Below are 57,671 nucleotides of genomic sequence, written 5' to 3'. Positions count from 1 at the left end.
GTCGATCGAGATGCGTTCCACCGCGGACTGCAGATGCGGGCTGGTGGTGCGCCCCGTACGCCGGTGCAGTGCGGTCAGCAGCGCATCGATGAGGCGGGCGACCGACGTCTTGCCGTTCGTCCCGGCGACATGGATCGACGGGTAGGCCCGCTGCGGTGAGCCCAGCAGCTCCAGCAGGGCCGCGATGCGTGCCGTGCTGGGGTCCAGCTTGGTCTCGGGCCAGCGCTGATCGAGTAGGTGCTCGACCTGCAGCAGTGCGGCGATCTCATCCGGAGTAGGGACTGGGTCACTCACTTGAGGGCTGCCAGGCGTGCATTGATCCGCTCGACCTCTTCGCCGGCCAACTGCTGACGGTCACGGATCTTGTCGACGACGTTCTCGGGCGCCTTGGCCAGAAACGCCTCGTTGCCGAGCTTGGCCGTCGTGGTCGCGAGTTCCTTCTGCGCCGCGGCCAGGTCCTTCTCCAGCCGGCGTCGTTCGGCCGCGACATCGACGGTGCCCGAGGTGTCCACCTCGACGAGCACCGTGGCCTGCGCCAGACGCACCTCGACCGAGGCCGACGGGGTGAACCCGTCACCGGCGTCGGTCAGCCAGGCCAGCGCGGTGACCGCGGGCAGTTGCTCGGTCAGGCCGGCCTCGGCGATCGCCGTCAGCCGGGCCGGAACCCGCTGCCGGTCGGCCAGGCCCTGGTCGCTACGGAAGCGGCGCACCTCGGTGATCAGCTTCTGCATATCGGCAATGTGTTGTGCCGCAACCGGATCGAGCGCAATACCCGACGGCTCCGGCCACCGCGCGATCACGATGGATTCGCCGTCGGTGAGCGTCTTCCACAGCGTCTCGGTGACGAACGGCATGACCGGGTGCAGCAGTTTGAGCAGAGCGTCGAGCACTGCCGCCAACACCGCTGTCGTGTGAGAGACGCCTGGTTCTTTCTGGCTGCCCAACTGCACCTTGGCCAGCTCCACGTACCAGTCGCAGAACTCGTCCCAGGCGAAGTGGTACAGCGATTCGCAGGCCCGGCTGAACTCGTAGCTGTCGAGTGCCGAATCCACCTCGGCCCGGACCTCTTCCAGGCGGCCGAGGATCCAGCGGTCGGCGTCGGTCAGGTCGCTCACAGCGGGCAACGGAGCGGGTGCGGCACCGTTCATCAACGCGAAGCGGGTCGCATTGAACAGCTTGGTGGCGAAGTTGCGCGACGCACGAGCGTGGTCCTCACCGATGGACAGATCGCCGCCGGGGCTCGCCCCACGTGCCAGGGTGAATCGCAGTGCGTCGGCGCCGAACTTCTCCACCCAGTCCAGCGGGTCGATGCCGTTGCCGCGCGACTTGCTCATCTTGCGGCCGAACTCGTCGCGGATCAGCCCGTGCAGGAACACATTCTCGAACGGCACCTGCGGGGCGCGGGCACCGTCGAACGTGATCGCCGGATCGTCGGCGACGAAGGTACCGAACATCATCATCCGGGCCACCCAGAAGAACAGGATGTCGTAGCCGGTGACCAGCACCGAGGTCGGATAGAACTTGGCCAACTCGGGCGTGTGGTCGGGCCAGCCCAAGGTCGAGAACGGCCACAGCGCCGAGGAGAACCAGGTGTCGAGGACGTCGGGGTCCTGCTCCCAGCCTGCCGGCGGGGTCTCGTCGGGGCCGACGCACACGGTCTCGCCGTTCGGTCCGTGCCAGATCGGAATCCGGTGACCCCACCACAGCTGCCGGGAAATGCACCAGTCGTGCATGTTGTCCACCCAGGCGAACCACCGCGGCTCCAGGCTCGGCGGGTGAATGACGGTGTCGCCGTTGCGCACCGCATCGCCCGCCGCCTTGGCCAGACCGTCCACCTTGACCCACCACTGCAGGGACAGCCGCGGCTCGATGGGCTCGCCGCTGCGCTCGGAGTGTCCGACGCTGTGCAGGTACGGCCGCTTCTCGGCGACGATCCGGCCCTGCTCGGCCAGCACCTCGCGGATCTTGACCCGGGCCTCGAACCGGTCCATCCCGTCGAATTGTGTTCCGGTGTCGGCGATCCGGCCTTTGGCATCCATGATCGTCGGCATCGGCAGCTGGTGGCGCATGCCGATCTCGAAGTCGTTCGGATCGTGGGCTGGGGTGACTTTGACTGCGCCGGTACCGAATTCGGGATCGACGTGGGTGTCGGCGACCACGATCATCTCGTGGTCGGCAAATGGATGCGGCAGGGTCTTGCCGACCAGGTCGCGATAGCGCTCGTCGTCGGGGTGCACGGCGATCGCGGTGTCACCGAGCATCGTCTCCACCCGGGTGGTGGCCACCACGATGTGGGGCTCGTCGTCGTTCATCGAGCCGTAGCGGAACGAGACCAGCTCGCCCTCGACGTCTTCGTACTTGACCTCGAGGTCGCTGATCGCCGTCTCCAGCACCGGCGACCAGTTGACCAACCGCTCGGCCTGGTAGATCAGCCCCGCATCGAAGAGCCTTTTGAAGATCGTGCGCACGGCACGCGACAGACCCTCGTCCATGGTGAAGCGGTCGCGGCTCCAGTCCACACCGTCACCGAGGCGGCGCATCTGCCCGCCGATGGTGCCGCCGGACTCGTGCTTCCAGTCCCAGACCTTCTCGACGAAGCGTTCGCGGCCCATGCCTTGCCGGCTCAGCCCCTCAGCGGCGAGCTGCTTTTCCACCACGGTCTGGGTCGCGATGCCGGCGTGGTCCATGCCGGGCAGCCACAGCACCTCGAAGCCCTGCATCCGCTTGCGGCGGGTCAGGGCGTCCATCAGGGTGTGGTCGAGCGCGTGGCCCATGTGCAGGCTGCCGGTCACATTGGGCGGTGGCAGCACGATCGAGTACGGCGGCTTTTCGCTGGCCGGATCGGCGGTGAAGTATCCGGCATCCACCCAGCCCTGGTACAGGTCGGCTTCTACCGCAGCCGGATCCCAGGATTTGGGTAGGGCATCGGCACGGTTGTCAGGGTGGGAGTCACCGAGCCATTCTAAGAAGGACGCACACGCGAAAGCCCCGATGCCCGGTGCGTTCGCTGGGCGTCGGGCGTCGGTGCAGGTGCGCCGGGCCTACTTCTTGCCGCCGAGCAGGCCGCCGAGGATCTCACCGATGGCATTGCCCTGGCTGCCACCGCCGCCGAGCACGCTGCCCAGGATGCTGCCCAGCGGGTTGTTGGCGGCGGCACCGCCACCGGCTGCGCCGCCGAGGATGCTGCCGAGGATGTCCCGGCCGCCGCCGGAAGCCTGCGCCTCTCCGGCCGGAGCGGCGTTCTTCTGGGCGAACTGCTTGCCGATGTAGGCGAGCACGATCGGCGCCAGGATCGGCAGTAGCCTCTTGATCAGGTCGCCGCCACCGGCGCCCGTACCGGCCAACGCCGACGCGACCTGGTTGCTGTCGTTGCCGCCGAAGATCTTCGAGACGATCTGGTTGCCTTTGCCGGCGTCGACCTGGTCGACACTCACCCCACCGTCGAGCAGTCCGCTGGCGGCCTGCGCGGACACGGCCGACTCAAGATCGCTGGAGTCGATGCTGTCGGCCTGTACGTTCTCGGCCACGCCGCCGACCAGAGCCGGAATCAAGGTCTTGATGGCGTTGCTCACCTCGCCTTCATCGGCGCCGAGCTTATTGGCTATATCCGCCACGGGGATCTGCGCGAAGAGATCGTCGAGACCGGCCATTTTCTATCCCACCTTCGTTGCTGGCGTACTGGAAGTGCTCATCCTCGACACTAGTCGACTGTGATCTTGTCCCACAGGTGTTCGACGCAGGCCGAGCTATTCGTGTTGCGCCGGCTCAACTCAGCGCGGTGGTTTCCAGCGTCACCCCGGCGGCCGGTAGCCGGGTGAGCAGCACATCTCCCATCGCTGCCACCGGTGTCAGCACACCGCGCCGGTCCGAAAGAGCGTCACGGTCGGTAGCCAGGGCGAGCCCGCACTCGCCGAGCAGCACCGCGGTCGACTTGTACCCCGGATCTCCTTGCTGGGCCATGGCCGCCACGTAGCGGGCACCCGACGTCGTCGTGGTGTAGGTCTCGACGCGGTAGTGACCCTGCTCGCGAGCCCGCTCACTGGGTCCGGTTCCCGGCTTCGGAGCCAGCCGCTCGACTAGGCGGCGGGGCAACCGGTTGAAGTAGCGGCCGCCCACACCGAGGGTGAACGCGTTGGATCCGGTCATCATCGCCGCGGCCAGCGGGGCGACGGGTGACCGGCCCACACTCATCTGCTCGGCGTACTCGAACCGGCGTCCGTAGGCGTAGCCCAGTAGTGCGTTACTACGCCGCACGATTCGGGTGTTCGGCGCCGCCATCGCAAAGCGCCGGTCCAGTAGCCGGCGAGTTCGGGTGCGATCTCGCCACCGCGGCGCCACCGTACGTCGGGCTGAGCACCGAGTTCGGGCTCCGCGCCACGGTCGGGGCTCAGGGTGTACGGATCGTTCATCAGCGCTCTGGCCTCGGGATCCGACGACAACGTGTCGAGCAACTCCAGCATCGAGGCCACGGTGCCGCCCGACACGCCGCCGGCGAAGCTGCGCACCACCAGGTTGGTGTCACCGAGTTCCCCGGCGCCATCCGCGAGGGCCCGCTGATACAGCGCATACACCGTGAGATCGGAAGGCACCGAATCGAATCCGCACGAATGCACGATCCGGGCACCGGTGTCGACCGCCTGCTTGTGGTGCAGGTCGATGCTGTCGCGGATGAACGTCGTCTCACCGGTGAGATCGGCGTAGTCGGTACCGGCGGCCGCGCACGCCGCAACCAACGGCATTCCGTAGCGCGCGTAGGGGCCCACCGTCGTTACCACCACCTGCGTGCGCGCAGCCATCGCATCGAGGGAGGTCTGGGAGGTGGCGTCGGCCATCACCAACGGCCACGACTGCGCGCCCTGCCCCAGGCCGTCACGAATGGCGCGCAGGCGCTCCTCCGAACGTCCGGCCAGGGCGATCCGGGCCGATCCCCCGGCTCCGGCCAGGTACTCGGCGGTCAGCTTTCCGGCGAATCCCGTGGCGCCGTACAACACCAGGTCAAACTCACGCTGTGTCACGTTCCCGACGCTACCCGAGCAGTTCGGGCTGCTGCACGGGTTCGCCGCGCAGGTGCTCACCGAGGAATCCAGTCACCACCTGGTACCAGATCTTGGCGTGCTGCGGCGACAGCACCCAGTGATTCTCGCTCGGGTAGTACAGGAAGCGGTGGGGACTTTCGCCGTGCTCGTCGGCGGGCAACCCCGAATACGTGAGCAGCTCGTACCACAGCCGCAGCGCCTCGCCGATCGGCACGCGATAGTCCTTGTCTCCGTGGATGACCAGCATCGGGGTGGTGATGTCGCCGACGGACAGGTGAGGTGAATTGCGCTGGGCCATCTCGGGTGTCATCTCGCGTGCCCACCAGTAGGCGCCGTCGGTGGTGGGCCCGAACTGGTCCAGCGCCCACAGGCTGGCATGCGTGACGATCGCGTCGAACCGGTCGGTGTGGCCGGCGATCCAGTTGGCCATGTACCCACCGAAGGATCCGCCCATCGCGGCAGTCCGTGATGCGTCGACACGCGGATGCGCTGAGGCGGCATCGGTGGCGGCCATCAGGTCGGTGTAGGGCTCGCCGCCCCAGGCGCCCCATCCGCGGGAGATGAAGTCCTGTCCGTAACCGGTGGACAGCCCCGGGTCCGGCATCAACACCGCGTATCCCTGGGCGGTGAGCAACCACGGGTTCCACCGCCAGTGCCAGCTGTTCCAACTGCCCAACGGCCCGCCGTGAATCCACAGCACCAACGGGGCCGGTTGCTCTCCGGCGGGCAGGGTGAGCCAGGATCTGATCGTTGTGCCGTCGGCCGCGGCCGCGGTGATCTCGGTCAGCGTGCCGGGCAGTTGGGGCGCGTCGAGGCACGGGATCTCGGTGACGCTGCCGTCCGCGTCGATACGGACGGGATGCGGCGGCACCGCGTACGAGCTACGCAACGCATAGATCACGCCGCCGGGTGCGGGTCTGACATCGGTGTAGGTGAAGTCGTCGTCGGTCAGCCGAGTCACCGCCCCCGAGACGGGGTCGACGGAGAAAATCGGGCCGCGGCCACCGTCGTCGGCCGTCACGATCAGCATCGAGGAATCCAGTGTCCAGGCCACCGAGGACGGCCACCGATCCCAGTCGCCCGTCAGCTCCACCAGATCTTCACCGAACCGCATGCAGCACAGCGTGATCCGCGGCGGCGCGGTGGGAGTGGAATGGGTCTCCCGGGTGAAGGCCACCGCGCTGCCATCGGGTGCGATCGCGGGGCGCTCCAGGTCGGCTCCGGATTCCTCGGCGATGGTGGTGCGTTCGCCGGTGACCCGGTCGATGCGCACCAGGACCACCCGCAGGGCCGTGCCGGGGCCAGGAGCCTGCCAGGACGTCACCACGAATCCACCGTCGGCGCTGAGATCGAACGTCGTCTCCCGCAACGCCGCGCCCGGGTCGGCGGTCAGATCCTGTGGCCCGGCCTCGTCATCCCCCAGGTCGAAGAGGTGGGGCTGGTCCGGCCCCAGGTCGTGATCCCAGTGCCGGACCGGGTAGCCGGTGTGCAGGATCGCCGACACCTTGGTGTCCTTGCGCGCCTCGCGCCGTGCCTTGTCGTCGTCGACTCCGGTCGACGACGACAGCAGGGACGTGGTCACCACGGTGGCGTCGGCGGCGCGGGCGCTCACGGCCGCGGTGACGCCGCCGGGCATCGCCAGCACCTCGAATGCCTCACCACCGGTCGCCGGCAGCCGCCACAGGGCCGCCGGCGGTGTGTCGTCCCCCTCTGCGGGACGCACCGAGAGGAACAACACGTCTGCGTCCGCGGTGAACACCGGAGCGGACTCCCCTTTGGCCCCTTGGGTCAGCCGACGCGCGGGTTCGACTCCGGCAGGATCCAATTCCCATATCGCACTGACGAATTCGGTGCGTTTGTCATTGAGTGTGCTGACCGTGGTAACCAGCCGTGAACCATCCGGCGACACCGCGAGACCTGACACCCGGGCAGCGCGAAATAGTCGTCGAGATCGTTGAAGGCCGTCATGGCTCCCCACGGTAACGGCGCAACGGTCAGACCACCTCGGTGACCGCTCCGGTGACGTCCGCTCGAACCTGCTTGCTGCTGCGCTCGCCCTGGACGTTGATGAAGACGATCACGTTGTCGTCGAACGGGATGTTGCGCTTGATGCTGATCGTCTGCACCTTGCCGTCGGGGATCTCACTGGCCGCCACGGCGCCCTCGATCGCCGCGACGATCGCACTGGTCGGCACGTCGGAGGTGGCGAACAGGTTGTGCCGCAGCGCTTCGGTGTCGTCGTCATAGTCGATGGGGCGCGGCGGTGCGACGATGCCGGACGTGTAGCTCCATTCGTTGAGCTCGGTCGGGGCGTTGGGGTCGATGGCCTCGATCTTGAGTACGCCGGGCGTGATCACGACGTCGACCACCTGCATCGGGTTGGCGCCGACCTTTTCGCCGATCGCCGCATAGGCGTTGTCGATGCCCTCCGCGGTGAACAGGTTGCCCGACACCACTTCGGTGATCTTCTCGGTGCCCGAGGAGACAACCTTCTCGGCCGCCCCGGCAGCCGCGTCCCGGATATCGGTCGCCGTCGAGCAGCCACTCAGCGCCGAGGCGGCAATCAGTGTGGCGCCGAGCGCGATACCGAAGCGGGTGAGTTTCATCTGACCTCATTCATTCGTTCCATCCCGGCAAATTCGGCGCGGGAACCGGTAGGCACACTGCGAGAACGCTGGAAGGCTACCCAGCCCCCACCGACCGTGGTGAGTCGCCCGGACCCAGCCCGGCTAGATTCGACCGATGGCACAGTCCGTCCTGGTCGTCGGCGCAGGTATCACCGGCCTGGCCACCGCAGTCGCGTTGCAGCGTCACGGGTTTGAGGTGTCCGTCGTCGAGGCGCGTGCCGACACCACCACGGGGGCCGGCATCAGCATCTGGCCCAATGCGCTCGCTGCGCTCGACGAGATCGGACTGGGCGACCAGGTGCGCGCGTCCGGCGGGCGGGTCACCGCGGGGGCCATGCGCTGGCACGATGGCACCTGGCTGCGTCGCCCGGCGGCCGACCGGATGATTCGGGCACTCGGCGAACCGCTCGTGGTGATTCATCGAACCGCGTTGACCGAGATCCTCACCGGGGCGTTGCACCCCGACACCGTCGAATACGGGTGGGCGCGCAGACACTCGACGCACGCGACGGTGAGGTGCGGGTGCGGTTGTCGGATGGATCGGTGCGGGCGGTGGCCGCGGTCATCGGCGCCGACGGAGTCGATTCCACGGTGGCGCGTCACCTCAACGGTCCACTGGAACGTCGCTACGCCGGGTACACGGCCTGGCGCGGGGTGGCCGACCATGCCATCGACCCCGAACTCGCGGGCGAGACGATGGCCCCGGGATGGAGGCCGGCCACGTGCCCCTCGGCCCCGACCACACGTACTGGTTCGCCACCCAACGGGCTCCGCAGGGACACCGGAACGGCGACGGAGAGTTGAGGCACCTGCAACAGATCTTCGGCACCTGGGCCGACCCCGTCCCGACGCTGCTCGCCACTACAGATCCCGATCAGGTGCTCCGCAACGATCTATACGACCGGGCCCCGGCCCGCTACTGGGCCCGGGGGCCTGTGGTGATCGCCGGGGACGCCGCCCATCCGATGCGCCCGCATCTGGGCCAGGGCGGTTGTCAGGGGTTGGAGGATGCCGCCACGTTGGCCGGGCTCGCGGCCCGGGAGCCCGATCTGGCGACCGCCTTCTCCCGATTCGCGACCGTGCGACGCAGACGCGTGATGGCGATCGTGCGGGAGTCACAGTTCATCGGCCGGGTGGTGAACCTTCGTCCGCAGGTACTCAGCGCCGCTGCCACACGGGCGTCGGTCCTCGTGCCTGAATATGTATTGACCCGGCATCTGGCCTCGATCGCCGCGCGCGGGGCGTTCACCCCCGTGCGCTGAGCTCAGCGCGGCACACCGAACGCGGTCAAAGGGTCCAGGAAGGTCGTGCAGATCCGCCGCAGGTCGAAGATCCCCAGCACCGCGCCGGGACGCACGGCCTGGCAGCCGGTCGACGCGGCGGGCGCCGCCCAGCCCGCCGGCGTTCCACCGCGGGCGCCGCACTTCGGCCAGGCCCCGATCCCCTGGGTGGCCAGGACGTTCTCGGCGACGCGGATCTGCTCTTCACGCGACGCCGAGGCAGGCGATCCGATTCCGCCATTCGAGGCCCAGGTTGCCGGTTTGAACTGCAGACCGCCGTAGTGGCCGTTGCCGGTGTTGATGGACCAGTTACCGCCCGACTCGCAGTCGGCGATCGCATCCCAGTTCACCGTGTCCGCACCGGCAGTCGCCGTGGCCCCCAACAGGGGTGTGAGCATGAGCCCGGCCGACACTGCGATAAGCCAGAACGCCCTGTTCAACATCCTTCTTATGGTCATCTCACGGCCCTTCCCCGACCTTTGACACCAGGACCGCGGCAGATGCCGATCACGTTCGTGCAACTGTGCGGTCACTAATAGGTTCGTGTGACCAACGTCACGCGTTACAGGGGAGGCTGAAGTTTTATCGGAGGCTCTCGGGGCTGGAGTAACCCGAGAGCATTCTGATGAAACAGAAGCGGTGCCGGGCAACAGCCCGGCACCGCTTCGTATCAAGTTGTTGGTAGCGCTGTCCTAGCCGCGCCGACCGCACGACGGCCAGGCACCGATGCCCTGGCTGCGCAGCACGTTCTCGGCGACCCGGATCTGCTCCGAGCGCGAGGCCTGATGAGGCATGCCGGCCCCACCGTTGGAGCGCCAGGTGCCGAGGTTGAACTGGAGGCCACCGTAGTACCCGTTACCGGTGTTGATCGCCCAGTTGCCGCCCGACTCACAGGCAGCGACGGCGTCCCAGTTGACGCTGTCCGCATTGGCGGTGCCGGCACCCAGTGCCACAGGAGCCACAGCGAGCGCTCCGGCGATGATGCCCAGGCCAAACGTCTTGCGGATGTTCTTCACTTCGTTCCTCTCGCCAAGCGCGCGCCAAGCACACCCGCTCACGCGGATGCGGCAGCCTGTATCCAGGCCGGAAGGGTTGGTTCGCGCCGTCTCGGTCAGGCACGAAAGGGAGGGCCACAGTGCCCGGCCCGGGATCAGACCCAGGCCCCCGCGTCGGGCGTAATCGCCACCGCGGCCCCACTCACACGCAGGTTCTTGGTGTTTTGAAATTATTTGCTCCGCATTTGGAGTCGCTTTGGACCGTACAAAGGTCTCGAAGAGAAGTCATCCCGATGTAGCCACGATCGCGGAATGATCACGGATAGATAACGCGACGCTGAACGAACTGTCTGTGCAGGTCAGCCACGGACCAGCGTCGTTACCGTTTCGTGATTGGCGCAAACAAATCGTGACCGAGATCACGCATATTTTGTGAGCTGGCCCACCTGATTCGGGCGCAGCAACACCGACACCTGGGCCCATTGACGCTAAAAGCGCTGGTGGATGCCATCGGCGAGTGTCATCGCGCATCGAATCGCGCAAATCTGTTCGCTGCAGCCCTCACCCGCCAGGCAGCCTGAATTCCACCCGAAAGCACTGGCGCACAACACTTATCGACCGGCTTGCCGACCCTCGCCACACCCTTGCGACGGCCGTTCCAGCGCGCCAGCGGTCGGCGTAGATCATCCAACTGTGTTGCCCTGCAATTGATTACACCAAGACAGCATGAAGCGCCAAGTCGCTGGGCCAACTCTGACGCCGAGCGATGAATTCCGCATGCCACGCAAAGCGTGCGGTCAGGGTGTTTTTGTCGGGAATAGCGCAGCTTCGTCGTACACCGCAACGAATTTCCCGCTGCATTCACGCCACCAGCGGTCCATCGAATGGTACTGAGCCCCAGCGGCTTCCGTGACCGACCGGCACACAATCACCGCTGGCGTTTCCCCAATTCGCCCGCTTTCCGGGACCTCAAATATGGCGAAATGCAGGCTGAATTATCTCGACACGATAAATTGGGCCGAGTTTCGCGACTAATTCATAATTTGCTGCATACCATCTACCGAATAGCGGCGCTCAGGGCAGATCGGCTGCCGTGTTGACGTTGGTCAGCGCTCGCTGCGGTGGCATCACGATCCGCTGCGTATCGACGGACTCGGCCAGCGCGCGCATGCTGCGCCGGCCGGCACGCACCAGGACCGCGATCTGCTCGGTGAGCGCGCTGCGATAGATCCCCGCCAGGTAATGGGCCCTGCCGTCCCAGGGCAGCACGATATCGGCGGGCACCCGGTCGGCCGCGGCCGCCAGGACACCGATCAGTTCGGAATTCAGATACGGCATGTCGACCGCGCAGACGAAGGCGCGCTCCAGGCCGGCTTCGGCGACGGCACGCAGCCCACGGCCGGTCGCGACCAGCGGCCCCACCCCCCGCACCTCGTCGCGCAGCACCTCAGCCCGCAGTTCAGGCAGCGGCTGGCCGGGTGCGGCGATGACAAAAACCGGTGCGCACCGCGTACTCACGGCGGCGACCACATGCTCGACCATCGTCGAACCGTCAAACGGCAGCGTCGCCTTGTCGCGCCCCATACGGCGCGAAGCCCCGCCCGCCAGAACTACCGCGGCGAGCGGGGCTGTGCTCAGATCGTGTTGGTCGCTGCGATCAGGATCAGTCGACAGTCCAGGTGTCTTTGCCACGCAGCAAGGATTGCAGAGCCGCGGTGTCATGGGGCTTGGATTCGATGGCCGTGTTGACCTGCTGACGCGCGGCGTCGTCGTAGGTCGGTCGGCTGACCTTCCGGAAGATGCCCATCACCATGTGATCGAGGTTCTGCTCGCTCAACCGTGACAGCGCGAATGCATAAGCGGGATCGTCGATCTCGGCGTTGTGCACCACGATGTCGTCGGCGGCGACCTCGGCGGTCTTGGCCACCTCGAGTCCGTAGCCAGACTTGACCACGCAGTACTCGCCGTCCACACCGAACTTGATCGGCTCGCCGTGGCTGACGTTGATCAGGCGTTCCTCGGCACCTTCCTTGCGCAGCGCGTCGAACGACCCGTCGTTGAAGATCGGGCAGTCCTGCATGATCTCCACCAGGGCGGCACCGCGGTGCTCGGCCGCGCCGCGCAGCACCTCGGACAGGCCCTTGCGGTCGGAGTCCAGTGCACGGCCCACGAAGGTGGCCTCGGCCCCCAGCGCCAGCGACACCGGGTTGAACGGGTAGTCCAGCGAGCCCATCGGGGTGGACTTGGTGACCTTGCCGACCTCCGAGGTCGGCGAGTACTGCCCCTTGGTCAGGCCGTAGATCCGGTTGTTGAACAGCAGGATCGTGATGTTGATGTTGCGGCGCAACGCGTGGATCAGGTGATTACCACCGATCGACAGCGAGTCACCGTCGCCGGTGACGACCCACACCGACAGGTCCGGCCGGGCCAACGCCAGACCGGTGGCGATGGTCGGGGCGCGCCCGTGGATCGAGTGGAAGCCGTAGGTCTCCAGGTAGTACGGGAACCGGCTCGAGCAGCCGATGCCGCTGATGAACGCGATGTTCTCGCGCTTCAGACCCAGCTCCGGCAGGAAGTTGCGGATGGTGTTGAGGATGACGTAGTCACCGCAACCCGGGCACCAGCGGACCTCCTGGTCGCTGGTGAAGTCCTTGCCCTTCTGCGGTTGGTCGGTGGTGGGCACCAGGGCGTTCTTGGTCGGAGCCGCGTCTGTCAGCCCCAGGTCTGCGCCGATCAGGTCAGTCATGCGTTCGCTCCCACAGCATTCGACTCAGTTGGTTCCTCGATGGTGGCCGCCGCCAACCTTGCGAACTTCGCCTTGTCCGCCTCCTTTTCACCCAGCGTGCCATCCAGGGCCGCTTCGATGATGCCTTCGACCTCGTCGGCGAGGAAGGCCATGCCCTCCACCTTGGTCACCGACTGGACGTCGACCAGGTACTTGCCGCGCAGCAGCAGCGCCAGCTGACCGAGGTTCATCTCCGGCAACACCACGTTCGGGTAACGGCGCAGCACCTCCCCGAGGTTGGCCGGGAAGGGATTGAGGTGGCGTAGATGTGCCTGGGCCACCTTGATGCCCTTGCGCCGGGCGCGCCGGCAGGCCTCGCCGATCGGGCCGTAGCTGCTGCCCCAACCGAGCATCAGCAGTTCGGCGTCGCCGGTGGGGTCCTCGACCTCCAGATCGGGCACCGTGATGCCGGCGATCTTCTCCTGGCGCAGCCGCACCATGAGGTCGTGGTTCTTGGGCTCGTAGGAGATGTTGCCCGAACCGTTGGCGGCCTCCAGGCCACCGATCCGGTGCTCCAGGCCCGGGGTACCGGGCACGGCGAACTGCCGGGCCAGGGTCTCGGGATTACGCGCGTAGGGCGCGAACGGCTCGCCGGCCTTGGCCAGCTTGTGCTCGATCGGCGGGTAGCTGCTGATGTCCGGAATCTGCCAGGGCTCAGAGCCGTTGGCGACCGCACCGTCGGACAGGATGATGACCGGGGTGTGGTAGTCGATCGCGATGCGCGAGGCCTCCACGGCGATGTCGAAGCAGTCCGACGGCGACTTCGGAGCCAGGACCGCCACCGGCGACTCGCCGTTGCGGCCGAACAGCGCCTGCAGCAGGTCGGCCTGCTCGGTCTTGGTCGGCAGACCGGTCGACGGGCCACCGCGCTGCACGTCGACGATGAGCAGCGGCAGTTCGGTCATCACGGCCAGGCCGATTGCCTCGGACTTGAGCGAGATACCCGGACCCGACGTGCTGGTGACACCCAGCGCGCCGCCGTAGGAGGCGCCGATGGCCGCACCGATGCCGGCGATCTCGTCCTCGGCCTGGAAGGTCAGGATGTTGAAGTTCTTGTGCTTGGACAGCTCGTGCAGGATGTCCGACGCCGGGGTGATCGGGTAAGTGCCCAGCACCACCTGGATCTCGGCCAGGTGGCCGGCGGCCACGATGCCGTAGGCCAGCGCGGTGTTGCCCGAGATCTGGCGATATTCACCGGACTTGAGCTTGGCCGGCGACACCTCGTAGGTGGTGGCGAACGCCTCGGTGGTCTCGCCGTAGTTCCAACCGGCCTTCAGCGCCAGGACGTTGGCCTCGGCCACGTCGGGCTTGCGAGAGAACTTCTCCCGGATGAACGACTCGCTGTGGTCGAGTTCGCGGCCGTACATCCACGACAGCAGACCGAGAGCGAACATGTTCTTGGCGCGCTGGCCGTCCTTCTTGGTGGCGCCGATCGCTTCGACGGCACCCAGGGTCAGCGTCGTCATCGCAACGGAGGTCACGACATAGTCGGACAACGTGTCATCCTCAAGGGGATTGGCGTCGTATCCGACCTTGGCGAGATTGCGCTTGGTGAACTCATCCGAGTTGGCAATGATCAGGCCGCCGCGAGGCAGGTCCGAGACATTGGCCTTGAGGGCGGCCGGATTCATCGCCACGAGCACGTCGGGGCGGTCACCGGCGGTGAGGATGTCATAGTCGGCGATCTGGATCTGAAACGACGACACACCGGGCAGGGTGCCCTGTGGCGCTCGGATCTCGGCCGGGTAATTCGGCTGGGTCGCCAGGTCGTTGCCGAACAGTGCAGCTTCGGAAGTGAAGCGGTCACCGGTCAGCTGCATACCGTCGCCGGAGTCGCCGGCGAATCGGATCACGACCTTCTCGAGCTTCTGCCGCGGCGCGGCGCCAGTGCCGTTGCCGTTCTCACCCACGGCTACCGCCTTTCACACTGCTTAGACCACGTCTTTCCGGGCCGCTGTCGCGCAACTTGCCGCCGGATCGAACGTCCACCGAATTTTGATGTCACTACCAGTACCGATTATTGCATTGCTCTTAGGGTGCACTACACCGCGCGGACCCCCGACACGCGGGTGAACCCTCGACGAAGACGCTGCTCGTGGGCGTGAACAAGCCCGGTTTGAGACAAATCTGTGGTTTTCGTCACGTTTAGGAGAATGCCATTCTCTAAGGAAAAAGCTACTGGCCGGTAGCTCTCCGCTAGCACCGGCAACCTTGAACTTGACACCTGTCGAGTTTAGACCCCGGCCTGCGCCTGTCCGCGATCGGTGCTGCCGACGTGCAGCCGCTTGTCCAACTCCTCGGCCACGAGTGCGCTCGCCGCCTCCGCGGCGCGATGCGGATCGTGTCCCGCCGCGCGGTGTGCGACATAACAGGCGGTGAACATGTCCCCCGCCCCCGTGGTCTGGACATCCAGCACCCGCCAGGCCGCCGGCACGCGCTGCACCGCACCGTCGACATAGATGTCACATCCCGCTGAACCGTAGGTCACCAGAATCTCCGCGACGCCGAGTCGTTCCGCGGCCGACGCGTCGAACGCGCCGTCAGCGACGATCACCGCCTCGTCCTCGGCGAGTTTGAGGACGTCGATGTTGACCAGCAGGTCTGCGGAAAAGTGACGATCCTCGACCAGCGGACCCAATCGGTCGGCCCGCACCAACCCCTGCCCGTCATAGGCGACCCGATGGCCGCGCGCCGCCAGGGCAGCGAGCGTCGAGGCCGGGAAATCGGTGCGCAGCAACGGAGCCAGGTGCACCCATGTCGTCGTCGGATCCGCCGCGTCGATCTCCGCCTCGGTCCACACCGGGCCGATCGCCTGCACTCCGATATGTCGGTGATCGGTGTCGTCGTAGTCGAGGCTGAACGAACTCGTCGCCTCCGAAGGCAGGATCTGCACCAGCGACCCGAATCGGGCTCGAAGCCCGTCGAACAGAGCGTGGTCACGTTCGGCGCCCATCGCGACGATCCGGCCGGACCCACCCGCCGCCTGCAGTGCCACTCCGGCGAACGAAGCACATCCCCCCGGGCTGGGCGGCGCCCCGTCGATCGTGTCGATCGCGAGGTTGCCCAGCACGGTGACCCCGGGGACCAGCTCTTGCGACATGGATGCAGTCTCCCCGGCCACGTCCATCTCCGCGCTCTGCAGCACCGCCCGGTCCCCCGACCCGAAATCGAAATGTGACTAGATTGGGTTCATGACCAGCGCCAAGGACGTCGATGCCGATTACGACGAGCACGCCGCGGTGGTCACCGAACCCAAAGATGAGGCGGCCGGGGTCAAGGCCGTGCTGGTGTCGATGCAACGCGGGTTCGAGCAGATGGGGCCGCTGCGCACGGCCGCCGCGCTCACCAAACTCAACCAGCGTCACGGCTTCGACTGCCCGGGCTGCGCCTGGCCTGAGGAACACGGCGGACGCAAACTCGCCGAGTTCTGCGAGAACGGCGCCAAAGCCGTCGCCGAAGAAGCCACCAAACGTGTGGTGACCCCGGATTTCTTCGCCCGCCACAGCGTCGCCGAACTCGAAGCCAAGCCTGAATACTGGCTGTCCCAGCAGGGCCGCCTGGCTCATCCGATGGTGCTGGCCCCAGGCCACGACCACTATCGTCCGATCGCCTGGGCCGAGGCCTACCGGTTGATCGCCGAGCACCTCAACGCGCTGGCATCCCCCGACGAGGCGCTGTTCTACACCTCCGGCCGGACCAGCAACGAGGCCGCGTTCCTCTATCAGCTGATGGTGCGCAGTTTCGGCACCAACAACCTGCCGGACTGCTCCAACATGTGCCACGAGTCCTCGGGCACGGCACTGACTGACTCGATCGGCATCGGTAAAGGCTCAGTCACGGTCGAGGACGTCACCGAGGCCGACCTGATCCTGATCGCCGGCCAGAATCCGGGCACTAACCACCCGCGCATGCTGTCGGTGCTGGAGAAGGCAAAAGCCAACGGCGCCAAGATCGTTGCGATCAACCCGCTTCCCGAGGCCGGACTGATCCGGTTCAAGGATCCGCAGAAGGTGCACGGTGTTGTCGGGCACGGGGTCCCGATCGCCGACGAGTTCGTACAGATCCGCCTCGGCGGCGACATGGCTCTGTTCGCCGGGTTGGGCCGGTTGCTGCTGGAGGCCGAAGACAGAGCCCCCGGCACCATCGTCGACCACGAATTCATCGCCGCGCACTGCGCCGGATACGACGAGTACGCCGCCCAGACGCGCGGCGTCGACCTCGACACCGTGACCGAGGCCAGCGGCGTGGACCGTGCCCAGTTGCAGCGGGTCGCCGACCTGCTCGCCCACTCCCGGCGCACCGTGATCTGCTGGGCGATGGGCCTGACCCAGCACCATCATGCGGTGGCCACCATCGGTGAGGCCACGAACCTGCTGCTGCTGCGCGGCATGATCGGAAAGCCCGGGGCCGGAGTGTGTCCGGTGCGCGGCCACTCGAACGTCCAGGGCGACCGGACCATGGGCATCTGGGAGAAAATGCCCGAGCAGTTCCTGGATGCACTCGATGCCCGGTTCGGTATCTCCAGCCCGCGCAAGCACGGCTACGACACCGTGGACGCCATCCGCGCCATGCGCGACGGCCGGGCCGGCGTATTCATCGGGATGGGCGGCAACTTCGTCTCGGCCACGCCCGACACCGCGGTCACCGAGGCTGCGTTGCGCAGTTGCGCTCTGACCGTTCAGATTTCGACGAAACTCAACCGCAGCCACCTGGTGCACGGCCGGACCGCGTTGATCCTGCCGACTCTCGGCCGCACCGACCGCGACATCGTCGGTGGGCACAAGCAGCAAGTCTCGGTGGAGGATTCGATGTCGATGGTGCATCTGTCGCGCGGCAGCCTGCACCCGCCCAGCGATCAGTTGCGCAGCGAAGTGGGCATCGTCTGCGAGCTCGCCCGCACCCTGCTGGGCCCGGATCATCCGGTGCCGTGGGAGTCCTTCGCCGCCGACTACGACACCGTGCGCGACGCGATCGCCGCGGTGGTGCCCGGCTGCGCCGACTACAACACCAAGGTGCGCCGGCCTGACGGGTTCCAACTCCCCCACCCGCCACGGGATTCCCGCGAATTCCCCACCACCACAGGCAAAGCCAACTTCGCGGTGAACCCACTGCAGTGGGTTCCGGTGCCCGACGGCCGTCTCGTGCTGCAGACGCTGCGCAGTCACGACCAGTACAACACCACCATCTACGGCCTGGACGACCGCTACCGCGGGGTCAAGGGTGGCCGCCGGGTCGTATTCGTCAACCCCGCCGACATCGAACGGCTGGGATTCAAACCCGACGATCGCGTCGATCTGGTGTCGGAATTCGGGGGCGAGGAGCGATGCGCCGAAGATTTTCTGCTGGTGCCGTACTCGACTCCGGCCGGTAATGCCGCCGCCTACTATCCGGAGACGAATCCACTGGTGCCGCTGGACCACACCGCCGCGAGATCCAACACACCCGCCTCCAAGGCCGTCGTGATCCGGCTGCAGCGACGCGAAACGGACGTCCCCTAGTGGGCCGGGTAACCGCCCGCCGCCGCGCCCACCACTTCACCGGCGGGACGGCCGAGGCCCGGCCCGAGACCCTCGTGGTCGAGGAACCCTTGGAGATCCGGGTCGACGGCAGGCCCATCACCGTCACGATGCGTACCCCTGGCGCCGATGTCGAGCTTGCCCAAGGGTTTCTGCTGACCGAAGGTCTGATCGGACAACGCGACGATCTGGTGTCGGTGCGCTACTGCCGGGGTGCCGAGGAGGACGGGGTCAACACGTACAACGTGCTGGATGCGACCCTGGCCCCCGACGTGCCGCGGCCCGATGTGGACGTGACCCGAAATTTCTACACCACGTCATCGTGCGGGGTATGTGGCAAAGCCTCCCTGGAGGCGGTGCGGTTGAGCAGCAGGCATTGTCCGGGCGATGACCCGTCGACGGTTGCCGCCGCGATGCTCTCGGCGATGCCGGCCCAGCTGCGAGATGCCCAGAAGGTATTCGCCAGCACCGGTGGCCTGCACGCGGCGGCGCTGTTCACCGTCGATGGCATCATGCTCGTCGTCCGCGAGGACATCGGCCGGCACAATGCCGTCGACAAGGTGATCGGCTGGGCGTTGGAACACCACCGGGTTCCGTTGACTGCGACGGTTCTGTTGGTGAGTGGCCGGGCTTCCTTCGAGCTCACCCAGAAGGCCGTGATGGCGGGTATCCCGATCCTGGCCGCGGTCTCGGCGCCGTCCTCACTGGCCGTCGATCTGGCCAGCCAATCGGGGCTGACCCTGGTGGCGTTCCTGCGGGGTGACTCGATGAACGTCTACACCCGGCCGGACCGCATCACCCGCTGAGAACCTCGTCGAAAATGCACTCAGGGTCGTGATCCGATTGGGATCACGACCCTGAGTGCAATCTCGGTGTCAGAGGCGTCAGGCGGTCTTGTCGCGGCGCTCCGAACGCGGCGGCTTACGCGGCACGATGGTCGGCAGCACGTTGTCCTGCACGGTCTCCTTCGTGACGACCACCTTGGCGACGTCGTCGCGGCTGGGGATGTCGTACATCACCGGCAGCAGGACTTCCTCCATGATGGCGCGCAGGCCGCGGGCGCCGGTACCACGGTGGATGGCCTGATCGGCGATCGCATCCAACGCGTCAGCGTCGAATTCCAGTTCCACACCGTCCATCTCGAACAACCGGACGTACTGCTTGACCAGAGCGTTCTTGGGCTCGGAGAGGATCTTGACCAAGGACTCCTTGTCCAGGTTGGTCACGGAGGCCACGACCGGCAGACGACCGATGAACTCCGGGATCAGACCGAACTTGATCAGATCCTCGGGCATCACCTCGGCGAAGTGATCCTGGGTGTCGATCTCGGCCTTGGACCGCACCTCGGCACCGAACCCCAGGCCGCGCTTGCCGACCCGGTCCGAGACGATCCTCTCCAGGCCCGCGAACGCACCCGCCACGATGAACAGCACGTTCGTGGTGTCGATCTGGATGAATTCCTGATGCGGATGCTTCCGGCCGCCCTGCGGCGGGACCGAGGCCTGAGTACCCTCCAGGATCTTCAGCAGAGCCTGCTGCACACCCTCACCGGAGACATCGCGGGTGATCGACGGGTTCTCACTCTTGCGGGCGATCTTGTCGACCTCGTCGATGTAGATGATGCCGGTCTCGGCGCGCTTGACGTCGTAGTCAGCGGCCTGGATCAGTTTGAGCAGAATGTTCTCGACGTCCTCGCCCACATACCCGGCCTCGGTCAGCGCGGTGGCGTCGGCGATGGCGAACGGCACGTTGAGCATCTTGGCCAGGGTCTGCGCCAGATAGGTCTTGCCGCAGCCGGTGGGGCCGAGCATCAGGATGTTGGACTTGGTCAACTCGACGGGTTCGGTGCGGGAATCGCGGGACTTCTCCTGCGCCTGGATCCGCTTGTAATGGTTGTAGACGGCCACGGCCAGCGTCCGCTTCGCCGTGTCCTGACCGATGACGTAGCCCTCGAGGAAGTCCCGGATCTCCATGGGCTTGGGCAGCTCGTCGAGCTTGACGTCGTCAGCGTCGGCGAGTTCCTCCTCGATGATCTCGTTGCACAGATCGATGCACTCGTCGCAGATGTACACGCCCGGGCCAGCAATGAGCTTCTTGACCTGCTTTTGACTCTTGCCGCAGAACGAGCACTTCAGCAGGTCACCGCCGTCTCCAATGCGCGCCATGTGGGGGGGTCCTACTTCCTGTTCGCAGTCGGTCGTTACGCCACTTGCTCGGTCACCTCGGGCGTAAACCCGACGCTACCCGTTCGTTCCGTTGCGGTGCGACCGATAAGGCCGAATCGCTCCGGTGGTATTTGTTCACGTGCAGGAGAACATATCTCTCCTTACGGCTCGCCACCCGTCGGCACGCTGACCGTGTCCCTGGCGTGTCGTTGCGATACGAAGACGTGACCTGGGCCGTACACGGCATTCGTCATGGTCGACAGTCCCCACGACGACGCACGCCCCGCACCGGAAAAACGGGGCAGGGCGTGTGTCATCGGGCTGGGGATTGCCTAGCTGCCCTGGGCGGAGAGTTTGCGGTACTCCAGGACCGTATCGATGATCCCGTATTCCTTGGCCTGCTCGGCGGTGAGGATCTTGTCGCGGTCGGTGTCCTTGCGGACCTGCTCGGGATCCTTGCCGGTGTGCCGGCCCAGGGTGGTCTCCATCAGGGTGCGCATCCGCTCGATCTCCGCGGCCTGGATCTCCAGGTCGGAGAACTGTCCCTGGATCACCCCGCCGAGCGACGGCTGGTGGATCAGTACCCGGGCATTCGGCAGGGCCATCCGCTTACCGGGGGTTCCGGCGGCCAGCAGCACCGCGGCGGCCGAGGCGGCCTGACCGAGGCACACCGTCTGGATGTCGGCGCGCACGTACTGCATGGTGTCGTAGATCGCCATCAGCGAGGTGAACGATCCACCGGGCGAGTTGATGTACATGGTGATGTCGCGGTCGGGATCCAGCGACTCCAGCACCAGCAGCTGGGCCATGATGTCGTTGGCCGAGGCGTCGTCCACCTGCACGCCGAGGAAGATGATGCGCTCCTCGAACAGCTTGTTGTACGGGTTGGATTCTTTGACACCGAAGCTGGAGTGCTCGATGAACGACGGCAGGATGTAGCGGGCCTGCGGCTGAAGGCGGGCGTCCAATGACGGATGAATGTGGTCGGTCATTTCTTCAGCCCTGCTCCCGGTCCGGTGCCGTTGACGTTGGCGCTCGTGATGATGTGGTCGACGAACCCGTACTCCAGCGCCTCCTGCGCAGTGAACCAGCGGTCGCGGTCGGAGTCGGCCTCGATCTGCTCGACGGACTTGCCGGTGAACTCTGCGTTGAGCCGGAACATTTCCTTCTTGATGACGTGGAACTGCTCGGCCTGGATGGCGATGTCCGCGGCGCTTCCGGTGACACCACCCAGCGGCTGGTGCATCAGGACCCGGGCGTGCGGCAGGGCGTGACGCTTGCCCTTCGTGCCCGCGGCCAACAGGAATTCACCCATCGAGGCGGCCATGCCCATCGCGTAGGTGGCGACGTCGCAGGGCGCCAGCACCATCGTGTCGTAGATGGCCATGCCGGCGCTGATCGAGCCGCCGGGCGAGTTGATGTAGAGGTGGATGTCCTTGGTCGGATCCTCCGCCGACAGCAACAGGATCTGCGCGCACAGCTTGTTCGCGATGTCGTCGTCCACTTGCGAGCCCAGGAAGATGATCCGCTCGGCAAGCAAGCGCTCATAGACGGAGTCGACGAGGCTGAACCCGCTCCCGTTCGAACGCATGTCAGTCACGACTGGATACCTGCTTTCTTCTACGTCTTTGGTAAACGCATTGGTCCTACGACGACACTAACGAAACTGCGGAGCCAGGCACTCCCGTACGGGGGCGCTTTCGCTCACAGCGTCACTCGGCGGCTTCGGCGCCCTTCTCGGCGGCCTCGTCAGCAGGCGCGTCGTCGGCGGGCGCGTCGTCGGCGGGCGCGTCGTCGGCACCCTCGGCCTGCGCGTCCTCGGCCGGACCGAAGAACTCCGTGGTGTCGATCACGGTGCCATCGGTGTCGGTGACGGTGGCGGCGTGCACGACAGCCGCAATGGTCAGCCCGCGACGCACGTCGGCGAACATGGCCGGCAACTGGTTGTTCTGCTGCAGGATCTGGATCAGCTGCTGGGGCTCGATGCCGTACTGGCGCGACATCAGCACCAGACGCTCGGTGAGATCGTTCTGGCCGACCTGGATGTCGAGCTTGTCGGCGACGGCATCCATCAACAGCTGGGTCTTGACCGCCTTTTCGGCGTTCGACTTGTTGTCGGCGTCGAATTCCTCACGGCTGCTGCCCTGTTCGGTCAGCTGCGCGGCGAACTTGTCCTCGTCGTGGTCAAGACCGTGGATCGCGTTGTGCAGGACGTCGTCGATCTGGGCCTGAACGATCTTCTCCGGCAACGGAACCTCGGTCTGCTCCAGCAGTGCCTCGACGGCCTTGTCGCGGATCTGCTCGGCCTGCTGCACGCTCTTGGTCCGACGCACCTGGTCGGTGAGGCTCTCCCTGAGCTCACCGATGGTGTCGAATTCGCTTGCCAGCTGGGCGAAGTCGTCGTCAGCCTCAGGCAGCTCGCGCTCCTTGACCGACTTCACGGTCACGGTCACGTCGGCGTCCTGGCCGGCGTACTCACCGGCGGCCAGCTTGGTGGTGAAGACCTTGGACTCGCCGACCTTCAGACCGGTGATCGCGTCGTCAAGGCCCTCGATCAGCTGACCGGAACCGACCTCGTGCGACAGACCCTCGGTGGCGGCCTCGGGCACCTCGGTGCCGTCGACGGTGGCCGACAGATCGATCGAGACGAAGTCGCCTTCGGCGGCGGCACGCTCGACGCCGGTGAGGGTGCCGAAACGGGCGCGCAGCGACTGCAGCTCGGCGTCGACCTCGTCATCGTCCACCTGGATCGGGTCGACGGTGATCTTGAGCGCGTCGAACTCGGGCAGGGTGATCTCGGGACGCACGTCGACCTCGGCGGTGAACGCCAGCTCCTGGCCGTCCTCCAGCTTGGTCACCTCGATCTCGGGCTGACCCAGGGGCTTGACGTCGGAGGCCGTGACGGCCTCGCTGTAGCGGCTCGGCAGGGCATCGTTGACGACCTGTTCCAGCACCGCACCGCGGCCGACGCGGGCCTCCAGCAACTTGCGCGGGGCCTTACCGGGACGGAAGCCGGGCAGGCGGACCTGCTGGGCCAGCGCCTTGAACGCGCGATCGAAATCTGGCTCGAGCTCGGTGAAGGGCACCTCCACATTGATGCGCACCCGGGTGGGGCTCAACTGCTCGACTGTGCTCTTCACTCTTCCTGCTCCTAGATAGTTCTGTCGTACTGGCGGGTGAGAGTCGGGGTGACAGGATTTGAACCTGCGGCCTTCCGCTCCCAAAGCGGATGCGCTACCAAGCTGCGCTACACCCCGTGGTGGTCGATCCGCCGCGGCAAAACCCACAAACGGACCACGCGAGATACTACGTGCTCACGGCACGGAGCATTCAATTGGCTTTGGTCGGGGGCACACCGGTACAGTGCTGATGCTGCACATGCGGGCGTAGCTCAATGGTAGAGCCCTAGTCTTCCAAACTAGCTACGCGGGTTCGATTCCCGTCGCCCGCTCCACAAGGACCGCCCTGACGGGGCGGTTTTTTGTTTGTCGGGCCCCGATCACTGCCCCGGCCCAGGCGCTGAATCGACGGGTGTCAGCGAGATCGGCAGCCAGTGGGTGCCCGGTCCCTCACCTGGGCATCCGACTCCCCCGATCACCAGGGTGCGCTCCCCGAAGAAGCTGCCGTCCGGGTTCGGGATCCAGTAATCCGAGCGCTCGGCCTGCACGGCGCTGCCGGGATTTTTGCGGTCGCAGAAATAGGGATACTCGCCGCTTGTCTCCCAGCGGTCGTTGTTCCAGCGGTACTCGTAGACCATCGGGGCACCTGGATTGCGGGCGTGGTCGTCCGCATTGTCCATGCGCGCGACGCATTCGCTCGCATCGCATGAGGTGGTGAATTCGACAGGCACCGTAATCGGGTTCATCGACGTCGGCATTCCGTTGAACGTCTGCTTCGAGAAGTCGATGAACAAGTTGTAGTGCCCATACAGCGGCGGTGGCTCAGTCCGATCCGCATGAGCGACCGGCGACCCGATGGACAGAACGCTTGCCGCCAGCGCTCCGACGAGCATCGTTTTCATCGCGCTACGCGTCCTTGCCGTCATCACGGTGTGCCGCCTCGATCACCTCGGGCGGCACCGGCTTGGCGAGCCACGCACGAAGCCGCAACAACCCACCGGCGACGGTGCCGACGGCTAACACCGCGGCAATCACCCAGAGAACGACGGACACAAAGCCGATTATCCCGGGTCACAGCGATCTACATGCCGTTTCTAGCCCGGCAAGTGGCTGGATAACCCACGAGTAGGCCGCGGCTGCATACCGAGATCATCTCGGCGCGAGCCATGAGCCGAGAATCGGAGGACAGTGGGCTACATCACACCGACCACAAGAAAGTCGGCTTGAACGAAAGGCAACGAGATGATCGGTGCAATTGTCAGTGCAATCGTCGTCGGCGCGATTATCGGAGTCCTCGCGCGACTCGTCATGCCCGGTAAGCAGAACTTGAGCACACTCATGACCGTTGTGCTCGGGATCGCCGGAGCCCTGCTCGGCTCCTGGCTCACGTCCGCCTTCGGGTACAGCAACGCGAACGGCGGGTTCCAGATCATCCCGTTCGTGGTGGGCGTCGTGGTCGCGATCGTGTTGATCGCGGTCTACACCGGACTTTCGGGACGGCGCGGCACGCCCGTCGGTCACTGAGTCAAAAAGCCCGTCGACTCCGCCGATCCTCCCCGCGATCGGCGGAGTCGCTCGCATTCCCCGGAGACATATCGCCGAGCCGGAATTCGCGCCGCTGCCGGTCAATACAAATATGGGGGTACTCGGCTGCGCACCTGACCGAATCGCCAGCGCCTGGGCCTCATCCCCGATTGCGACCTGATTAGATCTCGGTGACTGAGTCAGATTTTCGAGCGTCGCACCATCCAGGCCGAGGCGCTGTTGCTCGCTGGCTCTCCGATTTCCACCTGAGGGTCGCGATCCGACGCGATCCACGACCCAGAGGTGGAAATCGGCGGGGAATTCCGGTCCAGAACGACACCTGGAGCCCCACGGACGGCTTTCCGTACCTCAACTGCAAAGCAGAGTCGTTGAGCCGCTGAGCCCGTCACCGGTCTCGATCCGGCGTCGAATCGGCGCAGACCCGACGCCAACCGCGTAACGATCCGACCGCGCCCATCGATTCAGTCAGCGGGCCGCCCCTAGCATCGGGCAGTGACGTGTCTCGGCATCAGGCCGACCCAAAGGCCACGTCCGTTGCCACCGCTGGAGGACCGTTGAGAAGTCAGCCGATCGATACGATCGACGGCTTCTGCACGTCCGAATTCGCCCGGGTGCGTGACGCTTTCGCGGACAACTTCGCCCACCACAACGAGGTCGGCGCCGCTGTCGCGGTCTGGGTCGAGGGCGATCTGGTGGTCAACCTGTGGGGTGGATCGGCCGACGCGGCAGGCTCCCGGCCATGGCAGCAGGACACCCTGGCCAGCGTGTATTCCGGGTCCAAGGGGTTGTTGAGCACCTGCATCCACCTGTTGGCCGACCGCGGCGAGATCGACCTCGATGCGCCGGTGGCCCGCTATTGGCCCGAGTTCGGTCAGGCCGGAAAGCAGAACATCACCATCGCCATGGTGCTGGGCCACCGCTCGGGCGTGATCGGCCCGCGCGAACCGATGGACTGGCAGCAGGTAGCCGACTGGGACGCGGTGTGCGCGCGGATCGCCGCCGCCACGCCATGGTGGCCGCCGGGCAGCGCGCAGGGTTACCACGTGGTGACGTTCGGCTTCATCCTCGGCGAGGTGGTGCGCCGGGTCACGGGCCGCACGCTCGGTCAGTACCTGCGCACCGAGATCGCCGAACCGCTGGGCGCCGACATCCACATCGGCCTGCCCACCTGGCACCATCACCGGTGCGCGGAGATGGTGAACAAGCCGTCGGTGCGCAGCCTGTTGGCCGACAACCACGTCAATCAACCGCCGGCCTCCCTCGACGACCATCCGATGGCCGGCTGGGCGGTGTCGATGGACTTCGTGCCCGACGACGAGTTGGGCGTGCGGGCCCTGGACGCCTGGCGTGCGGCAGAGTTCCCGAGCACCAACGCGCACGTCTCCGCGCTAGGCATGGCCACCTTCTACAACGCGCTGGCCCAGGAGAAGTTGCTGACCCGCGAACACATGGAGCGCTGCCGGATCTCCCAGGGCGGTTTCGCCACCGACGTGGTGCTGGGCGCGCGGGTCGCCGATCACGGCTGGGGTCTGGGTTACATGCTCAACCAGCGCGGGGTGGCCGGGCCCAACACCGGCATCTTCGGGCACGGCGGGTCCGGGGGCTCGTTCGCCTTCGTCGACCTGGAGCACCGGATCGGCTACGCGTACGTGATGAACTATTTCGACGCCACCAAGTGCAATGCCGACCCTCGTACGGTCGCACTGTCCCACGAGGTTTACTCCGCTCTCGGCGTAATCTGAGTTGCCTTCGAGAACCCGGAAGTACCGTTTCCCGTCGGTACGCTGGACGCCATGAACAGCGTTTTGCTGGTACTCATCGTCCTGGTCATCGCCGCGATTGCGTTCGCTGTCTACAGCTCGACGCAGGCGAACGGCCGCCGTTCCGCGGAGTCTCTGGCCGACGCCAAGGCTGACGCGCGCCGGCTGATCGAGCGGCTCGGCGGGCAGGTGCTCAACCTGACCGGCTCCGACGATGCGTCGAAGCAGGCGCTGGCCGACGCCTCCGAGCGCTACACCGCGGCGTCCTCCCAGATCGATCAGGCCACCACCGCCAAGCAGGCCGCGCTGGCCAAGGAGAGCGCCATCGAGGGGCTCTACTACGTGCGCGCCGCCCGCACCGCGATGGGCATGGATCCGGGTCCGGAGTTGGAGTCGTTGACCGGGCAGCGTGCGGCCGGCGAGGTCACCGAGGACCGCCGGATCAACTTCGAGGGCCGTGAGATCGAGGCCTCCCCGTCCCCCTCGCAGCGCACCCCGAACTACTACCCCGGCGGCCGGGTGGCCGGACGCCCGGTGCCGGCCGGCTGGTACTCCGAGCCGTGGTGGAAGCCGGCGCTGGTGGCCGGCGCCTGGGGGCTGGGCTCGGTGCTGCTGTTCGACGCGATGTTCTCGGGTATGCACGGGGTCGGCTACGGCGCACAGGGTTTCGAAAGCGGTTACGGTGACGGCTATTCCGACGGCCTCGCCGCGGGCCAGGACGCCGGTGGCTTCGACGGTGGCGACACCGGCGGCGGTGACTGGGGCGGCACCGATGCCAGCGGCTGGGATGGCGGCGGTTTCGACGGCGGCGGCTTCGGCGGCTTCGGCGGAGATTTCGGGGGCTTCTGATCCTCCGCCGAGCGCGCTGTTAGAGGCGACTCTCCAGGCGCGCCGACACACCGGCCTCCTGCAGGTCCAGACGCTCCAGCATGGCGCGCACCGCCTCATCCTCGATGCGTCCTTCATCGCGCTCGGCGATGAGCGCGCCACGTTGTGCCGACAGCACCTCGCGATAGAGACCGGTGAACACCGCCGCTCGTTTCGTCAGCGCTTCGGGGTCGGGCATCTCGTCGGCGTCCTGCGAATGCCGGGCGATCACCGCGCGGATCTCGCTCACCACATCCCGGTCCAGGCCTTCGGGTGGATCCGCCTCGAACGCCTCGAGCACCCCGTCGGCCGCATCGTGCACCACGCGCTCGGCCTTGAGCTCCTCCTCCCGGTCGGCGGCGTGGTCGTCGGAGAACCGGGACAGGTTCAACCGGCGGATCAGCAGGGGCAGTGTCCAACCCTGGATCAGCAGGGTGCCCACGCTCACCACGAACGCGATCGCCTGGATGGTGGCGCGTTCCGGGAATGGTTCGCCACTGGCGGTGGTGGCCGGGATCGCGGCAGCCGCGGCCAACGTCACCACTCCGCGCATTCCGGTCCAGGACACGACGACGTTCTCCTGCCAGCTCAGCGACCGGCGGTCATTCAGGGTGCGCCAGTGCGCCTTGGGCTTTCGCCTGACCCGGCCGAACAGGCCGCGGGTAGCGTCGGAAGCCGGCGCGCTGAACTTGTTCTCCACGTGCCGGGACAGCTTGTTGCGGCCGAACATCAGGAACACCGACACCGGCCGGATCACCAACACGATCACCAACACGATCACCGAAGCCACCCCGACCACGGCAAGAGACTCGTGGGCTTCATTGAGATCTTCCAGGACGAAGCGCAGGTGCAGACCGATGTAGGCGAACACGAAGGCCTCGAGCAACACGTCCAGCGAGTTCCAGACGTACCGCTCCTGCAGCCGCGTCTGATACCCGGCGCCCATCGCACCGTTGCCGACGATGAAGCCGGCGACCACCACGGCCAACACACCGGATGCGTGCAGTTCCTCGGCGGTGATGAACGCCGCGAACGGCACCACCAGCCCCTGCACGGTCTCCAGTCCCGGATTGTCCAGGTGCTTGCGAATCCACAACGTCACATAGCCCAGCAGCGCCCCGACCAACGGCCCGATGATGGCGCTGTAGCCGAAGAGCAGGAACGGGTTCTCGATGAAGGTGTGGCTGCCCGCCACCTGTGCCACCGCGATGGAGAACAGCGTCAGCGCCGCGGCGTCGTTGATCAGGCTCTCGCCGGTGAGGATCGCCATCACGCGTTTGGGCAACCCGAGCTTGCGTCCCACCGCCACGGCGGTGACGGCGTCGGGTGGTGCGACGATCGCGCCGAGCACCAACGCCAACCCGAAGGTCAGCGGCACCAGCACCAACCAGGATGACACCGCCGCCACGGCGAAAGCCGTCACCACGACCAGCCCGACACCGAGACCCAGGATCGGGCGGATGTTGCGGAAGAACGTCGGGAAGGAGAAGTCCAGTGCTGCCGAGTACAGCAGCGGCGGCAACACCACCGTCAACAAAATGTGCGAATCCAGTTCGGGGGGCTCGAAGCCCGGGAGGAACGACACCACGCTGCCGATCACCACGATGATGAGGGCAGGTTCCAGACCTCGCCGATGCGCGATTGCTGTGACGAGGATGGCTCCGACGACGACGAGGATCAATTCCACCGGGAGATTGTCCCGTGTCCGCTGCGCCCGCGCGCACTCACACCTGGCAGTCGGGGCACCAGAACAGGTTGCGGGCCTCCAGTTCTGCGGTGCGCACCTCGGTTCCGCACACCCGGCAGGCCTCCCCCGCCCGGCGGTACACGTAGGTGCGGGGACGGCCCGGACCGTAGGCCGGCGCGCCGTGATCGTGTTCTGGTCGGATGACGACGATCTTGCCGCGGCGGACCCCGACCTTCATCAGTTCGACGAGATCGGTCCACATGGCGCTGAATTCGTCCTGCCCCACGTGCGTGCCCGGCCGGTACGGGTCGATGCGATGACGGAACAGCAGCTCACTGCGGTATACGTTGCCGACCCCGGCGATCACCGACTGGTCCATCAACAACGCACCGATCGACCTGCGCGACTTGCTGATTCGCGCCCAGGCCAACGCGGGGTCGGCATCCTTGCGCAGCGGGTCGGGACCGAGACGCGTGACCACATCGGCAATATCGGGCTCGGCGATCACCTCACACACCGTCGGGCCGCGAAGGTCGGTGCCGTACTCGGTGCCCACAATCCGCATCCGCACCTGGCCGACCGGAAGCCCCAGCGGGACAGGCACTTCGGTGAACGTGCCGTACAGGCCGAGATGGATGTGCACCACCCGGCCGCCGTCGTAATGGTGGAACAGGTGCTTGCCCCAGGCGTCGGCCCGGGTGAACACGCGCCCGTTGACCGCGGCCGCACCGTCGGTGAAGCGGCCCTGCGGGCTGGAGACCAGCACCGGCGCCCGGCCGAACCGCTTCTGGTGCAGCCGGGCCAGCCGGTGCAGGGTGTGCCCTTCGGGCACGGTCAGGCGCCGGGAACCGGCGGGGCCACGTGGTCCTTCTCGTAGGCGGCGAGGATGTCGATGCGGCGCTGGTGGCGTTCGGCTTCTGACCAGGGGGTGGCCAGGAAGGCGTCGACGATGGCCAGCGCCTCCTCCTCGGTGTGCATGCGTCCGCCCAGACCCATCAGCTGCGCATTGTTGTGCTCGCGGGCCAGCTTGGCGGTCTCGACGCTCCAGGCCAGGGCACAGCGGGCGCCGGGCACCTTGTTCGCGGCGATCTGCTCACCGTTGCCCGAGCCGCCGAGCACGATGCCCAGGCTGCCCGGGTCGGCAACGGTCTTGACCGCCGCGTCGATGCAGAACGCCGGGTAGTCGTCGTCGGCGTCATAGCTGTAGGCACCGCAGTCGATCGGCTCGTGGCCGGTCTTCTTGAGGTGCTCGATGATGGTTTTCTTGAACTCGAATCCGGCGTGGTCGGCACCGATGTAGACGCGCATGGCGGCCATTCTCGCAGACGACGCATTTCGCCCGGGCATGCTCGCGCGCGGCGTTACCCGTTCAGTCGAACTCGGGGCTCTCGGTGCGGGAGCGCTTGAGCTCCCAGAAATGCGGGTACGACGCGAAGGTCACGGAGGCGTCCCACAGCTTGCCGGCCTCTTCGCCGCGCGGAATCTTGGAGAGCACCGGGCCGAAGAACGCGACGCCGTTGACGTGGATGGTCGGGGTGCCGACATCCTCACCGACGGCGTCCATCCCGGCATGATGACTCTTGCGCAGCGCGTCGTCGTATTTGTCGGTCTCGGCGGCCTCGGCCAACTCGGCGGGCAGGCCGACCTCTTCGAGCGACTGCGCGATCACCTCGTCGAGATCCTTGTTGTCCAGGTTGTGAATCCGGAATCCCATCGCGGTGTACAGCGGACCGAGGATTTCGGGCCCCTTGAGTTGTTCGGCGGCGATGGCGACACGGACGGGTCCCCACGCCTTCTTCATCAGTTCTTGATAGTTCTCGGACAGGTCCCGGCCCTCGTTGAGTACCGCCAGACTCATGACGTGGAACTGCACGTCGATGTCACGCACCTTCTGCACTTCGAGGATCCAGCGCGAGGTGATCCAGCACCACGGGCACAGCGGATCGAACCAAAAACCTGCGACGTCCTTGTCAGCCATCAACGCGTCCTCTCGATGTGGTTCAGGGCACACCTACACTCAGCACAACTGTGCACCGGCGTCGAGATGTTCCCGCTCCGGGTAACTCTTCTGGCGCCTGGCACGATAGGCATATCGGCAAGCATGGTGAAGTCACGGCAGCAGCACAGGAAACGCATAGTGCGCGAACTTTTATCGGAACGTGTTGTTCCTGTGACCCTGGTAAACCACTGTTGCCCAAGTGAGCAGAGCGATCTACCGGGTTCTGCGTAATAGCTGAGGAGCTGAATATGGCCACTCGCGCCCTTCTGACGACCGTGGGTGTCGTTTCCGTCGCCCTCGCGTTGGCTGTTCCCGCGCAGGCCGACCCGGCACCGACCGATCCGACGACCGACAGTTCGTTCCTGAACGCCCTGAACGACGCCGGGGTGGGCTACGGCAACCCCGACGCAGCCGTCCAGATGGGCCAGGAGGTGTGTCCGATGCTGGTCGAGCCCGGTAAGGATTTCGCGTCGGTGGCCTCCCAGATGCGCGGCGACGGCGGCATGTCGCCCCAGATGGCGTCGTTCTTCACCGGCATCGCCATCCAGATGTACTGCCCGCAGATGATGTCGTCGATCGGCGACGGGTCGATCCTGAACAACCTGGACGCCCTCAACGGACTGGCCGGGATCGCCGGCTTCCCCCGGTAGGCCGGGTCCGGCCACAGTCCAGCCACTAGGTTGGACGGGTGGCACTTCCCAATCTCACCCGCGAACAGGCCGTCGAGCGCGCCGCTCTGATCACCGTCGACAACTACCGCGTCGTCCTCGACCTCACCGACGGCTCCGGCAACCCCGGCGACCGCACCTTCCGGTCCACCACGACGGTGACGTTCGATGCCCTCGCCGGCGCCGACACCTTCATCGACCTGGCGGCCGACACGGTCCGCAGCGCCACGCTCAACGGCGTCGCGCTGGACGTATCCGGCTACGACGAATCCACCGGCATCACGTTGTCCGGGTTGGCCGCGCACAACGTCCTGGTGGTCGATGCCGACTGCCTGTACTCCAACACCGGTGAGGGCCTGCACCGTTTCGTCGACCCGGTCGACGACGAGGTCTACCTGTACTCGCAGTTCGAGACTGCCGACGCCAAGCGGATGTTCGCCTGCTTCGACCAGCCTGACCTGAAGGCCACCTTCGACGTCCAGGTCACCGCGCCCTCGCACTGGCAGGTGATCTCCAACGGGGCGACGGCGTCCGCCGAAGGTGGGGTCCATGTCTTCGCCACCACGCCGAAGATGAGCACCTACCTGGCGGCACTGATCGCCGGACCGTACGCGGTGTGGCGGGATTCGTATTCCGATACCCACGGCGAGATCCCGCTGGGCATCTTCTGCCGGGCCTCGCTGGCCGAATTCATGGACGCCGAGCGGCTTTTCACCGAGACCAAGCAGGGCTTCGGCTTCTACCACGCTAATTTCGGCACGCCGTACGCCTTCGGCAAGTACGACCAGCTGTTCGTACCCGAGTTCAATGCGGGTGCCATGGAGAACGCCGGCGCGGTGACATTCCTGGAGGACTACGTCTTCCGGTCCAAGGTGACCCGGGCCTCCTACGAGCGCCGCGCCGAGACCGTGCTGCACGAGATGGCACACATGTGGTTCGGCGATCTGGTGACCATGCAGTGGTGGGATGACCTGTGGCTCAACGAATCCTTCGCGACGTTCGCGTCGGTGCTCTGCCAGGCCGAGGCCACCGAATACGACACGGCGTGGACCACTTTCGCGAACGTGGAGAAGTCCTGGGCCTACCGGCAGGATCAGCTTCCCTCGACCCATCCGGTCGCCGCTGACATCCCGGACCTGGCCGCCGTAGAGGTCAACTTCGACGGCATCACCTATGCCAAGGGCGCTTCGGTACTCAAGCAGCTGGTCGCCTATGTCGGGCTCGAAGAATTCCTCTCCGGGCTGCGCGACTACTTCCGTGACCACGCGTTCGCCAATGCCACCTTCGGCGATCTGCTGGGCGCGCTGGAGAAGTCGTCAGGACGTGACCTGTCCGGCTGGGGCCAACAGTGGCTCAAGACAACAGGTTTGAACACACTGCGGGCCGATTTCGACGTGGACGATTCGGGTACGTTCACCCGGTTCGCCATCGCGCAGTCGGGGGCGGCACCCGGTGCCGGGGAGACCCGTGTCCACCGGCTGGCCGTCGGCATTTACGATGACGACCCGGCTGGCTCGGGCAAGCTCGTGCGGGTACACCGCGAGGAGCTCGACGTGGAGGGGCCGGTCACGAATGTTTCTGCCCTGGTGGGTGTTTCGCGCGGCAAGCTGATCCTGGTCAACGACGACGACCTGACCTACTGCTCGCTGCGGCTGGACCCGGCCTCGCTGGCGACCGTGCTGTCGCGGATCGCCGATATCGCCGATCCACTCCCCCGGACCCTGGCCTGGTCGGCGGCCTGGGAGATGACCCGCGAGGCCGAAATGAAGGCCCGCGACTTCGTCGCCCTGGTGATGAGCGGCATCCACGCCGAATCCGAGGTCGGCGTCGCGCAGCGCCTCCTGATGCAGGCCCAGACCGCGCTCGGTTCCTACGCCGATCCCGGGTGGGCCACCGAGACCGGCTGGCCGGCGTTCGGCGATGCGCTGCTCGATCGGGCACGGGAGGCCGCCCCCGGTTCTGATCACCAACTCGCCTTCGTGAACGCGCTGTGCACCTCGGTGCTGGCACCGAACCACGTCGCCGTGCTGTCGACACTGCTCGACAACGAACCGGCCGCGGTGAACATGCCCGGCCTGGTGATCGACACCGATCTGCGCTGGCGGATCGTCACCGCGCTGGCCCGCACCGGACAGATCGATGCCGACGGAGCCGAGACACCGTTCATCGACGCCGAGGCCGAGAACGACCCGACCGCGGCCGGTAAACGTCAGTCCGCGGCGGCGTCGGCGGCCCGCCCGCAGGACGAGGTGAAGTCCGCGGCGTGGGAGCAGGTCATCGAGGATGACACGATCGCCAACATCACCACCCGCGCGATCGTCGGCGGTTTCGTGCAGCCCGGCCAGTCCGAGCTGCTGGCGCCGTTCACGACGCGCTACTTCGCCGCCATCTCCGGGGTGTGGGAGCGGCGGTCCAGCGAGGTCGCACAGACCGTGGTGATCGGGCTGTACCCGTCATGGGACATCAGCCGCAACGGGCTCGATGCGGCTGATGCCTTCTTGTCCGATCCCGAGGTACCGCCCGCACTGCGCCGGCTGGTGATCGAGGGGCGGGCGGGCGTGGAGCGCGCCCTGCGTGCCCGCGCCTTCGACGTCAGCTGATTTCTTCTGCCCCGCGAGCGGGCGTGTCTGCGCCCCGACACGCCGTGTCAGAGCAGCATTCTGCGCCCGCTCGCGGGGCCAATACGCTTGGCCGATGGCAGTCAGTCGAACCCGCGCGGCACGGGCTTCCCGCAAGCGCAAGCGTCGGATGGACCTCGTGGTCCACGACCTCACCGACGAGCAGTGGGAGGCCATCAAAGCGGCGTGGGGCGGGTGCGCGTACTGCGGCGGCACCGGTGGCCCGTTCCAGAAGGACTGCGTGATGGCCATCTCGCGCGGCGGGCGCTACACCGTGGACAACGTGGTGCCGGCATGCGCATCGTGTAATGCCAGCAAGTGCAACTTCGAGGTCAGCATCTGGATGCGGCGCAAGCGGCTCGACGAGCGGACATTCTTGACGCGCTATGTGGAGATCCGCAACGGGCTGGTGGGTTAGCCCAACTCACAAACGCAGCGAGCGCGCGTGGCCGTCGGATGACGACCACGCACGCTCGGTGTCAGGTACTGAAAATCAGGCGGGAGAAACGCCGGCCGACAGCACGCGCACGGCGCTGATCAGACCGTCGATCAAGTTGCCTTCCTTGAAGGAGGCGGCAGCCGCCGACACGCCCAGCGGGGCAGCCTCTTCGATGCCGCGGCCCTTGACGTCGGCGCCGTAGACCACCTCGATCGCCTGCTGGTCGGGTGAGACCGCGAGCAGCACCGCGTTGTCGGGGGTCGGCACCTTGGCCAGGATCTCGCGTGCCGTGGCCGCGGTGTCCGCGCCCAGGTCACCGATGTAGACCGCGAACCGGGCCTTGGCCGCCCGCGACCCGTACTTCATTGCGTCATCGAGGACGACGAGATCCATCGTCGGGAACGGGTAGTGCACCGACATCTCACCGGGCTCGGTGACGCCGGAGATCCGGCCGCTGGAGGTCAGGGCGTAGCCGTAGGGCAGGTCCAGATCGGATGTAGCGAGAGTCGAAACTTCACCATGTGCCACTTGCGCCGCCTCCGATCGTCACACCGTGTGATTGATGCCCACCGTGCCCGTGATCCTGCGGCTCCTCGGCAGCCCACAGGATGGGCTCGTGGGTCCACGGCTCGGACATCTTGTAGGTAGCCGGGTGCGGTCCTTTGCGGGGCAGGTAGATCAACGCCAGGACCACGAACAACAACAGCGGAACCCCTCCGAGGAGGGAATGGGTAAGTGCTGTGCTCACGCGCAAACCGTATCAGTCGCGATACGCCGACGTGCCGAGAGTGCCCGGCAAGTCCGACATCATGCCGCGCCCTCACCGAGATAGCGCACCCAGGCCGGGTCGAGCTCCTTGATCGTCGACAGCAGCCGCCAGTGCTGCCCTTTCGGCGGTATCGGTACGCACCGCAGTGACCAGCCCAGTTCAGCCAGCAACCGGTCGGCCTTGCGGTGGTTGCACGGCCCGCACGCCGCCACACAGTTCTCCCACGAATGTTCACCGCCGCGGCTGCGCGGGATCACGTGGTCGACGGTGTCGGCCCGCCCGCCGCAGTACGCGCAGCGGAAACGGTCGCGGTGCATCAACGCCGCGCGGGTCATCGGGACACGGGCCCGGTAGGGCACCCGCACGAAGGTGCGCAACCGGATCACCGAGGGCACCACGATGGTGCGGGTGGCCGAGTGGATGGCGGGTCCCGACGGGTCGTCGTGCAGGACGTCGGCTTTGCCGCACATCACCATGATCACCGCGCGCCGCAGCGGAAGTGCGGTCAGCGGTTCATAGGTGGAGTTGAGGAGCAAGACGCGACGGCGTCCCCACAGGGACGCATCGGGCGTGCTGCTGGGAAGTACTTCGACGCTGTGGAGCGGGCGATTGGGCACATGGGATCCCGATGGGCCGGGAATGTGGCCGGTCCGTCGTATATGGCCTTTTTTACTGTGCGCCATGGAGCCTCCGAGGAGACAGTCCACCACGGATCCCCGCAATACGCACGGAAATTCTTCGGGTGTTCGCAGGTCAGTCCGATGAACATGCGGTGACCAGACCACCGTGACCGGCCCGGACGTCGGCCGGGGCCACAATGGACCACAATGAGTGACGTGACGCAGGTGCAGCGATCTTTCTACGACGAAGTCGGGGGCCACGAGACGTTCGCAGCGATCGTGTCGCGGTTCTACCAACTCGTACGCGAGGACGAGATCCTGCTGCCGCTGTATCCCGAGGACGACATCGACGGTGCCGAGGAGCGGCTGCGGATGTTCCTTGAGCAGTACTGGGGCGGGCCGCGGACGTACTCCGACCAGCGCGGTCACCCCCGGTTGCGCATGCGGCACGTCCCGTTCCGGATCGGCTATCTGGAGCGTGACGCCTGGCTGCGCTGTATGCACACCGCGGTGGCCTCGATCGATTCGGCGACGCTCGACGAGCCACACCGGCGTGCGCTGCTGGACTACCTCGATATGGCTGCAGACTCGATGGTGAACTCGGCGTTCTGAGATGCGCCGGTGGTGGGCGGACGCGGTTTTCTACCAGGTCTATCCCCGCTCCTTCCGGGACAGCAACGGCGACGGGGTCGGTGACCTCGACGGAGTGAGCGCCGGACTGGACTATCTGGCGGCGCTCGGCGTCAACGCCCTGTGGCTCAACCCGGTGATGGTGTCGCCGATGGCCGACCACGGGTATGACGTCGTCGACCCCCGCGATGTCGACCCGCTGTTCGGCGGCATCGACGCCCTGGACCGCCTGCTCGATGCCGCGCACGCCCGCGGCATCCGGGTCACCATGGACCTGGTCCCCAACCACACCAGCTCGGCGCACCCGTGGTTCGTCGAGGCGCTGGCCGATCCGCGGCGACGCGACCGGTACATCTTCCGCGACGGCCGCGGCCCGCACGGCGCCACGCCGCCCAACAACTGGGTATCGGTGTTCGGCGGGCCGGCCTGGACCCGCATCACCGAGCCCGACGGCAGACCGGGCCAGTGGTACTTGCACCTGTTCGACCCCGCCCAGCCCGACCTGAACTGGAACCGCCCCGAGGTGTTCGAGGATCTGGAGCGCACGCTGCGGTTCTGGCTCGATCGCGGGGTCGACGGCTTCCGCATCGATGTCGCACACGGCATGGCCAAGCCGGCCGAACTCCCCGACATGACGGTCACCGACACCGCGCTGCTACGTAACAGCGACGATGACCCGCGGTTCGACAACGAAAGCGTGCACGACATCCACCGCTTCATCCGCACCGTATTCGATGCCTATCCCGACGCGGTGGCCGTCGGCGAGGTGTGGGTGCACGGCAATGAACGCTTCGCCAAATACCTGCGGCCCGACGAGCTGCACCTCGGCTTCAATTTCCGTTTGGTGCAGGCCGATTTCGACGCCGGCGAGGTCCACGACGCAATCGACAACGCCATGGCCGCTGCCGATCTGGCCGCGGCGACGCCGACCTGGACGCTGTCCAACCACGATGTGGAGCGTGAGGTCACCCGCTATGGCGGCGGCGCCCGGGGGTTGGCGCGGGCACGGGCGATGGCCCTGGTGATGCTGGCGCTACCGGGCGCGGTGTTCGTCTACAACGGTGCGGAACTCGGGCTGCCCAACGTCGAACTGCCCGACGACGTGCTCCAGGACCCGGTGTGGGAACGCTCGGGTCACACCGAACGCGGGCGTGACGGGTGCCGGGTGCCGATCCCGTGGTCGGGCGACGCGCCGCCGTTCGAGTTCTCCTCCAACGCCGACACCTGGCTGCCGATGCCGGCCGAGTGGGCATCGTTGACGGTGCAGCACCAGCTCGGCGACCCGGAATCGACGCTGGAGTTCTATCGTCGCGCCATCCAATTGCGCTCCAGCCGTGCGGAATTCGCCGGTGACATCGAGTTGGCTACTTCCGGCGACCTTCTGACATTGCGTCGCGACGAAGGCCTGGTGTGCGTGCTGAACACCGGCAGCGAGCCGGTGCCGTTACCGTCCAACTCGGTTCTGCTCAGCAGTCGTGAGCTGACCGACGGCCTGCTGCCCGCCGACACCGCGGTCTGGCTCGTCCCGACGATCAACCGGCGTTGACTCTGCACTGAGGACGTACCGCACTCGCACCTGTACGCCCAGGCCGCAGAGTCAACCGGGGCTCGAAGAAAATCAGCCCAGGATCAGGGCGGCACCTTGGCGGCGGCGGTACACCGACCCGAACCGGGCGTCGATGCGCAGCCACGCCGGGTGCACGCGGACCCGGACGATCTCCTCGTCACTCACCTCGTTGCCGGTCTGCGGCAGAAAACCCATGGCGGTCAAGGCGAAAACACATCGCATGGGCACTGCGACAGACACGTCACCCGCGCTGACGGTGATGACCTCTTGATCCAGCAGCGCGGTCGGTGGCCCGTGGGCACTACCGTGCTCGCGGGCCAGGGCACTGCCCTGCTGAGCCAGGTCGAGCAGCACCCGCGCGGGGATGTCGTCGAGGTGGACGAATCCGTTCTCGGGGGGCAGACCACCGCGCCAGGCCGAGTCCATCGGGAAGCCGGGGTCGACGTATCCGTCTCCCGCAGTGGACAACCCGGCCACCAGGGCGTCGGCTCCGGCGGACAGATCCGATGGGCGTACCCGGGCTGTCACCACCCGGCTGGCCAACACCTCCAACCCGGTCGCCACCCAGGCCACCGTCGTGCCGGTACCGCGTTCGCGGAGCCGCACCACCGCGGCATCGTCCAACCGCAGCGCACGGTCGAGGAACGTCGCGAGATCCTTCCGGTCCCGCGGATCGTCGATCCACAGACCGCGCTCGGCGGCGGTCATCGCGGGTGGCTCTCCAGATAGCTGCGCTGCTGGGCGGTCAGACGTTCCAGACGCTGCTCACCGATGTGCACCGCGGCCAGTTGGGTCTCCCCGATCACCGCTGGCTTGGAGTCCGGAGCAGCGTGCAGCGAGCGCACCTCGTAGCCGATGGTGAAGTCGACGGCGCGCACCCGCTTGGACCACATGGTCACCTGCAGCGGTGAGTCCACGAGCCGCAGCTGCCCCTTGTAGGCGATGTTGACCTCGGCGATCAGCAGTCCGATGGTTTCGATGGTGGCGCCGAACGGCTCACGCAGAAACGGTATCCGGGCCTCTTCGAGAATCGTCACCATCGTGGCGTGATTGATGTGCTGGTACATGTCGATGTCGGACCAGCGCACGTGCACCGGAGTTGTAAAGCTCACGCAGTCGTTCCCGTTCCACTCGTTCGTGTCATGCTGCGGATCTGCCGCGCCGCCACAGACAGCGTCGCCAGGTCCTGCTCACCATCTTCGTATATCTCGCTCAGCGTGCGGCGGGCGCGGGTCACCCGGGAGCTGTTGGTCAGCTCCCACTCGGCGATCTTCTCCTCACCGGTCTCGTCGGGCTCACCGACCGCGAGCACGTCGAAGCACAACGCCCGCAGTGAACCGTAGATGTCGTCGCGAATCGCCAACCGCGCCAGGGAATGCCACCGATCGTCTCGGCTGAGCCGGGAGACAGCGGTGAGCAGCCCGTCGGAACCCAGGCGGTCCATCAGGGCGAAGTACGTGTCGGCCACCTCGGCGGCGTCGCGGTCGACGATGTCGGAGATGTCGATCACATCGAGCAGGCTGTACCGGTACAGCCCGGTCGCCACCGCGTAGGCCAGATCGTCGGGAACGCCCTGCGCGGCGAACTCGCCGGCTTCCTTCGCGACGATCGCCTTGTCGTCACCGCGCAGCCATTGCGACATCTGCGGACGCAGGGCGGACACCTGGGCGGCGAACCGATTGATCTCGGCACCGACGGCCAACGGCTGCGGACGGTAGTTGAGCAGCCAGCGCCCGGCCCGGTCGACCAACCGGCGCAGATCCAGTGTCATCCGGTCGGTGACGAAGACCGGCACCCCGGCGGCGCCGGCGGCCTGAATCCGACGCCACTCCTCACCGATTCCGAAGATGGCGTCGGTGGCGACGTAGCTGCGCACCGCGTCGACCGGGCCGACCCCGACGTCCTCGGTGATCCGGTAGGCATAGCTGATGCCGCTGGTGTCGACGAGATCGTTGACCAGCATGGTGGTGGTGATCTCCCGGCGCAGCTGATGCGACCGGATCTCACCGGTGAACTGTTCACGCAGCTTCTCCGGGAAGTACTGCGGCAACCGGGACGCGAACACCTCCTGATCCGGCAGGTCACTGGCCAGCACGTCATCTTTGAGATTGAGTTTGACGTGAGCCATCAGGGTGGCCAATTCCGGTGAGGTCAAACCGATTCCGGCATCGGTCCGGCGCCGGATCTCCTTCTCCGAGGGCAGTGCCTCCAGCTCGCGGTTGAGCCCTCGGTTGGCCACGAACTCCTTGATCATCCGGGCATGCACCGAGAGCATGCTCGCGGCGTTGGCCCGGCTGGTGCCCATGAGATCGTTCTGGTGCTTGTTGTCGGTCAATACCAGGGCCCCGACCTCGTCGGTCATCGACAGCAGCAGTTCGGTGCGCTGACCGGGCTCGATCTGACCCGCAGTGACCAGCGAGTCGATCAGGATCTTGATGTTGACCTCATGGTCCGAACAGTCGACACCGGCGGAGTTGTCCAGCGCGTCGGTGTTGATCCGCCCGCCGGCCAGATCGAATTCGATGCGCCCCAGCGACGTCACGCCGAGGTTGCCGCCCTCGCCGATCACCTTGGCCCGCACCTCGTTACCGTTCACCCGGATCTGGTCGTTGGCGCGATCGCCGACGTCGCCCTCGGTCTCAGCTTTGACGTAGGTGCCGATGCCGCCGTTCCACAGCAGGTCCACCGGAGCCTTGAGAATGGCCTTCATCAGGGCGGGCGGCGTGAATTCCTCGATGTCGTCATCGAGACCGAGTGCGGCGCGGGCCTGGGGGCTGACCGGGATGGACTTCTGCTGACGGCTGAAGACGCCGCCGCCCTCACTGATCAGGGTGGCGTCGTAGTCCTCCCAACTGGACCGCGGCAGCTCGAACAGTCGTTGGCGCTCCACCCATGAGCGGGCGGCATCGGGGTTGGGGTCGACGAAGATGTGCCGGTGGTCGAAGGCGGCGATCAACCGGATGTGTTTCGACAGCAGCATGCCGTTGCCGAACACGTCGCCGCTCATGTCGCCGACGCCGACGACGGTGAAGTCCTGGCTCTGGGTGTCCACCCCCATCTCCCGGAAGTGCCGCTTCACCGATTCCCAGGCGCCTCTGGCAGTGATGCCCATGGCCTTGTGGTCATACCCGATGGACCCGCCCGAGGCGAAGGCGTCGCCGAGCCAGAACCCGTAGGACTTGGCGACCTCGTTGGCGATGTCGGAGAACGTGGCGGTGCCCTTGTCGGCCGCGACCACCAGATAGGCATCTTCTCCGTCGCGGCGCACCACCTCCGGTGGCGTGACAACGGCACCGGTTCCCTTGTCGACGTTGTCGGTCACATCGAGCAGTCCGGAGATGAACAGTTGGTAGCACGCAACGCCTTCGGCGCGCGTCGCTTCCCGGTCGACCGCGGCGTCGCCGGTGAGTTCGGGTGGCCGCTTGACCACGAACCCGCCCTTGGCGCCGACCGGCACGATGACCGCGTTCTTCACGGCCTGAGCCTTGACCAGCCCGAGGATCTCGGTGCGGAAATCTTCGCGACGGTCCGACCAGCGCAACCCGCCGCGCGCCACGAAACCGAACCGCAGGTGCACGCCCTCCACGCGGGGCGAGTACACGAAGATCTCGAACTTGGGTCGCGGCAGGGGCAGTTCGTTGATCAGGCCCGGGTTCAGCTTCATCGCCACCACACCGCGTTGGCGCGCCGAATCTGGCCGCTGCACAAAGAAGTTGGTGCGCAGGGTGGCCTGGATCAAGGTGGCAAAGGCTCTCAGCACCCGGTCCGTGTCCAGGCTCACCAATGCGTCGATGTCTTCGGCCACCGCAGCAGCCGCCCCCTGGGCGTCGCGGGTCCCCCCGGTATCCTCGGACGGGTCGAACAGCGCCTCGAACAGCTGCACCAGCGACCGCGTGGTGTGTGGATTCTCGTTGACCACCGACTCGATGTGCGACTGACTGTACGGAAAACCGGCCTGGCGCAGGTACTTCGCGTAGGCACGCAGAATCACCACCTGCTGCCAGGTCAGGTCTGCGCGCAGCACCAGTTCGTTGAACCGGTCCACCTCGACCCAGCCGTGCCAGATCGCGGTCACCGCATCGGCGAATCGCTGGGCGGTGGCCTCACGCGAAGCCGCGTCGGGCTCTTCGGGAATGCCACGCTGCCGGGCCACCTTGAACTGGTAGATCCAGACCGGCAGGTCGTCGCCGCGGCGCACGGTGTACGGGCGCTCTTCGAGCACCACCACGCCCATGGACTGCAGCATCGGCAGCAACTCGCTCAGCGAGGCCGACTGCCCTCCGAGGTACCAGGTGAGCTGGGCAAGCCCGTCGTCCTCCCCCTCGGTGAACACCAATTTCACCGAATTGTCTTCCAGGGCTTCGATGATCGCGATATCGGCGATGGCATCCGCCGGGGCGACGGCTTGTTTGTAGTCTTCGGGAAAGGCCGAGGCGTAGTGCTCGACGGTCGCCGAGGTGAGCGGCGTGTGCGCCGCGGCGCTGGTCATCCGGTCACCCCAGTTGCGGGTTGCCTCGGTCAGCAGGTTCTGGATCCGGCTCTCGTTCTCGCTGGAGGTGTCCACGGTGTGCGAGATCGCGCCGTCGGGTAGGCGCACCATGAAATGGACTACTGCCCAAGGAGATTCGCTGACCCGAGCTGAGTAGTCGATGCTCTCACCGCCGAGCTCGCGCACCAGGATGTGCTGCATTTCCAGCCGCACTGCGGTGGTGTAACGATCGCGGGGCAGGTACACCAGGCAGGACACGAAGTGCGCCAGCTGATCCGCGCGCAGGAACAGCAGGGTGCGGCGCCGCGACCCGAGGTCCACCACTGCCAGCGCCATGTCCAGCAGCTGCTTGGAGCTCAACGCGAACAGTTCGGGACGGGGGATGGTTTGGACGATGTCACGCAGCAGCTGACCGGGGTGACTGGGGTCGCGCCGAGCCATGGCCAGCGCCTCTTCGATGCGTCGCGAGATCAACGGGATATCCAGCACATTGGCGTTCATCGCAGCCACGGTGAACAGGCCGACAAAACGGTGCTCGACGACTCGGGCGCCGGTCTCGCGGACGACGACGATGTACGGATTGGCGCCATAGCGCACGTAGCTCGGCATTGTGGCCTGCGCCAGCACCATCAGATCATCGGCGGCGGTCAGCGGCGGAAGCACATCCTCACGCAGCTTGAGCACACCGAGCCGGCTGGCTGAATCAACCGAGGCCTGCCCGTCGCTGATCGCGCACTGCTGGTACCCCAGCAGCACGAAGTGGCCGTCGGACAGCCAGCGCAGCAGTGCGGCGACATCCCTGCGGTCGGCGTTGGGGAACCGGCCGTCGACATCGGTGGCCACATCGTTGGCCAGGGCATGCAGCGCGGCGCCCATCGCCGCGTGGTCCAGCCCGATCTGGCGGGCCTCGGCGAGGACGCCGGGCAGCAACCCGACCATCTCGGTGAGCGCCGAACTGTCGGCCGCCCCGATCACCGGGACGAGGATCCAGCACTCGTCGACGCCGTCGCCTCCGGTGGCCTCGGCCGCGGGTTGGAAGTCCAGCAGTGCGCCATCGGCGTCGCGGCGGACCCGGAAGACGGGGTTCATGATGGCCGGGTAGGCGATGCCGTGCCGGTGCAGCAGCACGGTCACCGAGTCCACCAGCATCGCCGCCTGCTCGGTCACGATCTGCAGGGCCGGCCCCGAGTCGGCGTCGCCCGGATATACCTCGACCTTGGTCTCCCCGGGGGCCCGGCGGCTGCCCAGTTGATAGTGAGCAGCCACTGCAGCATCGGAGACCAGACGCTCGGCGACGCCGCCGGTCTGCGGACCGGTGGCGGTGATTCCGGGTGCGTCGGCCGCGGGAGCCCGATAAGTGGACAGGAATGCCAGCGCAAGTCGGTGGATCTCGTCCGCCGACGACTGCCGGTGGTTCTGCTCGCTGCTTCCCTGCCCTGGGAGGGCTCCCGGCTCGGCCGTCATACGGATCACTCCTGACTCACGCCCACACACCGGCATCGGTGCGTAGGTGCGACATTAGTAGCGTCACCGAGTCCGCAGCGCCCTTTAACCTGTCACGGGTCAGTCGCGGGTCAGTCTCCGGTGGGTCACCCGGTGTGGACGCGCGGCCTCGGCACCGAGACGCTGAATCTTGTTCTCCTCATAGGCGCCGAAGTTGCCCTCGAACCAGAACCACTTGGCCTCGTTGTCGTCGTCCCCCTCCCACGCCAGAATGTGCGTGCAGGTGCGGTCCAGGAACCAGCGGTCGTGGCTGATCACCACGGCGCAGCCCGGGAACTTCTCAAGCGCATTCTCCAGCGAGGACAGCGTCTCGACGTCGAGGTCGTTGGTCGGCTCGTCGAGCAGGATCAGGTTGCCACCCTCTTTGAGGGTCAGGGCGAGGTTGAGTCGGTTGCGCTCACCGCCGGACAGCACGCCCGCGGGCTTCTGCTGATCCGGTCCCTTGAACCCGAACGCCGACACGTAGGCACGCGACGGAATCTCGTTCTGGCCGACCTCGATGTAGTCCAGACCGTCGGAGACGACCTCCCAGACGTTCTTCTTCGGGTCGATGCCGGCACGGCTCTGGTCGACGTAGCTCAACTTGACGGTCTCGCCGACCTTGACCTCGCCGCTGTCGGGCTGTTCGAGGCCGACGATGGTCTTGAACAGCGTGGTCTTGCCGACGCCGTTGGGGCCGATCACGCCGACGATGCCGTTGCGCGGCAGGGTGAACGACAGGTCCTTGATCAGCGGGCGGCCATCGAAGCCCTTGTCGAGGTGACTCACCTCGACAACGAGGTTGCCCAGCCGCGGCGGTGCCGGGATCTGGATCTCCTCGAAGTCGAGCTTGCGGGTCTTCTCCGCCTCGGCCGCCATCTCCTCGTAGCGGTCCAGACGTGCCTTGTTCTTCGCCTGCCGGGCCTTGGCACCCGAACGCACCCAGGCCAGTTCGTCCTTCAGCCGGCGTTGCAGCTTCTGGTCCTTCTTGCCCTGCACCTCGAGGCGCTCGGCCTTCTTCTCCAGGTAGGTGGAGTAGTTGCCCTCGTAGGGGTAGGCGCGGCCACGGTCGAGCTCCAGGATCCACTCAGCGACGTTGTCGAGGAAGTAGCGATCGTGGGTGACGGCGAGGATCGCACCCTTGTAGTCGGCGAGGTGCTGTTCGAGCCACAACACGCTTTCGGCGTCGAGGTGGTTGGTGGGCTCGTCGAGCAGCAGCAGGTCCGGCTTGGACAGCAGCAGCTTGCACAGTGCGACGCGGCGCTTCTCACCACCGGACAGGTGAGTGACGGGCTCGTCGGGCGGCGGGCAGCGCAGCGCATCCATCGCCTGCTCCAGCTGGGAGTCGATATCCCAGGCGTCGGCGGCGTCCAGCTCCTCCTGGAGCTGGCCCATCTCTTCCATGAGCTCATCGGTGTAGTCGGTGGCCATCAGCTCGGCGACCTCGTTGTACCGGTTGAGCTTGGCCTTGACGGCGACGCCGTCCTCGACGTTCTCCCGGACAGTCTTGGTCTCGTCGAGTACCGGCTCCTGCATCAGGATGCCGACCGTCGCGCCGGGTTGGAGGAAGGCGTCGCCGTTGTTGGGCTGGTCGATGCCGGCCATGATCTTCAGAACGCTCGACTTACCGGCCCCGTTGGGGCCGACGACGCCGATCTTGGCTCCTGGAAGGAAATTCAGGAAGACGTCGTCAAGGATGACCTTGTCGCCGTGCGCCTTACGGACCTTGCGCATCGTATAGATGAAATCGGCCATGCCGTGATGTGCCCTTCTGCAGATTGCGAGTCGATTCAGATCGACGGAAATGCTCGGGGACCATCCTAGGGCGTGGCCGAAATCGGCTAGGCCGACAGTGGTAGCTCACCCTCGTCCGGCCCGGATTCCAGGTCATCCGGGTCGTCGGTCCTCTCGCTGGTCCCGGACTCGGGCGCCGGGCCGGCCGCGGGCCTCGGCAACGGCGCGATCTTGGCGGTGCAGCGGGACAGGTCGGGCCCGACCGCGCTGGCCCGGACCTCGACCGAGGACCGGCGCACACCGTCCTTGTCGTCGTACTCACTCGTGTAGATGTGCCCGACCACCACCACGGCGTCGCCCTTGGTGAGCGAGGCACTCGCACCGGTGACCAGATTTCCCCAGCAGTTGACGGTCACATAGAGCGAATTGCCGTGCTCCCAGTTGCCGTCGGCGGTGCGCCGGCGCGAGTTGCTGGCCATCCGGAATTTGAACAGCTCGTCATCGCCGAACCTCCGCCGAACCGGGTCGGTGATGATGTTGCCCACAATCGTGAACGGGGTTTCGAACATTTTCTGGTTCCTTTCGCTTCATCGATTCCGGCGGCCGGTGCCGAAGCGTCGATCGCCCTACGCAGCCATTGACCGTCGGCACCCCGACAGAAGACCCGCAGCGGACCCGACGCACCCGTCGGCTGTGGATGAAACGCAGGCTGGGGATAGCCCGGACTACCACCGATGGTCAGCGCGGCGGGTTGTCGCGCCGCGCCATCTCGGCGAGCATGGCGTTGTAGGACGCCAGATCGGCGTCGTCATCGCGGTCGGCAGCCCGGTCGAGCCGCTTGGCGGTGCGTTGATCGCTGCGCCGCCACTGGATCAGCAACGCCATCATCACGATGACCAGCGGGACTTCCCCGGCCGCCCAGGCGATGCCGCCACCGAGATGCTGGTCTCCGAGCAGGTCGGTATGCCACGGCAGTTGCAGTGACCGGTAGAAGCTTTCGCCGAGCACGGTCTGCATGCCCATCATCACCACGCCGAAGAACGCGTGCAGCGGAAGTGACGCGAAGACCATCCCGATCTTGACCAGTTGCGGAACGGGCCTCGGGGTCGGGTCCACACCGATCACCACCCAGTAGAAGAGGTAGCCCGACAGCAGGAAGTGCACGTTCATCAGGATGTGCGCGGCGTGGTTGCTGACCGCGGCGTCGAAGATGCCGCCGAAGTACAGGCCGTAGAACCCGACCACGAACAGCACGGTCGCGATGATGGGCTGGGTCAGAAACTGCGACACCCGAGAATGCAGAGCTGCGAGGAGCCATTCCCGGGGGCCGGGTGGAGATCCGCGGCCCACGGCGGGGAGTGCCCGCAACGCCAGGGTGACCGGGGCGCCCAGCACCAGGAGGACGGGTACCAGCATGGACAGCAACATGTGGGCGATCATGTGCATGCTGAACATCGCCGGCATATAGCGGCCGAGCCCCGAGGACGTGGTGAACAGCAGCGCCGCGCAGCCCAACAGCCAGGCGAACGTGCGGCCCACCGGCCAGGCGTCACCGCGCCGGCGCAATCGGTACACCGCGGCCAGATACACCACGGCAGCGATGATCGCCGCCGTCCCGAACAGCAGGTCGAACCGCCAGTCGAACAACACCCGAGCCAGCGTCGGCGGCCCGGCGAAGTCGTATCCGATCGCGACCTCGGTCGCGCTGGGAATCCTCGGCTCCGGCGGCGGTGGGGTACGGCCCAGCCCGACGGCGATGCCGAACGTCACGCCGAACAGCGCAGCCTCGGTCAGCGCCAACCGGATCAGTGGTGTGCGCGCGCCGGGGTCGGTGGCCAGGGCGGTCAGGCTGACCCGGCGCTGTCGCCAACCCAGCACGCCGAGCAGGCTCAGCGCGACGGCCTTGCCGATCAGCAGCCAGCCGTAGTCGGTGCGGACCAGATCGGGCAGCTTGATCCGGACCAATGCGTTGAGTACCCCGCTGATGGCCATGGCGATGAAGCACCACAGCGCCAGTGCCGAGAAGCGTCGCGCGGCCAGCGCGGTGTCGGAGCCGTCGGCCCCGCGTCCGACACGGATGGCGTGGGCCAGGAGCGCCAGCAGTCCTCCGGCCCACAGTGCGCCCGCCACCAGGTGGATGAACAGGCTGTTGGTGGCCAGGTCGTGGGCGCCACCCGACGACGAGTGCCCGGTCAGGACCAGCGGCATCAGGGTGAGCAGGGATCCGGCCAGCAGCACCGGTGTCCACCCCCACCGCAGCACCGGCAGGCTGGCGATGGTGACGCCGGCGGCCAAGATCGCCGTCCAGCGCCAGGCGACGGAGACGTCGACGAGGCTCGCTGCCGACCACACGTCGACCGGGTCGAGGTGATCGAGCACCGGCTGTCCGGACACGTCGGAGATCGTCAACGGAACCAGCAGAGCGGCGCACACCGTCCAGACACCTGAGGCCGTCGTGCCGAGCCGAAGGGCCCGGTAACCGGCCACATCCAGCACCCCGTTGGTCTGCGGTGCCACCAGGAACGCCGCGAACAGGAAGGCCCCTACTGCGACGACGGCGGCGATCTCGCCGGCGGCCCGGACGAACGGCAGGCCGTAGGTGGTAACGGGGCCGGGGTCGGGCAGGCCGGTGGCGGTCAGCGCGTCCGCCAGTGACAACGCGCCGATGCCCGCGGCCACTGCCCCGGCCAGCACGGCCACACCGACCAGCACGGGCCAGGCCGCGCTGTTGCGCACGCTGGATGCGGCCACCCGACCGGCAGAAGTCATGGTCCCAGGGTATGGCGTGGGAGACACCGCACCCTCGTCGCCTAGCCGGATGCGCCTCGCCCAGCGCGGCGCTGCTGCTCCCGGAGGGAGAACTGCTCACGCGCGATCTCGTCGACCTTGTCCATATCCGCGATGATCCCGCGCAGTTCGTCCCGGAAGGCATCGCGACGCTCTTGCAGATTCGGCCCATTGGACAGCAGGTTCTGATCAGCCGCCACCTGCCGCGCGGTGGCGAACAGCAGCGCCGAGACCGACTCGTTGCTGCCCACCCGCCCCTGGGCGACGTACTGACGCCCGACGCCGAGCGCCCGCTTGGTCAGATCCCGCTCCCTGATCTCGGCCGGTGCATCGCGCAGCACGTCGGCGACGATCCCGTAGGCCTCGAAGAACGGCCGCAGCATCGCGCCCGCCAACATCGGCCGTTTGAGACGCAGCATCTGACAGATGTCGTCGCCTCCGCGGGAAACCTGCGCTTCCCAGCCTCCGGCCGCTCGTCCCTCTGGCGTGCGGTCGTACCACGACAGCTCTTCGGCGACGTTGTCGCGGAAGGCCGCCGAATCGGCGAAATAGAAATCGAACTTGAGCAGATCACGCAGCCGCATCGCCTGGTCCCAGAACACCTGCAGCGGGTCGTCGGCGGCGCGGGCAGCATGGGCCAGGGCCAGTTCGACGATGGAGGTCTCCTGGAAGGCGTGGATCAGTGAGTTGCGGTAGAACGCCGCTTCCAGCTCGTCCTCGGGGGCGATTCGCCACACCGGTTCGCGCCCACTGTCCACCAGCGTCACCGGGTGCCCGCCGGAGAGGGCGTCGACGGCTGAGCGCACTCCCTCGGCGGTCCGCAGCCGCAGCGCACTGTTGGTGGTCGGGGTGTTCTTGCGTTCCAGGTAGTCCAGCGAGTCCTGCAGCGTGTGGTGCAGCTGATCGAGGGTCAGCGCGACGCCACGCGCGCCCAGCAACAGCGCCGACACCAGGTTGGTGGCGTTGACCGGCGTGACCCGCAGAATCCGCCAGGCCACCTCGAACGCCATCTTCTGCATCGCCAGGCGTTTGGCGGCCTCGTCGTGGGCCATCTCGCCGCCGGGCTCACCGAGGTGCTCACGCATCGAAACCGCTTCGGGGAAGCGGACATAGATCTTGCCGTAGTTGCGTTCGCCCTGTGCCTTGATGAAGTGGTACAGCCAGCTCAGGCCCTCGGGTGTCTTCTCGCCGCCGCGAGCGTATGCGGCGTACTCGGCCGTCTCGTGCAGCTGGTCGAAGCTGATCGACACGGGCTGCAACAGGATGTCATCGCTGCGGCCGTCGAGGTAGGCGTTGGCGACGTAGGCAAGCAGTCCGAGCTTGGGCGGCAACATCTTTCCGGTCCGTGAGCGGGTGCCCTCGATGGACCAGTTCAAGTTGAACCGCTTCTCCACGATGTAGCCGACGTATTGCCGCAGCACGTACTTGTACAGCGGGTCATCGAGTTTGCGACGCAGGAAGATGACGCCCGAATGCCGGAACAACGGACCCATCAGGCCGAACGACAAGTTGATCCCGGCGAACGTGTACACCGGAGGAAGCCGGTTCTCCTGCATGGCCACCGGGACGATGACCCCGTCGAGATAGGACCGGTGCGAGAACAGCAGCACCGCCGGATGTTGCTCCAGCGCATGACGCATCGACTCGATCTCGGAGCGTTCGTAGTCGATACGCGGATCGAACCCACGGCTGAAGATGGCCCGGCCCATGGTCGGGATCAGGTCCACCGAGAAGCGGCTCCATCCCGTGGAGAGCTCATCGAGCATCTCACCGGCCTTCTCCACCGTCGCCCCGGGAATCTGTTCCAGGCCTTGCCGGAATCGTGCCGAGTCCAACATCTCGGGCTTGACCAGCCGCGGCGATTTGTACTCGGGGCCGAGCAGGCGGAGCTCCACCCGCTCGATCGCCAGTACCGCCCGGCGAAGAACGAATCGGGCGAACTCCCTGGAGTTTTCGGCGACCGTGGTCTCGCTCCACTGCTGGCGTAGTTCCGACACCTTGGCCGGTTCACCGGCCACGACCCGCGCGCGCGTCGGGTCCTTGCGCAGAATGCGTCGCTGCAGGATCTCCGGCGGGCGGTAGGTGTCGCGGCCCGAGATCAACCCGACCACCTTCAACCGGGTGGGCAGCCCGGCGGGCACCCAGAACACGCGGACCGGAACAACCAAGCGGTCCTCGTCGGCCTCCAGTTCTTCGACCAGTCGGGCCACCACCCCCGGCGCCGGTTCGTCGGTGGCCGGCAACTGCAGCACCTCGACCGTGGAGTCGGGATGATCGTGCCGCTGCGCCTTGAGCCAGTCGTTGAGCAGTTCCAGTTCGGCCGGCGAGGACACCGACGCGAGCACCAGCGCGTCGTCGGTGGTGCTGAAGCTGGCGAAATCGTCGATTCCCCCGGTCACGGTCGGCCCTTCGGGGTCGACTTGGGGGCAGCCTTTTTCGCCGGCGCCTTCTTGGCCTGCGCCTTCTTCGCTGCCGGGCGCGGAGCGGTCTTTTCAGCGGGCGGGCGGGCGTAGATGTCGAACGTGGGCAACTCGTCCTGCGGCCAGGATCTGAGGGTGTCGAGGTACATCTGGCGGACCTCGGCGATGCGGTCGGTGAGGTTGTCGACGGTCCAGTCGTCCACCGGTATCGGCGGATAGACCGCGACGTCTACTTTGCCCGGGTTGAACGTGCTGGAATCGCGAGCCGCGATCACCTCGGCGTTGCGGATCACGATGGGCACGATCGGAATGCCTGCGGCCATGGCGATGCGGAAGGGGCCCTTCTTGAACGGGCCGACCTCGGTGGTGTCCAGGCGGGTGCCCTCGGGGGCGATCAAGATCGACAAGCCTTTGCGAGCAAGCTCTTCCACCTTGTGCAGGCCTTCGACGGCCTTCTCCGGGTCGTCGCGGTCGATGAACGCCGCATCCATCACCTTCCCGAGCGGACCCATCAACGGGTTGCGTTCCAGTTCTTTCTTCCCGACCCCGGTGAAGTCCACCCCGACCAACCGGCCGGCGATCATCGGGTCGGCCTGGTTGCGGTGATTGAAGATGAACACCGCGGGGCGTTGCGCGGTCAGGTTCTCCTCGCCGAGGATGTTGAGCTCGATGCCCGTGGTGAGCATCAGCAGCTTGCTCCAGTTCGAGGTGAAGAAGTTGACCCCGGTGCGCTTGTTGCGGGTCAACAACCCGAGTCCGATCGCGCCGGCCGCCACCGTCGGGATGGTCGCCAGGCTGGCCAGCGTGCGCAGGTGCGAGACGGGACTGCTGCCGCTGCGGCTGCTGAACTTCAGCACCGGCCAGCCGCGCTTGGCGGCAACGGCGGCCAACTTGCCGGCCGGATTCGTCGGCCGCGGATTGCCCACCAGGTACATCAGCGCGACGTCCTCGTCGCCGTCGGCGTAGAAGTAGCTCTTGGCCAGGTCCACCCCGTTGGCCGCCGAGAAGTTCTGCACCGCACGGGCTTTGCCCGGACCCCAGATCACCGGGCTCATCACTTCGCCGGTGATCAGGCCGTCCTCGTCGGTCTCGAACTTGTTGCACAGCACGTTGTCGATGCCGAGAAAGCGTGCCACCGGCTCCACTTGCACCGTCAGCGCCGAGGAGCTCAGCACCACGGTGTGGCCTCGGGCCATGTGGGCACGGACCATCGCACGCATCTCCGGGTACATGCGGCCCTGCACGTGCTGGACGAACAGCCTCTCACCCAACTCGTCGAGATCGCTGAGCGAGTTGCCCCGAAGCATCCGGGCGCCCTTGCCGATCAGATCCTCGAACTCCGACCGCCCCAGCTGGTGGTTGAGCCCGGCCTGCACCATCCCGATGAACTCGCCGACACCCATCTGGCCGCGGCGCAACCGGTCTCTGGTCATGATCACCCCGGTGAATCCGGCCACCAGGGTTCCGTCCAGGTCGAAGAACGCGCCGATCTCCGGGCCTTCCGGGCTACCCTCGATCTCGGCCAGGGTGCCGGGCAGCCGCATCTGCCTGGTTCCACGGGGCGTCGGGGGCACTGAATCGTTCGAAGTCATTGTGCAGCACTCCCGTTGGTCGCCGAGGTGTCGGTGCTGAACGAAGCCGGCTCTGCCCGGCCGTCGCCGCCGAGCGCCAGCACTTCGTCGAATCCGGCCAGCAGGCACCGGGCGAACAGCTCCTCGTCGGCGATGGCAGCCCGGTCGTAGCGGGCGGTGACGGTGATGTATCCGCCCCTCGAGATCAGCACCACCATCATCGCGACCCCGGGCAGCGGGCCTATTCCATAGTGGCGCAAGATCTTTGCCCCGGCGATGAAGGTGTCCCCGGGCCAGACCGGGACATTGCTGGCCTGCACGTCGGAGTTCACCACCGAACCGGCGACGGACTCCAGCACGGCGTCGGGCAGCAGGCTCAGCACGGGAGCGATCGAGCCGACCACGTCGATGGCACGCTCCTCGCGCTTGCTCGTCATCTGCGACCGGACGGCCTTGATCCGGGTTTCCGGGTCCACGATTCCCACGGGTGCGGCGAGGTTGACGCCGGCGAAGCGATTGCCGCCGGCCGGGTCGTCGTCGGACCGCAGGTTGACCGGCACCGCCATCGGCAACGTCTCGATCGAGATGCCTTTGGCTTCGTGGTAGAGCCGCAGTGCCCCGCACAGCCCGGCCAGATAGGCGTCGTTGATCGAGCCGCCGGCGGCCTTCGCCGCCCGGTGCAGGTCGGAGAACGGAATGTCGATGGCCTCCGAGCGCGACGACAGGCTCCGGCGGCGCAACAGCGGCGACGGATGAGCGGCCGGCCCCATCACCCGGGCACCGGACATCGCGTAGCCGACCACACCGTTGACCGCGGATACCGGATCGCGCACCACCTTGGTCACCGTCCGGGCCGCTTGCCCGAGCGCGCCGAGCACACCCCCGGCAATCGATCCGGGGAGCCGGCTGATGCCCTCCCGCATCAGGTCGTTGGGCGAGAGGTCCTGCGGAATGGGCAGTGGCGCCAAGGCAGTCGGTTCGGGATCGCGTTCGAGGTCATAGATGTTGGCGAACATCTCGACCATGCCGACACCGTCGGACACCGCGTGGCTCAGGTGCAGGATGGTCGCCGCGCGCCCATCGGCCAGCCCTTCGACCAGGGTGGCATTCCACAGCGGCCGGGTGATGTCCATCGGCGACTGCAGAGCCACCTCGGCCAGATCGAACACGTCGCGCACCGTCCCCGGCGCAGGCACCCGAACCCGCCGCACGTGGTAGTCGAGGTTGAAGTCAGGATCGATGACCCAGCGCGGGGCGGCCGTGGGCAGGGTCGGCATCACCACCTTCTGACGCAACCGCAGCACCTTGCGCGACGCGTAGTCCAGACGGGCCCGGAAACGCTCCCAATCCGGTGTGGTGTCGAGAATCTCCACGCCCAGGATCCCAGAACGGGTGCGCGGGTTTGCTTCTCCCCGATGCAGCAGCTGATCGACTGCGCTCAGCTCTTGGGGCAGTCCGGCCGCGTCCAACTCCGGCACGTCGCTCATAACGTGGTCCCTCTCCCCTCCCCGGCCACCAGTGCAGCGTCCACGCTAGTCCGCCTCCGGCCCCGTGGGTCCGCTTTGCCGGTGACACGGTATGCGTGGTGTTGGGCACAGGCACGATAGAATCTGCGGGCGTTGGCCTCCGTAGCTCAGTGGATAGAGCAGCCGCCTTCTAAGCGGCTGGTCGCAGGTTCGATCCCTGCCGGGGGCGCTTTCGTGTTGTGGGACCTCGGTTGATGATTGACGTTTCCAGGCCGGGCCAGACCCAAAAAGCACTAAGGTCCTGTTTGTCCTGGTAGCCGACAGTTCGGAGACGACATGAGCAACTATCGGACGATCGTCGTCGGGACCGACGGTTCCGATTCCTCGCTGCGAGCCGTCGACCGCGCCGCCATGTTCGCCGCGAACGAGCACGCGAAGCTGATCATCGCGAGCGCCCATCAACCCGTGGCCGAAAAGGGCGGTTGGTCGCGACCACCGTCGCCCGACCATGTGGTCGACCCCCGAGCCGCCGACAGCCTCAAGAGCGAGGGCTACAAGATGCACGGGGCGGCCCCCGTCTACGAGATCCTTCAGGTCGCACGCGATCGGGCGAAAGCCGCCGGAGCCGAGGACATCGACGAGAAGGCGATCGAGGGTGCACCGGTCGATGCGCTCGTGAAGCTGGCCACCGACCGCAAGGCGGATCTGATCGTCGTCGGTGACATCGGGTTGGACTCGGTCGCCGGGCGCCTGTTGGGCTCGGTGCCTGCCACCATCGCCCGTCGAGTGGATATCGACATCCTCATCGTCCACACGGCGAACTAGGACCCACCGCTACATCGGCACCCACATCAGCCGGTCGTCATCGGCGACGATCTTGCCCGCGGTCGGTGCCGCGAAGTGGGTGCCGAACAAGATGGCCTGCTCGTCGACGACGCGTTGCAGCAGTGCGTCACGGGTCGCGGCGGCCCCGGTCGCGTCTTCGTCGGGAAGCGCCTGCACATCCGGATGCGTGATCTGGATCGGATGATGGATCACGTCGCCGCTGATCACCGCCACCTCGCCACCGGATTCGATCCGCAGCGCGACATGCCCCGGCGTGTGACCGGGGGTCGACAGCAGCCCGATCTCGTCGGTGATCGTGTGGTCCACCTCGACCAACCGCAGGACATCATGTGAGACAAGCGGTTCGACGGTCTCATCGGCGGCGCGGTTGGGTGCCGAGGACTGCCGCCAGGAGGAGTATTCGTCGGCGGTGAGTAGATATGTCGCATTGGGATAGGTGGGCAGCCAAACGCCGTCGCGCAAGGTCGTGTTGCGCCCGGCATGGTCGAGGTGCAGGTGGGTGCAGACGACGGTGGTGACATCGTCGGGGGTGAATCCGGCCGTGGCCAGCGACTGCCGGTACTGGTCGGGGTCCATCGGAATCTGATACGGCAGATCGTGGCCTTCGCCGAAACAGCAGTCGACCACGACGAGCTCGTCACCGGATTCGACGAAGAAGGACTGGATCGCCACCAGGAGATTGCCGGAGTCGTCGACGTAATCCGGGTGCAACCAGCTCGGGAGTTCGGGCGGCAGACCGCGAAATATCCGGTCCGGCCGGGTCGGCACCACCGTCTCCAGGACGGCATGGATCGTCAATGCGCCGATGGCCCACTTCTGCATGGCTCACCTTATGAGACAAATCATTTGGATACAAGCACCCACGTGACCTCCGGACGGCCGGTCATCTGGCACACTCGACGCGTGGCGCAGCCAAACGTCCGATTCCAGCGACTTGCCGAGCAGGTCGCCGACCAGTTGCGGCGCCGAATCCTCACCGGAGAATTGCCCGACGGCAGCATCCTCCCCAAGGAGGACGAACTTCTCGTCGAATACCCGATCAGCAAGCCGTCTCTGCGCGAGGCGATGCGCATCCTCGAAGCCGAGGGCCTGTTGACGGTGCGGCGCGGAAAGCTCGGCGGTGCGGTGGTCCACCGACCCGACGCCGCAAACCTCGCCTACACAATGGGGCTGGTACTGGGCGCCGGTCAGGTCGGACTCGCCGACGTGGGTACGGCACTGCTGCAGGTCGAACCGGCATGCGCCGCACTCTGCGCCCAGCGCCCGGACCGCAAACGTACCGTCGTCCCCATTCTCCGTGAACTACATGAAGAATCGGTCCGATCGGTATCGGATCTGCTGCAGGCGACCTCGGCGAGCCGGCGGTACCACGAAGCGCTGGTGCGCCACTGTGGGAACGAGACCATGATCATCCTGGCGGGCGCCTTGGAGGCGTTGTGGTCCGCTCACGAGCAAAACTGGTCGGCCCAGGTTACGGATCACTCGACGGTGCCCGTCGAAGAACGTCGAGCAGTCCTGGAAGATCACCGGCAGGTGATCGACGCAATCGACGTGGGCGACGCGCAGCGGGCCCGCGATCTTGCCGCGGCGCATCTGGTCAACGCCCAGCAGTACCCCGGCGTCGAGGGCGTCGTCGACCCGACGATGGTGCGCACCTGGACCCAGTCCGGCCCGCGGCGACCGTGAGCTCCCAGCGACAATGCTGTGACCGTTGACACAGATTCTTATTTTCATATGATTTGGTGATGAAGGCTGGCGACGTCGCCCCCGCTGCAGACGCAGCCCACTACCGCGCGGCCGGATGGTGGTCCGACCGCACCCTCTCGCAGACCGTGCGCGAGCACGCCCTCACCCATCCCGACAAGCCGGCCTATATCGACTACCCCGCCACCACATTCACCTGGAGCGAGTTCGACTGCGCCGCATCGCTACTCGCCGCCCAGCTGGCCGGCCTGGGCATCGCCCCCGGCGACCGCATCGCGGTATGGCACGGCGACACCGCGGCCATCCACGTGTTGTTCGTGGCGATCGAGCGGTGCGGCGCCGTCGTAGTCGGGATCGGCGCCCGCGCCGGGACCCGCGAGGCCACCCAGATCCTGCAGACCACCGCACCGCGCCTACTGATCAGTGATGCGGCGCGCCAGGTGGAGGCTCGATCGGTGGCGTCGGGACTGACTCCTGAGA

Annotated in this window: 45 protein-coding genes, 3 tRNA genes and 4 pseudogenes (2 of these 52 running past the window's edge); 16 read left to right on the top strand and 36 right to left on the bottom strand. The window is 66.5% G+C overall.

Features of this window, described 5'->3' with window-relative positions:
• The 6 genes and pseudogenes from folC to G6N44_RS27195 form a co-directional block, all read right to left on the bottom strand.
• Window positions 1-294: pseudogene (gene folC, locus G6N44_RS27220) on the bottom strand (bifunctional tetrahydrofolate synthase/dihydrofolate synthase) (it extends 1,111 nt beyond the left edge of the window).
• Entirely contained in the window at window positions 291-2,993 is a 2,703-nt protein-coding gene (locus tag G6N44_RS27215) for a valine--tRNA ligase (RefSeq protein ID WP_163670425.1), read from the bottom strand. The pseudogene folC and the gene G6N44_RS27215 overlap by 4 nt, the downstream one beginning before the upstream one ends.
• Before the next feature lie 48 nt (window positions 2,994-3,041).
• Window positions 3,042-3,650 carry a DUF937 domain-containing protein gene (locus G6N44_RS27210; protein ID WP_163669416.1) on the bottom strand — a complete coding sequence of 203 codons (609 nt, stop codon included), beginning with the start codon at window positions 3,648-3,650 and terminating at the stop codon, window positions 3,042-3,044.
• 115 nt (window positions 3,651-3,765) lie between these two features.
• Window positions 3,766-5,015, bottom strand: a pseudogene (locus G6N44_RS27205) (saccharopine dehydrogenase family protein).
• A gap of 10 nt (window positions 5,016-5,025) precedes the next feature.
• Window positions 5,026-7,004 (bottom strand): annotated as a pseudogene (locus G6N44_RS27200) (alpha/beta fold hydrolase).
• A 26-nt stretch (window positions 7,005-7,030) separates the two neighbouring features.
• The gene (locus G6N44_RS27195) at window positions 7,031-7,642 is read right to left on the bottom strand and encodes a hypothetical protein (protein ID WP_163669414.1); all 612 of its coding nucleotides are present in this window, start codon (window positions 7,640-7,642) and stop codon (window positions 7,031-7,033) included.
• Between the two features lie 136 nt (window positions 7,643-7,778).
• Between G6N44_RS27195 and G6N44_RS29790 the strand changes: the two are divergent.
• A pseudogene (locus G6N44_RS29790) lies at window positions 7,779-8,925 on the top strand (FAD-dependent oxidoreductase).
• 2 nt (window positions 8,926-8,927) lie between these two features.
• On the opposite strand, the gene G6N44_RS27185 reads toward G6N44_RS29790, so the two are convergent.
• The 6 genes from G6N44_RS27185 to G6N44_RS27160 form a co-directional block, all read right to left on the bottom strand.
• Window positions 8,928-9,401 carry a transglycosylase family protein gene (locus G6N44_RS27185; protein WP_170309433.1) on the bottom strand — a complete coding sequence of 158 codons (474 nt, stop codon included), beginning with the start codon at window positions 9,399-9,401 and terminating at the stop codon, window positions 8,928-8,930.
• Between the two features lie 234 nt (window positions 9,402-9,635).
• On the bottom strand, window positions 9,636-9,959 hold the full coding sequence (locus tag G6N44_RS27180) for a transglycosylase family protein (protein ID WP_163669412.1): 324 nt from the start codon (window positions 9,957-9,959) through the stop codon (window positions 9,636-9,638).
• Between the two features lie 1,053 nt (window positions 9,960-11,012).
• Window positions 11,013-11,522 carry a molybdenum cofactor guanylyltransferase gene (gene mobA, locus G6N44_RS27175; RefSeq protein WP_235683141.1) on the bottom strand — a complete coding sequence of 170 codons (510 nt, stop codon included), beginning with the start codon at window positions 11,520-11,522 and terminating at the stop codon, window positions 11,013-11,015.
• Between the two features lie 79 nt (window positions 11,523-11,601).
• Window positions 11,602-12,684, bottom strand: coding sequence for a 2-oxoacid:ferredoxin oxidoreductase subunit beta (locus tag G6N44_RS27170; protein WP_163669408.1), 1,083 nt, complete (start codon window positions 12,682-12,684; stop codon window positions 11,602-11,604).
• Window positions 12,681-14,633 carry a 2-oxoacid:acceptor oxidoreductase subunit alpha gene (locus G6N44_RS27165; protein ID WP_163669407.1) on the bottom strand — a complete coding sequence of 651 codons (1,953 nt, stop codon included), beginning with the start codon at window positions 14,631-14,633 and terminating at the stop codon, window positions 12,681-12,683. The genes G6N44_RS27170 and G6N44_RS27165 overlap by 4 nt, the downstream gene beginning before the upstream one ends.
• Before the next feature lie 323 nt (window positions 14,634-14,956).
• The gene (locus G6N44_RS27160; protein ID WP_163669405.1) at window positions 14,957-15,823 is read right to left on the bottom strand and encodes a PfkB family carbohydrate kinase; all 867 of its coding nucleotides are present in this window, start codon (window positions 15,821-15,823) and stop codon (window positions 14,957-14,959) included.
• Between the two features lie 91 nt (window positions 15,824-15,914).
• On the opposite strand from G6N44_RS27160, the gene G6N44_RS27155 reads away from it, so the two are divergent.
• Together G6N44_RS27155 and fdhD are read left to right on the top strand one after the other, a co-directional pair.
• A complete protein-coding gene (locus G6N44_RS27155) occupies window positions 15,915-18,221 on the top strand; it encodes an FdhF/YdeP family oxidoreductase (RefSeq protein ID WP_163669402.1) in 2,307 nt (768 codons plus the stop codon).
• Complete coding sequence (fdhD, locus tag G6N44_RS27150) at window positions 18,221-19,045, top strand: formate dehydrogenase accessory sulfurtransferase FdhD (protein WP_163669400.1); 825 nt, start codon at window positions 18,221-18,223, stop codon at window positions 19,043-19,045. Before G6N44_RS27155 ends, fdhD begins: the two co-directional genes overlap by 1 nt.
• Window positions 19,046-19,123: 78 nt before the next feature.
• Here the strand turns inward: fdhD and clpX are convergent, their stop codons facing one another.
• From clpX to G6N44_RS27125, 5 genes are all read right to left on the bottom strand, one after another.
• Window positions 19,124-20,404 (bottom strand): ATP-dependent Clp protease ATP-binding subunit ClpX, encoded by a 1,281-nt coding sequence (clpX, locus tag G6N44_RS27145; protein WP_163669398.1) that lies wholly within the window; start codon window positions 20,402-20,404, stop codon window positions 19,124-19,126.
• Between the two features lie 332 nt (window positions 20,405-20,736).
• Window positions 20,737-21,396: an ATP-dependent Clp protease proteolytic subunit gene (locus G6N44_RS27140; RefSeq protein ID WP_163669397.1), complete on the bottom strand. Its 660-nt coding sequence runs from the start codon at window positions 21,394-21,396 to the stop codon at window positions 20,737-20,739.
• Entirely contained in the window at window positions 21,393-21,995 is a 603-nt protein-coding gene (locus G6N44_RS27135) for an ATP-dependent Clp protease proteolytic subunit (protein WP_163670423.1), read from the bottom strand. Before G6N44_RS27135 ends, G6N44_RS27140 begins: the two co-directional genes overlap by 4 nt.
• 121 nt (window positions 21,996-22,116) lie before the next feature.
• Window positions 22,117-23,544 (bottom strand): trigger factor, encoded by a 1,428-nt coding sequence (gene tig / locus G6N44_RS27130; RefSeq protein WP_163669395.1) that lies wholly within the window; start codon window positions 23,542-23,544, stop codon window positions 22,117-22,119.
• Window positions 23,545-23,587: 43 nt separating this feature from the next.
• Window positions 23,588-23,661, bottom strand: a tRNA-Pro gene (locus tag G6N44_RS27125).
• 123 nt (window positions 23,662-23,784) lie between these two features.
• Here G6N44_RS27125 and G6N44_RS27120 point away from each other — a divergent pair.
• Window positions 23,785-23,858, top strand: a tRNA-Gly gene (locus tag G6N44_RS27120).
• A 45-nt stretch (window positions 23,859-23,903) separates the two neighbouring features.
• On the opposite strand, the gene G6N44_RS27115 is transcribed toward G6N44_RS27120, so the two are convergent.
• Both G6N44_RS27115 and G6N44_RS29135 read right to left on the bottom strand, forming a co-directional pair.
• On the bottom strand, window positions 23,904-24,416 hold the full coding sequence (locus G6N44_RS27115) for an MBOE_33420 family protein (protein ID WP_456152508.1): 513 nt from the start codon (window positions 24,414-24,416) through the stop codon (window positions 23,904-23,906).
• 13 nt (window positions 24,417-24,429) lie between these two features.
• Window positions 24,430-24,576 carry a hypothetical protein gene (locus G6N44_RS29135; protein WP_170309432.1) on the bottom strand — a complete coding sequence of 49 codons (147 nt, stop codon included), beginning with the start codon at window positions 24,574-24,576 and terminating at the stop codon, window positions 24,430-24,432.
• 189 nt (window positions 24,577-24,765) lie between these two features.
• Here G6N44_RS29135 and G6N44_RS27110 point away from each other — a divergent pair, with 189 nt between their 5' ends.
• The 3 genes from G6N44_RS27110 to G6N44_RS27100 all read left to right on the top strand — a co-directional run bounded on the left by G6N44_RS27110 (window position 24,766) and on the right by G6N44_RS27100 (window position 27,677).
• Entirely contained in the window at window positions 24,766-25,047 is a 282-nt protein-coding gene (locus G6N44_RS27110; protein ID WP_163669391.1) for a GlsB/YeaQ/YmgE family stress response membrane protein, read from the top strand.
• Window positions 25,048-25,622: 575 nt separating this feature from the next.
• On the top strand, window positions 25,623-26,810 hold the full coding sequence (locus G6N44_RS27105) for a serine hydrolase domain-containing protein (RefSeq protein WP_163669389.1): 1,188 nt from the start codon (window positions 25,623-25,625) through the stop codon (window positions 26,808-26,810).
• 51 nt (window positions 26,811-26,861) lie between these two features.
• Window positions 26,862-27,677, top strand: a complete 816-nt coding sequence (locus G6N44_RS27100) for a DUF1542 domain-containing protein (RefSeq protein WP_163669387.1) — start codon at window positions 26,862-26,864, stop codon at window positions 27,675-27,677.
• A gap of 19 nt (window positions 27,678-27,696) precedes the next feature.
• Here G6N44_RS27100 and G6N44_RS27095 read toward each other — a convergent pair whose 3' ends face one another.
• From G6N44_RS27095 to G6N44_RS27080, 4 genes are all read right to left on the bottom strand, one after another.
• Window positions 27,697-29,382 carry a cation:proton antiporter gene (locus G6N44_RS27095; RefSeq protein ID WP_163669385.1) on the bottom strand — a complete coding sequence of 562 codons (1,686 nt, stop codon included), beginning with the start codon at window positions 29,380-29,382 and terminating at the stop codon, window positions 27,697-27,699.
• A 37-nt stretch (window positions 29,383-29,419) separates the two neighbouring features.
• On the bottom strand, window positions 29,420-30,214 hold the full coding sequence (locus G6N44_RS27090; protein ID WP_163669382.1) for an Fpg/Nei family DNA glycosylase: 795 nt from the start codon (window positions 30,212-30,214) through the stop codon (window positions 29,420-29,422).
• Window positions 30,215-30,216: 2 nt separating this feature from the next.
• Window positions 30,217-30,690 carry a ribose-5-phosphate isomerase gene (locus G6N44_RS27085; protein WP_179964453.1) on the bottom strand — a complete coding sequence of 158 codons (474 nt, stop codon included), beginning with the start codon at window positions 30,688-30,690 and terminating at the stop codon, window positions 30,217-30,219.
• A 61-nt stretch (window positions 30,691-30,751) separates the two neighbouring features.
• Window positions 30,752-31,360, bottom strand: a complete 609-nt coding sequence (locus G6N44_RS27080) for a mycothiol-dependent nitroreductase Rv2466c family protein (RefSeq protein ID WP_163669378.1) — start codon at window positions 31,358-31,360, stop codon at window positions 30,752-30,754.
• A gap of 269 nt (window positions 31,361-31,629) precedes the next feature.
• On the opposite strand from G6N44_RS27080, the gene G6N44_RS27075 reads away from it, so the two are divergent.
• From G6N44_RS27075 to G6N44_RS27065, 3 genes are all read left to right on the top strand, one after another.
• Entirely contained in the window at window positions 31,630-32,031 is a 402-nt protein-coding gene (locus tag G6N44_RS27075; protein ID WP_163669376.1) for a DUF732 domain-containing protein, read from the top strand.
• Between the two features lie 38 nt (window positions 32,032-32,069).
• Complete coding sequence (pepN, locus tag G6N44_RS27070; protein ID WP_163669373.1) at window positions 32,070-34,649, top strand: aminopeptidase N; 2,580 nt, start codon at window positions 32,070-32,072, stop codon at window positions 34,647-34,649.
• A gap of 94 nt (window positions 34,650-34,743) precedes the next feature.
• Window positions 34,744-35,085: an HNH endonuclease gene (locus tag G6N44_RS27065; RefSeq protein WP_163669372.1), complete on the top strand. Its 342-nt coding sequence runs from the start codon at window positions 34,744-34,746 to the stop codon at window positions 35,083-35,085.
• 75 nt (window positions 35,086-35,160) lie between these two features.
• On the opposite strand, the gene G6N44_RS27060 is transcribed toward G6N44_RS27065, so the two are convergent.
• From G6N44_RS27060 to G6N44_RS27050, 3 genes are read right to left on the bottom strand one after another with little or no spacing between them, the layout of a single operon-like run.
• A complete protein-coding gene (locus G6N44_RS27060; RefSeq protein WP_163669370.1) occupies window positions 35,161-35,634 on the bottom strand; it encodes a DUF5130 domain-containing protein in 474 nt (157 codons plus the stop codon).
• Window positions 35,621-35,854 carry an aa3-type cytochrome oxidase subunit CtaJ gene (gene ctaJ / locus G6N44_RS27055; RefSeq protein WP_163669368.1) on the bottom strand — a complete coding sequence of 78 codons (234 nt, stop codon included), beginning with the start codon at window positions 35,852-35,854 and terminating at the stop codon, window positions 35,621-35,623. The genes G6N44_RS27060 and ctaJ overlap by 14 nt, the downstream gene beginning before the upstream one ends.
• A gap of 59 nt (window positions 35,855-35,913) precedes the next feature.
• Entirely contained in the window at window positions 35,914-36,558 is a 645-nt protein-coding gene (locus tag G6N44_RS27050; protein ID WP_163669366.1) for an HNH endonuclease, read from the bottom strand.
• A 144-nt stretch (window positions 36,559-36,702) separates the two neighbouring features.
• On the opposite strand from G6N44_RS27050, the gene G6N44_RS27045 reads away from it, so the two are divergent.
• Entirely contained in the window at window positions 36,703-37,107 is a 405-nt protein-coding gene (locus G6N44_RS27045; RefSeq protein WP_163669364.1) for a globin, read from the top strand.
• A 1-nt stretch (window position 37,108) separates the two neighbouring features.
• Window positions 37,109-38,671, top strand: a complete 1,563-nt coding sequence (locus G6N44_RS27040; RefSeq protein ID WP_163669362.1) for a glycoside hydrolase family 13 protein — start codon at window positions 37,109-37,111, stop codon at window positions 38,669-38,671.
• Between the two features lie 72 nt (window positions 38,672-38,743).
• Here G6N44_RS27040 and G6N44_RS27035 read toward each other — a convergent pair whose 3' ends face one another.
• The 9 genes from G6N44_RS27035 to G6N44_RS26995 all read right to left on the bottom strand — a co-directional run bounded on the left by G6N44_RS27035 (window position 38,744) and on the right by G6N44_RS26995 (window position 54,662).
• Window positions 38,744-39,400 (bottom strand): DUF8010 domain-containing protein, encoded by a 657-nt coding sequence (locus tag G6N44_RS27035; protein WP_163669360.1) that lies wholly within the window; start codon window positions 39,398-39,400, stop codon window positions 38,744-38,746.
• Complete coding sequence (locus tag G6N44_RS27030; protein WP_407666183.1) at window positions 39,397-39,759, bottom strand: acyl-CoA thioesterase; 363 nt, start codon at window positions 39,757-39,759, stop codon at window positions 39,397-39,399. Before G6N44_RS27030 ends, G6N44_RS27035 begins: the two co-directional genes overlap by 4 nt.
• A 41-nt stretch (window positions 39,760-39,800) precedes the next feature.
• The gene (locus G6N44_RS27025) at window positions 39,801-44,645 is read right to left on the bottom strand and encodes an NAD-glutamate dehydrogenase (RefSeq protein WP_235682894.1); all 4,845 of its coding nucleotides are present in this window, start codon (window positions 44,643-44,645) and stop codon (window positions 39,801-39,803) included.
• Between the two features lie 99 nt (window positions 44,646-44,744).
• Window positions 44,745-46,418: an energy-dependent translational throttle protein EttA gene (ettA, locus tag G6N44_RS27020; RefSeq protein WP_163669356.1), complete on the bottom strand. Its 1,674-nt coding sequence runs from the start codon at window positions 46,416-46,418 to the stop codon at window positions 44,745-44,747.
• An 86-nt stretch (window positions 46,419-46,504) separates the two neighbouring features.
• Window positions 46,505-46,966: a single-stranded DNA-binding protein gene (locus G6N44_RS27015; protein WP_163669355.1), complete on the bottom strand. Its 462-nt coding sequence runs from the start codon at window positions 46,964-46,966 to the stop codon at window positions 46,505-46,507.
• Window positions 46,967-47,135: 169 nt separating this feature from the next.
• Entirely contained in the window at window positions 47,136-49,166 is a 2,031-nt protein-coding gene (locus G6N44_RS27010; protein WP_163669353.1) for a bifunctional copper resistance protein CopD/cytochrome c oxidase assembly protein, read from the bottom strand.
• 41 nt (window positions 49,167-49,207) lie between these two features.
• Window positions 49,208-51,583, bottom strand: coding sequence for a glycerol-3-phosphate 1-O-acyltransferase (locus G6N44_RS27005; RefSeq protein ID WP_163669351.1), 2,376 nt, complete (start codon window positions 51,581-51,583; stop codon window positions 49,208-49,210).
• Window positions 51,580-53,148 carry an HAD-IB family hydrolase/lysophospholipid acyltransferase family protein gene (locus G6N44_RS27000; protein WP_163670420.1) on the bottom strand — a complete coding sequence of 523 codons (1,569 nt, stop codon included), beginning with the start codon at window positions 53,146-53,148 and terminating at the stop codon, window positions 51,580-51,582. The genes G6N44_RS27005 and G6N44_RS27000 overlap by 4 nt, the downstream gene beginning before the upstream one ends.
• A gap of 44 nt (window positions 53,149-53,192) precedes the next feature.
• The gene (locus G6N44_RS26995) at window positions 53,193-54,662 is read right to left on the bottom strand and encodes a wax ester/triacylglycerol synthase family O-acyltransferase (RefSeq protein ID WP_163669348.1); all 1,470 of its coding nucleotides are present in this window, start codon (window positions 54,660-54,662) and stop codon (window positions 53,193-53,195) included.
• A 135-nt stretch (window positions 54,663-54,797) separates the two neighbouring features.
• Between G6N44_RS26995 and G6N44_RS26990 the strand changes: the two genes are divergently transcribed.
• Window positions 54,798-54,870, top strand: a tRNA-Arg gene (locus G6N44_RS26990).
• Between the two features lie 107 nt (window positions 54,871-54,977).
• The gene (locus G6N44_RS26985; protein WP_163669345.1) at window positions 54,978-55,466 is read left to right on the top strand and encodes a universal stress protein; all 489 of its coding nucleotides are present in this window, start codon (window positions 54,978-54,980) and stop codon (window positions 55,464-55,466) included.
• A gap of 9 nt (window positions 55,467-55,475) precedes the next feature.
• Here G6N44_RS26985 and G6N44_RS26980 read toward each other — a convergent pair whose 3' ends face one another.
• Window positions 55,476-56,309, bottom strand: coding sequence for an MBL fold metallo-hydrolase (locus G6N44_RS26980; RefSeq protein WP_163669343.1), 834 nt, complete (start codon window positions 56,307-56,309; stop codon window positions 55,476-55,478).
• Between the two features lie 81 nt (window positions 56,310-56,390).
• Between G6N44_RS26980 and G6N44_RS26975 the strand changes: the two genes are divergently transcribed.
• Together G6N44_RS26975 and G6N44_RS26970 are read left to right on the top strand one after the other, a co-directional pair.
• Window positions 56,391-57,173: a FadR/GntR family transcriptional regulator gene (locus G6N44_RS26975; RefSeq protein WP_163669340.1), complete on the top strand. Its 783-nt coding sequence runs from the start codon at window positions 56,391-56,393 to the stop codon at window positions 57,171-57,173.
• 59 nt (window positions 57,174-57,232) lie between these two features.
• Window positions 57,233-57,671, top strand: the start of a protein-coding gene (locus G6N44_RS26970; RefSeq protein WP_163669338.1) for a class I adenylate-forming enzyme family protein. It continues 1,169 nt past the right edge of the window; only the first 439 of its 1,608 coding nucleotides appear in the window; the start codon lies at window positions 57,233-57,235; the stop codon falls past the right edge of the window.

The organism is Mycolicibacterium alvei, assembly GCF_010727325.1.
GTDB classification, from domain to species: domain Bacteria; phylum Actinomycetota; class Actinomycetes; order Mycobacteriales; family Mycobacteriaceae; genus Mycobacterium; species Mycobacterium alvei.
Note: the sequence above shows the minus strand (reverse complement) of the source record. Positions and strands in the feature narration are given on the sequence as shown.

Excerpts from the sequence above, each read along its gene's own strand:
- G6N44_RS27030 (WP_407666183.1), bottom strand. The coding sequence starts at position 39,759 with ATGTACCAGCACATCAATCACGCCACGATGGTGACGATTCTCGAAGAG.
- G6N44_RS27075 (WP_163669376.1), top strand. The coding sequence starts at position 31,630 with ATGGCCACTCGCGCCCTTCTGACGACCGTGGGTGTCGTTTCCGTCGCC.
- G6N44_RS27115 (WP_456152508.1), bottom strand. The coding sequence starts at position 24,416 with ATGCTCGTCGGAGCGCTGGCGGCAAGCGTTCTGTCCATCGGGTCGCCG.
- G6N44_RS26985 (WP_163669345.1), top strand. The coding sequence starts at position 54,978 with ATGAGCAACTATCGGACGATCGTCGTCGGGACCGACGGTTCCGATTCC.
- G6N44_RS27085 (WP_179964453.1), bottom strand. The coding sequence starts at position 30,690 with ATGCGCGTCTACATCGGTGCCGACCACGCCGGATTCGAGTTCAAGAAA.
- G6N44_RS27040 (WP_163669362.1), top strand. The coding sequence starts at position 37,109 with ATGCGCCGGTGGTGGGCGGACGCGGTTTTCTACCAGGTCTATCCCCGC.
- G6N44_RS27010 (WP_163669353.1), bottom strand. The coding sequence starts at position 49,166 with ATGACTTCTGCCGGTCGGGTGGCCGCATCCAGCGTGCGCAACAGCGCG.
- clpX (WP_163669398.1), bottom strand. The coding sequence starts at position 20,404 with ATGGCGCGCATTGGAGACGGCGGTGACCTGCTGAAGTGCTCGTTCTGC.
- G6N44_RS27000 (WP_163670420.1), bottom strand. The coding sequence starts at position 53,148 with ATGCGGCTGCCCGGCACCCTGGCCGAGATCGAGGGTAGCCCGGAAGGC.
- G6N44_RS27185 (WP_170309433.1), bottom strand. The coding sequence starts at position 9,401 with ATGACCATAAGAAGGATGTTGAACAGGGCGTTCTGGCTTATCGCAGTG.
- G6N44_RS27170 (WP_163669408.1), bottom strand. The coding sequence starts at position 12,684 with ATGACTGACCTGATCGGCGCAGACCTGGGGCTGACAGACGCGGCTCCG.
- G6N44_RS27035 (WP_163669360.1), bottom strand. The coding sequence starts at position 39,400 with ATGACCGCCGCCGAGCGCGGTCTGTGGATCGACGATCCGCGGGACCGG.
- G6N44_RS27025 (WP_235682894.1), bottom strand. The coding sequence starts at position 44,645 with ATGACGGCCGAGCCGGGAGCCCTCCCAGGGCAGGGAAGCAGCGAGCAG.
- G6N44_RS27160 (WP_163669405.1), bottom strand. The coding sequence starts at position 15,823 with ATGTCGCAAGAGCTGGTCCCCGGGGTCACCGTGCTGGGCAACCTCGCG.
- G6N44_RS27100 (WP_163669387.1), top strand. The coding sequence starts at position 26,862 with ATGAACAGCGTTTTGCTGGTACTCATCGTCCTGGTCATCGCCGCGATT.
- G6N44_RS27155 (WP_163669402.1), top strand. The coding sequence starts at position 15,915 with ATGACCAGCGCCAAGGACGTCGATGCCGATTACGACGAGCACGCCGCG.
- G6N44_RS26980 (WP_163669343.1), bottom strand. The coding sequence starts at position 56,309 with ATGCAGAAGTGGGCCATCGGCGCATTGACGATCCATGCCGTCCTGGAG.
- G6N44_RS27050 (WP_163669366.1), bottom strand. The coding sequence starts at position 36,558 with ATGGCGCACAGTAAAAAAGGCCATATACGACGGACCGGCCACATTCCC.
- G6N44_RS27080 (WP_163669378.1), bottom strand. The coding sequence starts at position 31,360 with ATGGCTGACAAGGACGTCGCAGGTTTTTGGTTCGATCCGCTGTGCCCG.
- G6N44_RS27015 (WP_163669355.1), bottom strand. The coding sequence starts at position 46,966 with ATGTTCGAAACCCCGTTCACGATTGTGGGCAACATCATCACCGACCCG.
- G6N44_RS27065 (WP_163669372.1), top strand. The coding sequence starts at position 34,744 with ATGGCAGTCAGTCGAACCCGCGCGGCACGGGCTTCCCGCAAGCGCAAG.
- G6N44_RS27210 (WP_163669416.1), bottom strand. The coding sequence starts at position 3,650 with ATGGCCGGTCTCGACGATCTCTTCGCGCAGATCCCCGTGGCGGATATA.
- mobA (WP_235683141.1), bottom strand. The coding sequence starts at position 11,522 with ATGGGGCGCGACAAGGCGACGCTGCCGTTTGACGGTTCGACGATGGTC.
- G6N44_RS26995 (WP_163669348.1), bottom strand. The coding sequence starts at position 54,662 with ATGAGCGACGTGCCGGAGTTGGACGCGGCCGGACTGCCCCAAGAGCTG.
- G6N44_RS27195 (WP_163669414.1), bottom strand. The coding sequence starts at position 7,642 with ATGAAACTCACCCGCTTCGGTATCGCGCTCGGCGCCACACTGATTGCC.
- G6N44_RS27135 (WP_163670423.1), bottom strand. The coding sequence starts at position 21,995 with ATGCGTTCGAACGGGAGCGGGTTCAGCCTCGTCGACTCCGTCTATGAG.
- G6N44_RS27110 (WP_163669391.1), top strand. The coding sequence starts at position 24,766 with ATGATCGGTGCAATTGTCAGTGCAATCGTCGTCGGCGCGATTATCGGA.
- ettA (WP_163669356.1), bottom strand. The coding sequence starts at position 46,418 with ATGGCCGATTTCATCTATACGATGCGCAAGGTCCGTAAGGCGCACGGC.
- G6N44_RS27045 (WP_163669364.1), top strand. The coding sequence starts at position 36,703 with ATGAGTGACGTGACGCAGGTGCAGCGATCTTTCTACGACGAAGTCGGG.
- G6N44_RS27140 (WP_163669397.1), bottom strand. The coding sequence starts at position 21,396 with ATGACCGACCACATTCATCCGTCATTGGACGCCCGCCTTCAGCCGCAG.